The following is a 45891-nucleotide window of genomic DNA, read 5'->3' as shown; positions in this document are numbered from 1 at the left end:
CGTGACGAACAGTCAGCGCGCTTGACCAGATGCACCGCTCAAGTTCGAAGACCCGTCATCGTGGGCGCGGGGCCGGCCGGGCTCGCGGCGGGCGTGTACGCCGCGTCCGAGGGGCTGAGCACCCTGCTGGTGGACTCGCGGGCGCCCGGTGGGCAGGCCGGCACCTCCTCGCTGATCGAGAACTACCTCGGCTTCCCGTCCGGCCTGTCCGGCGGCGACCTCACCCGGCGGGCGACGGCCCAGGCGGCCCGGTTCGGCGCGGAGATCCTGCACCCCGTCGAAGTGGTCCGGCTGACCCGCGACGATCCGGCGAAGATCCTGACCCTGGCGGACGGCACGGAGATCAGCGCCGAGACGGTCCTGCTGTCCATGGGCGTCGCCTACAACCGGCTCCAGGCGCCGGGCGCGGAGAGGTTCGAGGGTGCGGGGCTGTACTACGGGGCCGCCACGACGGAGAGTTCCGCCTGTATCTCGCAGCACGTGTTCATCATCGGCGGCGCCAACTCGGCGGGCCAGGCGGCGGTGCACTTCGCCAAGTACGCGGCGCAGGTGACGGTCCTGGTCCGCGCGGACTCACTGTCCGCGAGCATGTCGCAGTACCTGATCGACGAGATCGAGCGCACCCCGAACATCGAGGTCCGGGTGCGGACCACGGTGAAGGAACTGACCGGCGGGGAACACCTGGAGCGGATCGTGCTGCACGACGCCGCAACCGGCGAGGACACCGAGGAGCCGTGCCGGTTCATGTTCACGTTCATCGGCGCCCGGCTGCACACCGACTGGCTGGAGGGTGTCGTGGAGCGCGACGACCACGGGTTCGTCCTCACCGGCTCCGACCTCGTCACCAACGGGGGAGAGCTGCCCGCGGAGTGGCCCCTGGAGCGTGCGCCGTATCCGCTGGAGACCAGCGTGCCCGGCGTCTTCGCGGCCGGTGACGTGCGTGCCCACTCGGTCAAGCGGGTCGCCTCCGGCGTCGGCGAGGGATCCATGGCGATCTCGCTGATCCACCGCTACAGGTCGATGGGCTGACCCGGTCCGTCCGACCCCCTTCCCGACCGGCTTCCGACCCCCTTCCCGACCCCCTTCCCGACCGGCTTCCCGACCGGCTTCCCGGCCGGTGTCCGCCGGGGCACCTCCCGGATTCCGCTTGCCGGGGCGACGCGTGCGAGTAACGTTGCTTACATGATTACACCGCAACAGCGCGAGAGGCTCCGCGGCTGGTTCGCGGGCCGGCTGCCGGACGACCTCTTCGAGAGCCTGGTGGAGGTGACGGTGGACCGCGAGGAGATCACCGTCGTCGGCCGCATCCCGGAACCACGGCTCGCCGACTCGACGTCGGACGCCGCGCGGGAGGCGGCCGTCCAGGGCCGCGTCCAGGAGTTCCGGGAACGCACCCGCGAGGAGCGCGTGGCCGTGGCCCGCGAGGCCGAGCAGCGGTTCCGCAGGAAGGTCTCGTGGGGCGTGGAGTGCGGCGGGCAGCGGGTCCTGTTCACCCATGTCGCGGCCCCCGTGATGACCCGGCTGCGCCAGCCGGAGCGCCAGGTCCTCGACACCCTCATCGCGGGCGGTGTGGCCCGCAGCCGCAGCGACGCGCTCGCCTGGTGCGTCCGGCTCGTCCGGCGCCACGCCGACGACTGGCTGAGTGACCTGCGGGACTCGCTGGAGCATGTGCAGCGGGTCCGCGCGCAGGGACCCGACACCGACACCGAGCCCGAGGAGGGCGAGGCACCCCCGCCGCCGACCGGTTGATCGTCCGGCCGCCTCTGCCGTCCGGCCGGGGCCGCCGTCCGGGCCCGCCGGAGAGGCGGTTCCGACGAGGCCACCGGCCTGATCCGGACACGGTCCGGGAGGATGCCCGGACCGCCTGACGGACGGCGACAAACCGGGCAAGCGAGCCCTTGCACACCCGACGATAGGAGAGTCACAGCATGGCCACGACCGTCGAGTACATCCGCTACCGGATCGCGTTAGACGACCAGCCGGCCTTCGAGGACGCGTACCGCAAGGCCGCCGAGTCGCTGGCCGCGGCGCCCGAGTGCATCGACTACGAACTGGCGCACTGCCAGGAGGAGCAGGACCGGTACATCCTGCGGATCCGCTGGACGTCGGTCGAGGACCACCTCCAGGGTTTCCGCAGGGGTGAGCACTTCCCCGCCTTCTTCGGCGCCATCCGGCCGTACGTGTCGTCGATCGAGGAGATGCAGCACTACCTCACCACCGATGTCGTCGGCACGGGAAAGGCCGCGGGACAGGAGCAGCTGTGACCGAGCAGTCCGTCGTGGACGGCAAGCACGCCCCCGACAAGCCCGGCACGCCCACCTTCTACGAGTGGGCGGGCGGCGACGAGGCCCTGGGCCGCCTCGCCGAGGTGTTCTACGGCCACGTCCTGAAGGACCCGCTTCTCGTGCCCCTGTTCGCCGACATGGACAAGGACCACCCCAAGCACGTCGCCAAGTGGCTCGCCGAGGTCTTCGGCGGCCCCACGGCCACACCGCCGAGCGCGGAGGCCACCCGCACATGGCGCGCATGCACCTCGGCCGAGGCATCACCGAGACGCAGCGCCGCCGCTGGGTGAGCCTGCTGCAGGACGCCGCCGACGAGGTCGGACTGCCCACCGACCCGGAGTTCCGCGCGGTGTTCCTCTACTACGTCGAGTGGGGCACGCGTATGGCGCTGATCTACTCGGGCGAGAACCCGCCGCCGGTGGACGCGGCCGAGGTGCCCCGCTGGAAGTGGGGCCAGACCCCGCCCTGGCAGCCGAACGGCTGAGCCGTCACAGGCGGCCCCCGGCGGGAGGCGGAAGGGGTGCCGGGGCCCGGCCCCGGCACCCCCTCCGTGTGCGTCGGGGGCCGACGGGCCGCGGGGAACGACGGCCGTGGCGGGACCCCGGCATCGTAGGATTGCCCTGAAAGTCCTGACATATCCGCTCTGGATTCATGGTCGGGCCGAGCTGTCGAGCCGCCTCAGGACGCCGTCCTGACCAAGCTCTGCCAGGAGTTCTTGTGCACAGGACGCGTGAGTGGACCCGCGAGGGCTCTCCTCAGGGCCCGCGCTCCACGGTGCGACCGCGCTCATCGAGGACCCCGCCGCCGCCCCGCCCCCACGGGAGCGGGCCGTGAGGTGGCCCGGCCGCTCCGTCGCCGGGCGCCGCCGTGCCGAGCGGGAGCGTGACAACGGCCTCCGGGCGCCGGCGCCACCTCTGTGGATGCGCTGGCTGCCGGCGATCTACGTCGCGGCGGTCCTGGTGCTCGAACCGATCACTCCCGTGGAGTGGCCGGTGAGCTTCCTGCTCATCGCGCTGCCCGTGGTCGCCGCCTACGCACACGGCCCCGTCGCCGTCGCCGCCATCACCGTCTTCGCCGTGGGGTTCGAGGCCGTCCTGGCCGGCACACCCTGCTGTGCCGGGCGCTCTGTGGGGTACTTGTGGGAGCGCCACTACGTCGGCGCCTACGTCTCCACGGCTCTGGTCGGCGTCCTCGGCACGATCCTCGCCGACCACCGCACACGCCGGGAACACACCCTCGCCACCGTCCGCTCCGTGGCCGAGACCGCGCAGCGGGTGCTGCTGCGCCCGGTGCCCCACCGACTGGGCCGGGTCTCCGTCGAGACGCTCTACCTCTCCGCCGCCGCCGAGGCACGCATCGGCGGCGACCTGTACGAGGCGGTGCCCACCGCGCACGGGGTCCGGCTGCTCATCGGCGACGTGCGCGGCAAGGGGCTGGTCGCGGTGGAGACGGCCGCGACGATGCTCGGCGCCTTCCGCGAGGCCGCACACGACGAGCCCGACCTCGCGGGAGTGGCCCGCCGGGTCGAACGCAGCATGAGCCGCAGGGCCGAGCAGCTTCCGGGCAGCGAAGTGGCGGAGCGCTTCGTCACCGCGGTGTTCGCCGAGATCCCCGAGCACGGATCCGTCGTCCGCATCGTCAACTGCGGCCACCCCCCGCCCCTGCTCATCGGCCGCGACGGGGTCACCGAGCTGCAGCCGACCGACACTTCGCCGCCCATCAACCTCGGCGTCCTGGTCGGCGACGACTACCACGTCGACGTGTACCCCTTCCGGCCCGGCGACCAGCTGCTGCTGTACACCGACGGCGTGACCGAGACCCGCGACCGCACGGGGGCGTTCTACCCCCTCACCGAGCGCATCCGCCCCTGGGCCGCACTGCCGCCCCGCGAGCTCCTCGACCGCCTGCACGAGGACCTGCTCGAGTACGGGGACGCGAGGCTCGAGGACGACATCGCCGCCCTCGCCGCCTACCGCCTGCCCGCCGACACCCCCTAGGGCCGCCGCCGAGCGGGCGTGCAAGGGACCGATCGGCCCCTGAGGATGGGACCCGTGGCCCAGGCGCCCGGACGGCCCCGCGGAGTCACCATGGGACAGGACCTCGCCCGAGGCACGCACGCTGCGGAAGGAAGGCTGACGGTATGGGCTGGGCATCATGGACGACGACGGGGGTGTTCGCCGGACGCGGGGGCGTCCGGACCGAGGAAGCCGGGATCGTGACCGGAGACCTGACCGTGCACACCACCTGGGACGGCAATCACGCGGATGTGGCGGTCCAGTACAGCGGTACCTCCTACTGGTTCACCCTCACCGGGAGCCCGGTGACCTGCCTTTCCGAGCAGGACAGCCGGCACCTCCACCAGGCCGTGGTGGAAGCGGTGCGGGCCGGCGGCGGCGCCACCGTTCCGCAGTACCACCCCTAGGGAGCCCGCGAGGCCCGAAGCCCGACGGCCCGTCCGTCACGGGTGCGACCCGGTGCCGGCGCGGCGCAGCAGTACACCCACGCCCTCGCGCAGCCGCAGCCGCCGCTCCGGTACCACCACCAGTTCGGCCCGGGTGCCGACCAGGGCGCGCGCGAGGGCCGCGTCGGCGCGCTCCTCGCGGACCTCCCGGACGCCGTACGAGTGCAGTTCCTGCTCGCTGAGGGCGAGTTGGCCGGGTTCCGGGCCGACCCACAGCCGCAGCGGCGACTCGGGGTGGTTGTTGAGGAAGAGGGCCTTGACCTGGCTGGCCTGCAGCGCCGACACGGCGGCGGAAAGCCCCTCGGCCGACGCTCCGTCGTGGGCCCGCCGGGCGAGGAAGGAACCCAGCAGGGCCCGGTCGTGCGCGGCCATGCGCCCCCTGAAGAGGTCGTCGAGCCGGTGCTCCAGCAGCGCCCGTCGCGGCTCGGACTCGCCGGCGCCCTCGACGGTGACGACCCGCGCGCCGAGGAGGGAGGGAAGCCGGCGGACGAGGATGCCGCGGGCCCAGACGTCCCCCGCGACGACCACGGCTTCGGCCTCGATGCGCCGTGCGTGGCCCTCCAGCCTCCGGCCGAGCCGCTCCGCGGCGCGCAGCCAGTCGGCCGCGGGGTACTCCTCGTCGAGGCGCTCTCCCGGAGTGACCTTGGTCAGGGGCCACATGCCGGCCTCGGCCTCCACGCGCACCGAGCCGCCGGCGCTCGTGGAGTGCGGGCCGCCGTAGTGCACGTGCACCGCCAGGTACGGGATGCCCGGCGCGTGCTGCACGATCAGCGGCATGGTGTCCGGCAGCGCGCCGAAGTGCGCCGTGTCCTGTGCGGGCGGGGCGGGCAACTCGTCCAGCAGCACCAGCCGGCCCTGCGCGGTGAACACAGCCTGCCCGTGCGTGCCGGGGATGTCCGTGTCGCCGCCGACGATGTCCGCGACCGCGCCGGCGGAGTCCCGGTCCGCTCCTTCGGACAGCAGCGTGTCCTGCAGATGCCGTCGGCGCAGGTCGATGGCGGCGTCGGGATCTTCGACGGCGCTGTCGCGGGACGTGTCCAGATAGGCCGACGCGAAGGGACCGGGCTGCTTGTACAGGGGTTCGAGGAAGGAAAGCTTCATGGCGACTCCCGCGTACGGTGCCGGCGCCCCGGACGGGCGGCCGGCCGCCTGATGCACCCGCTCGGGCGGGCGGCCGCGCCGGGGCTCGTCCAGCTCCAGGATGCCCCTGCGGGCCGGGCCCCGCCCGGCCGTCACGCCGGCGGCGGCCGTATCGGGTCCCATGGGCCCGAAGAGTGCCCGATCGGCCCATCCGCGCCCCGCTTCGCGGAGCGACCCTGGACCAGAGGCGGGGGCACGGCAGTAGGGAGTGAGCGAGGATGCACGCGGATGTGGGTGACGTTCTGCGGTTCACCGGCAGGGCCGTGGGAACGCCGGAGCACCATGCGACCGTCCTGGAGGTCCTCGGAACGAACGGGGAACCGCCCTACCGGGTGCGGTACGAGGACGGCCACGAGACGGAGATCTTTCCCGGCCCCGGGTGCGTGATCGAGACCCGTCCCGCGCAGCGGGCCTGGTCCGGGCGTCCCGGGCGGGAGGCCCGGTGACCAAGCCCTCCGGCAACGGAAAGGGCGCTCGGCGGGCCGGGTGCGGTGCGAGGCTGCCGTCGCACCGGGGCGCGCGTGCCCGGGGCGGTACCCGGGCGCCGGAGACGGGCGGCGCACGGCAACGGGGCAAGGCGCCGGACGCCCCCGGGTGGGTGCTGCTGCCCGGCACCGGCTGGAGGCGTGTCGACACGATACGGGTGCGCCGTCTGTTCGGCTGAGGCGCGCGGCCGCCGTCGGCACGGCGCCGTCAGAGCGCCCGGTCAGAGCGCCCGCGCCACCACGGCCTCGACGAACCGTCCGACCTCCCTGTCGGGCAGGTTGCGCGCCAGATCGGCCTCGGTGATGATCCCGACGAGCTTCTTGTTCTCGTCGATGACCGGCACACGCCGGATCTGGTGTTCCTCCATCGTTTCCAGCACCTGCCTGACGTCCGTGTCCGCCGTCGCGGTGACGGGCTTGCCCCGGGCCAGCTCTCCCGCGGTGGTGGTCTTCGGGTCGCCGCCCTGGGCCAGGCACTTCACCACGATGTCGCGATCGGTGACGATGCCGTGCAGCTTGTCGTCGTCACCGCAGACCGGAAGGGCACCCACATCGAGGTCCCGCATCCGGCGTGCCGCGGCATCGAGCGTCTCGTGCTCGCCCACGCACTGGGCTCCGGTGTGCATGATGTCTCGGGCAGTGGTCATGGCGGCATCCTCCCTGCCGGACGGGATCGTGGTGATGTCACGAGCGGCGGGCGTTCCCTCCCGCCCCCGGTGCCCTGACCCGGCATCCATTCTTCCGTGATCCGACGGGCCCTGCACCCGGGCGGCGAGCGCCCGTCCGGCGCGCCACGGGCCGCCGTCGGGGTCACGATGGAACGACGGCCGGGAGTGAGGGCCGGAGTGAGGGCCAGGGGTGAGACGGGGCGGGCGGACACGGTGCGCCAGACGTGCGACGGGAGGCGTGCGATGCGGCGGGAAGGCGCCATGCGACGAGGCGGTCATCGCAGCGTGCCGCACACCGCGGACCTGCGGGTGGAGGCATGGGCGCCGACCCGGGAGGAGTGCCTGGCGCAGGCCGTGCGCGGGGTGTGCGCGTCGTTCCTGGACCTCACCGGAGCGGTCGGCGTCCGCAGGCGGGACGCGGTGGTGCGGGGCGACCGGGACGAGGACGTGCTCGTGGCCCTGCTGGAGGAGGTCGTGTACTGGCTCGACACCGAGGGAGAGGTCCCGGTCGACGTGGAACTGACCCCGGCCGCAGACGGCCTGCACATCGGGTTGCACATGGCGGACGCCGGCGCGCTGCCGGCGACGGGAGCCGTGCCCAAGGCGGTCACGCTGCACGACCTGGCCTTCGGCCGCGGCGCACAGGGGTGGAGCTGTTCGGTGACGCTCGACGTCTGAGGCCCGGGGCTGCACCGGGCGGTGGTGCGGCTGCCGACCGGTCCTCCGCGCAATACGATGGACGCCACGGGCAGGGACGAAGAAAAGCCACATCGTGCAACGTCTTCTGCGCATGGGGGCCACGCTCCCGACGGTGCCGCGCGCACTTCCGTCAACCTCTGAACAACATGATCGTTCGCGGTGTCGAGCACTGCCCGCGCCCTACGCGCCGCATCCCGTGAAGCGCATGGAGGGAAGGGGAAGATCCATGTCCGCCACACACCCGTCCGACTTCAACCACACCATCCACACGGCGAACATCTGGCTGAAATCGGTGTCCGAGAGCCTGGGGACCGAGGACCGCCACCTCGCCCACCGGGTCCTGCGCACCTGGCTGCACACGCTGCGGGACCGGCTCACCGTCGATGTGGCCGCCCACTTCGCCGCACAGCTCCCCGAGTTGTTGCGGGGCGCCTACTACGACGGCTGGGATCCCAGCATCGTGCCGATCAAATACGACCGTGAGGGCTATGTGAGCCGCTTCGCCCACGAGGCCAGGATCACCGTCGAGGAGGTGCCCAAGACGGCCGCCGCGGTCACCGTCGCCGTGCGCCAGCACGTCTCGCCCGGGCAGCTGGAGGCGGCGCTGGAGCAGATCCCGCACGACATCCGCTCACTGCTCCTGCAGCCGGCGTCCTGAGGGGCCGCCGTCCGCGCCGGGCGGTGACGCGTATGGACATCACGCTGGTGCAGGAGAGCCCGTTCCGGTTCCGCATGGAGCGGCAGGGCCCGATGCGGGTGCCCGGAGTGGTCTTCGCGACACAGGACCTGCTGCCGCAGGCGGCCGGGGACAAGGCACTGGAACAGGTGGCGAACGTGGCGACCCTGCCCGGGATCGTGCGCGCATCGTTCGCCATGCCCGACGTCCACTGGGGCTACGGCTTCCCGATCGGCGGCGTCGCCGCCACGGACATCGACGCCGGCGGGGTGGTCTCACCCGGCGGCGTCGGGTTCGACATCTCCTGCGGTGTGCGGCTGCTGGCCGCCGACGTCGATCGCGGACCCCTGGCTCCGAGGATGCGGCGGCTGATGGACATCCTCGGCGACACCGTTCCGCGCGGCATGGGGCGCGGCGGGCTGTGGAAGCTGTCCGGCCGGGCCCAGATGGAGAAGCTGCTGGTCGCCGGCGCCGGGTACGCGGTCGAGCAGGGGCACGGCGTACCGCGCGACCTGGAGCGCTGCGAGGACCGCGGGGCGCTGGCGGGGGCCGATCCCTCCCATGTGGGACAGCGGGCCGTGGAACGGGGGCTGAACCAGGTGGGCAGTCTGGGCTCCGGCAACCACTTCCTGGAGGTGCAGGCCGTGGACCGGGTGTACGACGACGCCGTCGCGGCCGCGTTCGGACTGCACGCCGGCCAGGTGTGCGTCATGATCCACTGCGGTTCGCGCGGGCTGGGGCACCAGGTGTGCACCGACCACGTCCGCGTCATGGACCAGTCGCTGCGCGGATTCGGCATCGACCTCCCGGACCGGCAGCTGGCCTGCGCGCCGGTCGTCTCCACACCGGGCCGCGCCTACCTCGGGGCCATGGCGGCCGCCGCCAACTACGGCCGCGCCAACCGGCAGCTGCTCACCGAGGCCGTGCGCCACGCCTTCACCACCGCCGCCGGGGCGGTGGTCGAGCTGGTCTACGACGTCTCCCACAACACCGCCAAGACCGAGACCCACGACGTGGACGGCGTGCCGCGCCGGCTGTGCGTCCACCGCAAGGGCGCCACCCTGGCGCTCCCGCCCGGCCACCCGGACCTGCCGGCGGACCTCGCGGGCACCGGGCACCCCGTGCTGGTTCCGGGCACCATGGGCACCGCCTCGTATGTGATGGTCGGCGCGGCCGGCAACGACGCGTTCGCGTCGGCAGCCCACGGCGCGGGACGCGTGTGGAGCCGCCACCAGGCGCTGCACCGGGTGCGCGGCGAGCAGCTGCGCGCCGAGCTGGAGTCCCAGGGCATCTCCGTCCGGCCGTCCTCGTGGCGTGGGCTGGCCGAGGAGGCCCCCGCCGCCTACAAGGACGTCGACGAGGTCGCCCGCGCCACCGAGGGCGCGGGGCTCGCCCGGCTGGTCGCCCGCCTGGTGCCGCTCGGTGTCGTCAAGGGGTGACGGCCGCCGGAGGACCACCCGGCCTCGGCGCGCGGACGCCTCAGATCCCGCACGCCTCAGATCCCGGACGCCTCAGATCCCGGACGCCTCAGATCCCGGACACCCGGGCACACCGTGAACGGCGTCCACGGTGTGCCCGGACCCATCGGTCCCCCTCGTCGAACTGGGAGCGGACGACGAGCAGACGCCCCTGATTGCGGACCAGGGTGGTCGGGATCTGCAGCTCCTCCGAGGTGACACGGCGCTCCAGCCGGGCCGTGGCCCCGTCCGCCGACAGCCGCCGGCGGCTGATCGTGTTCGCCCGGTTCTGCGCCGCCCACAGCGTGCCGGGCCCCAGCTCAAGGCCGTCGCCGTCGACCTGAGGAGGAGCGCGCCACGCTGGTCGCGCTCCTCGGCCGGTGCGTGGAGCTCCCGGAGAAGGCGCGGCCCCGAGCCGTCTCAGGCCAGTCCCGACTTCAGGCCGGCTCCGCACAGCGGCACCACGGCGGTCGGGGTTCCGCCACCGGAGCGGGTCCGGAAGTGGGGGAGCGCGCCCGGCGCCACCTCCCGCAGCGCCGCCCAGCACGTCACCCCGGTCGTCTCCACGAACAGGCCCCGCGAGGCCAGGTCCAGCTGCGCCTGCCGGATCTGATCCTCCGTCACCGTCAGGAACGTGCCGCCGGAGTCGCGCACCGCGCGCAGGATCTGCCGGGCCCGGGCCGGGCGCGGAACCGCGATGCCCTCGGCGGCGGTGGGGGCCGCGGGGGTGACGCCCACCAGGTCGTCCGCGCCCTCCTCCCACGCGTGCGCCAGCGGTGCGACCGCCGCCGTCTGGACCGCGTACAGGGCCGGCCGCCGGTCGATCAGACCCGCCGTGTACAGCTCGGCCACGGCGAGGGCGGCGCCCAGCAGCAGCGTGCCGTTGCCGACGGGCACCACGAGCACGTCGGGGAGCCGTCCGCCGAGGTCCTCCCACAGTTCGTGGACGTATGTCTTCGTGCCGTGCAGGAAGTACGGGTTGAAGACGTGCGAGGCGTAGAAGGCCCCCGGGTCACCGCTCGCCGCCTCGCACGCCGCCCGTGCAGCCGCCTCGCGGTCGCCCTCGACCGTGCGCACCCGGGCCCCGTGCGCCGTCATCTGCTCCAGCTTCTTCGGCGATGTGCGCTCGGGGACGTACACCGTGCACGGCAGGGAGGCGCGGGCGCAGTACGCGGCGATCGCCGTGCCCGCGTTGCCGCTGCTGTCGGCGAGCACCCGGCGCGCATCCAGCCGCCGTGCCAGTTCGGCCAGCACCACCGCACCCCGGTCCTTGAAGGACAGCGTCGGCATCAGGAAGTCGAGCTTGGCCAGGACGCCGTTCGTCAGCTCCACGAGCGGCGTACGGCCCTCGCCGAGGCTGACCGCGGGCGTGGCCAGCGGCAGCGTCTCCGCATACCGCCACAGTGAATTCACCCGTCCCGCAAGGGACTTGAGCGGAGCGGGGGTGGGGGCGAAGTCCAGGTCCAGCGGGCCGCGGCAGACGGGGCAGCACCAGGCGAGCGACCCGGAGGCCACACGCGTGCCGTCCGCCGGGCAGAAACAGTCCGGCAAAGGTGTCATGAGGTCAGGATATTTGTCCGAGTCATAACGCTATGTCATGATTGCCCGGCGTCAGGGGAGTTATGTCCATGCCCTTGCGTGTCCAGCGCCGCACTTCTCGCGCGTGTACCACTCGCACACCCACCCGCCGGAGCGGCGCCTGTACTCCAGCAATGAGGAGGAGACCCGCATGACAGTGATGCGTCTGGCCCGGCGAGGACTGGCCGGGATCGGCGCGGCGGCCCTGGTCGTCGGCCTCACCGGCGCCTTCTCCGCACACGCGGAGCCGGGCCCCGAGGGCTTGATCCAGTACGAGGGCGAGGCGAACTCCGTCCCCGACAGCTACATCGTCGTCCTCAAGACGGACGCCGCGAAGGCCGACTCCGCATCGGGCCAGGCCCTCGCGGCGAAGTACGGCGCCACCATCGGGCACACCTACGTCAAGGCGCTCAACGGCTACGAGATCCACGCCACCTCACAGGACGCGAAGCGGTTCGCCGCCGATCCGGCCGTCGCCTCGGTGGTCCAGAACCGCACCTACCGTGCCACCGGCACCCAGGTCAACCCACCCTCCTGGGGTCTGGACCGCATCGACCAGAAGACCCTGCCCCTGGACGCCGGGTACACCTACCCCGCCTCGGCCGGCCAGGGCGTGACCGCCTACGTCCTCGACACCGGCGTACGCATCACCCATCAGGACTTCGGCGGCCGTGCCTCGTACGGCTACGACTTCATCGACAACGACCCCGTCGCGCAGGACGGCAACGGACACGGCACGCACGTCGCGGGCACGGTAGCGGGTACCGCGTACGGTGTCGCGAAGAAGGCGCACGTCGTCGCCGTCCGCGTCCTCAACAACGCCGGCAGCGGAACCACCGCCCAGGTCATCGCCGGCGTCGACTGGGTGGCCGCGCACCACAGCGGCCCGTCCGTGGCCAACATGTCCCTGCGCGGTCCCGCCGACAGCGCGCTCGACACGGCCGTGCGCAACGCCATCGCCTCCGGTGTCACGTTCGCGGTCGCAGCGGGCAACGACAGCACCGACGCATCCAACTGGTCGCCCGCCCGCGTGACCGAGGCCATCACGGTCGGTGCCACCTCGACGAACGACGCCCGGGCCTTCTTCTCCAACTACGGTCCGGTGCTCGACCTCTTCGCTCCGGGCGTCTCGATCGCGTCCGACTGGAACTCCAGCAACACGGCCACGGCCGTCCTGTCCGGGACGTCGCAGGCGACGCCGCACGCGGCGGGCGCGGCGGCCCTGTACCTGGCGGACCATCTGACGGCCACGCCCTCGGAGGTCGCGGGCGCGCTGGTGGACGGCGCATCCGCCGGCGTCGTCATCACCCCGGGCCCCGGCTCCCCCAACCGGCTCCTCAACGTCATCAGCGCCGGCCCGACCCCGCCGCCCCCGTCCGGGCCGCGCTTCGTGAACAACCGGGACTATCCGATCGCCGACTTCTCCACCGTGGAGTCGCCGATCGAGGTCGGCAACGTTTCCGGCAACGCGCCCGCGAACCTCGGCGTCGAGGTGCACATCAAGCACACGTGGATCGGCGACCTCCGGGTCCGGCTGATCGCGCCCGACGGATCGGCCTACCTGCTCAAGGAGTACGGCACCGGCGGCAGCGCGGACAACATCGACACGACGTACGTCGTCGACGCCTCGTCGGAATCGGCGGTCGGCATCTGGAAGCTGAGGGTCAGCGACAACGCCGCGGCCGACACCGGGTACATCGACTCCTGGGCCCTGCAGTTCTGATCACACGTCACCCCCCACACCCACACGTCCATGCGTTCGAACGTTCTCGTCCTCGCGCCGGGCATCGGGTCGCCGACCCGGGCCGGCGCGAGGACGAGACGCGAGGCGGAGGCCGTCGCCCGTCGGCGACCTCCGCCGCCGCCCTCGTCACCCGCGTTCCGCCCCCGTCCGTTCCCCGCCTACCATGCGCCTCGTACATCAGTTCTGCACACTCCGGACGAGGAGCACGGTACCCGTGTCCATACCCCCGCCCCCCGGGCCCCAGCAGCCCGAGGGCATGTACCCGCAGGGTCCTCCCCAGCAGCCGTACGGCCCTCCGTACCAGCCGTGGGGGCAGGGCTACTCCCCGTACAACCGCCCGGCGCCGGTCAACGGGGTCGCCATCGCCGCGCTCGTCCTCGGGATCCTGTGCTTCCTGCCCGCCGTCGGGCTGATCCTCGGGCTGATCGCGATCGTGCAGATCAGACGGCGCGGCGAGCGTGGCCGGGGGCTCGCGATCGGCGGCATGGTGATGTCGTCCTTCGGGCTGGCCCTGCTCGTGACCGCCTTCGCGACGGGCGGCGCGCACGACGTCTGGCAGGGCATCAAGGACGGGGCGCGCGACAACGGCGTGACGTTCACCCTGAAGAAGGGGGAGTGCTTCAACGCGCTTGGCGGTTCCCTGTCGGGCGAGGCCTACGACGTCGACAAGGTCCCCTGCTCCGGCAGGCACCAGGCCGAGGTCTTCGCCGACTTCACGCTTCCCGGCGGCCGTTACCCCGGTGACGACGCGATCGCCAAGGCCGCCGAGGACAAGTGCTACGCCCTCCAGTACGCGTACGCCATGGACTCCTGGGCCGTCCCCGGCAACGTCGACATCTACTACTTCACGCCCACGCGCGACAGCTGGGGCTACGGCGACCGCGAGGTCGCCTGCGTGTTCGGCAACACCGACGAGAAGGCCGGCCTCACCGGCACCCTGCGCCGCGACGCCCGTACCCTCACCGAGGACCAACTCGCCTATCTGCGGGCGGACGCCGTGCTCTACCAGGCCCTGGACACCGCCCCCGACGCCGAGTACGTCGAGGACGACCTGCCGGGCCACCGTGCGTGGGCGGGCCGGGTCGCCACGGCCCTGGCCGACCAGACCCGGCAGTTGCGCGCCCACTCCTGGGGGGAGGGTGTGGGCCGGCCGGTCACGGGCCAGGCCGCGGCCCTGGACCGGGCCCGTGAGGAGTGGCGGAAGGCGGCCAAGGCCACCGACGCCGATTCCTTCTACGCCCACTACGACCGCGCCGGCGCTCTGATGGAGGGGGACGCGGCGATCACTGCCCGCAAGGCTCTGGGTCTGGCTGTCAGCCCGCCGTCGGACCTGCCGGACGGCAGCGGGGACGCGGGCGGGGATACGGGGACCGGCAAGCAGGTGTGACGGCCGCTATAACGGGGAGAAAGTGCCTGCGTAAAGCCCTTGGCGGTCCCTTGTCATCACATCGGGTGATTCTCTGGCCCGTGCTTGCACGGGACAACCCACGGTTGCCACTCTGTTGCTGTCTGTACAACCAGATGGGAGCGGCCAGTGACTTTCGGTGAGCAGCCGGCGTATCTGCGTGTCGCGGGTGATCTCCGCAAGAAGATCGTCGACGGTTCGCTGCCACCGCACACCCGCCTCCCGTCCCAGGCCCGTATCCGGGAGGAGTACGGCGTCTCGGACACGGTCGCCCTGGAGGCCCGCAAGGTGCTGATGGCCGAGGGGCTCGTGGAGGGGCGCTCCGGCTCCGGGACGTACGTCCGGGAGCGGCCGGTGCCGCGGAGGGTCGCCCGCTCCGGGTTCCGCCCGGACAGCGGTGCCACCCCCTTCCGCCAGGAGCAGGCGGACGCCTCCGTGTGCGGTACCTGGGAGTCGCGCAGCGAGCAGACCGCGGCGAGCGGCGCCGTCGCCGAGCGGCTCGCCATCCAGCCGGGCGACCGCGTGATGTGCACCAGGTACGTGTTCCGGGACGTGGGCGAGGCGATGATGCTCTCCACGTCCTGGGAGCCCCTCGCCCTGACCGGTCGCACCCCCGTGATGCTGCCCGAGGAGGGCCCGCTCGGCGGCATGGGCGTCGTCGAACGCATGGCGGCCATCGATGTGGTGGTGGACAACGTCACGGAAGAGGTCGGCGCCCGCCCCGGCCTCGCGGAGGAACTGCTGGCGCTGGGCGGCGTTCCCGGCCATGTGGTGCTGGTCGTCCAGCGGACGTACTACGCCTCGGGCCGCCCGGTGGAGACGGCGGACGTGGTGGTGCCGGCGGACCGGTACCGGGTGGCCTACCACCTGCCGGTGAAGTAGCGCCCGCGCGCGGCGCTGCCCGGCGCTGCCCGCCCCTGTTCTGCGGCGTGGCAGCGCCTTTGGGCCGTCGACCCGCCAGATGACCCTGCGCCGCGGCATCTTGTGGCACACCTGTACTCGGGGCCGTCATCCCCCGCGGTGCGATCCGGTCGTTCTCGTGCCGTCGTCCGCGGGCGCTTCGTGCCGCTCTGCGTGCGCTGAGGGCGTTCCACGCGGCGCGTTCGACGGCGTGCGCCCCCTCGGTCATGGCCGGTTGCGTACCTCTTTGTGAAAATCTGTATTCGCTGAGTAAAGGTAAGGCGTAGGCTCAGGCATATGCGCATAGCGGTTTCCTTGGTGGGTGGGGCACGGCGGGAGCCGGGGGCGGGAAGTGGAGGGGCGCGATGAACGACAGCACGGTCACTCTTCCCTGGCTCGTCATACGACAGGACGACAACGGCAACCGCTACCGCGTGGGCAGGTACGCGACCCGAGCCGAGGCCCAGAAGGTCGTGGACAGCCTCGGCGCGCGCGGTCACAAGCAGCTCTACTGGGTGGAGCGCATCGGGTCGAACGCGACCGGGTGAGCCGGTTTGCCGCCCCCGGCGCTCCGTCGTGCGCTCCCGTAGGCTCCGGCGCATGACGCAACCGATCGTGGTGGTCGGAGCCGCCCTCCTCGGCGGCGGCCGCCTCCTGGCCGCCCGCCGCAGCGCGCCCCCCGAACTGGCCGGACGCTGGGAACTGCCCGGCGGAAAGGTCGAACCCGGCGAGAGCCCCGAGCGTGCCCTCGTACGCGAGTTGCACGAGGAGCTGGGCGTGACGGCGGAGCCGGTCGCGCGGGTGCCGGGGGAGTGGCCCCTGAAGCCGGGGTACGTCCTGCGCGTCTGGACCGCGCGCCTCCTCGCCGGCACGCCTGAACCCCTGGAGGACCACGACGAACTGCGCTGGCTGACCCCCGGTGAACTCTGGGACGTGGACTGGCTGGACCAGGACGTGGCGGCGGTCGAGGCCGTCCTCGCCCTGGGGGCGTGGTGATGCCACTGCGCGCGGCCGGCCGGTGGACGCGGCCCGGCCGCCTTCAAACCGGCCGAGTGTATTGAATCGGTAAAATCTGTGGGCCTGTTGTGAGGGGCGTCGGCGCCGCGCGGTCCACGATGCCCCCCGGTCCGACGTGCGGGAAGGTGGCGGCAGGGGCGTCCCGGGTGCGCCCTGCCGGATGCGCGGGGCTGTGATGGCCGGGGGCTTGAGGCTGGAGGGGCTGGCGCCCCCTGCGCCGTTCGTGCCACAGTGCGCCCCTGTGCGCGGTAAGGCACCGCGAATATCGGGTATGTGCCCATTAACCCCGTGAAATCGGACATGGGTGGGCTTGTGGCCTGGGAAGTGATCGGCGTGCTCGACACCCAAGGCGATAGCGCCGAGTGGACGTTCCCCGCCGACCCGGGCGCGGTTCGGACCGCTCGCGCCGTTGTCCGGGGCCAGCTGCGTACCTGGGGGCTCGACGAACTCGGCGATGTGGCCGCGCTGCTGGTGAGCGAGCTGGTCACCAACTCACTGCGCTACGCCACGGGTCCCATCGGCGTCCGTCTCCTCCGCACCGGCGGTCTCCCTCCCACCCTGCTCGTCGAGGTCTCCGACCCGCTCCCCGACCCTCCCCACGAGCGCAGCGCCCGCTTTGACGACGAGAGCGGCCGCGGGCTCCAACTCGTCGCCCATGCCTCACGCCGGTGGGGCACCCGGCCCGGACGCGCAGGCAAGACGGTCTGGTTCGAACTGGCCGTTCCCGGCTGAGCGGGCCGTCCCGGGCCCGGCCGGCCACGCGTCACCGTCGGGGCGGGGCCCCGCAGGCGCGGGCCGCGCCCTTCCGGCAGGGGCGGTCCCGAACGGATCAGGCCAGGGCGCGGCGGCGCACTCTTTGATTCGATGGGCCACCACCTGGTTAGAAGACTGGGAGTATGGCGCAGCGGGTCCAAAAACCATCGGGACCGAGCTGTGATCGTGAACACCGTACTGCGGGGCACCGTAGTGCTGGATACTGCGGGCAGCCGCCCCCGGTGACGGGTGCCGGACGCGGTGAGCTGGAGGGGACGGTTCGCGTGAGCGAGATACCAGCGAAGGCCACGGAGTCCGAGGATCACTCGGGTGGTGCGAGGGGCGCGGCCGCGGTCGGCTCCGCCGCGGCCGCGGAACCCGCTGCCATGACGGGCGGCCCGATGTGGCAGGTCAGCCCGCCCGGCTCCATGTACGACTACATCAAGGTCGCCTCGTTCTCCATCGGCCCAGACGGGCACGTCGACCAGTGGAGCCTGCGCGCCGAACAGCTCTTCGGCATCTCCTCCGAGCGGGCCGTCGGCATGGATCCCATCGACGCGTTCGTCGCCCCCGATCTGCGTGAGCGCGGCCAGCGCAAGATGGCCGAGATCCTCGACGGCCGGGAGTGGACCGGCGTCATCCCCTTCCGGACACCCGGTCCGGAAGGGACCGAAGGGCTCGCCGAGGTCTATGTGATGCCCACCACGACCGAGGACGGCGAGAAGGGCGCCGTGTGCATCGTCGTGGACGTCCGCACCCTGCGCCGCATCGAAACCGACCTCGCCGCCTCGCAGGCGATATTCGGTCAATCTCCCTTCGGTTTCCTGCTGATCGACGCCGAGCTGCGGGTGCGGCGCGCCAACGAGCGGTTCGCCTCCACCTTCGGCGGCAGGCCCGCCGACCACCGCGGCCGTTCCGTCCACGACTACCTTCAGTCCCCGGAGGCCGAGCGCGTCGCCGCGGCGCTGCGACGCGTCCTGGAAACCGGTGAGTCCATCACGGACATGCACGTCACGGGCTTCGTCCCCGGCTCCGACGAGCGCAAGCACTGGTCCGTCAACCTCTACCGCGTGCACAGCGGCACCGGCCGTCCCATCGGCATCGCCTGGCTCGGCATCGACATCACCTCCCGCCGCGCCGCCGCGCGCGAGGCCGCCGCGGCCCGCCGCAACCTGGCCCTCCTGAACGACGCGGGCGCCCGCATCGGCAACTCCCTCGACCTGGAGACCACCGCGCGCGAACTCCTCGACGTGGTGGTCCCCGGCTTCTGCGACCTCGCCGCCGTCGATCTCTACCAGGGACTGATGGCCGGCGACGAGACCCCGCCGGGCCTGGCCGACGGCAGCGCCGAGGTGCGCCGCGTCGCGTTCGCCAGCGCGGTCTCGGACGCGCCCTTCGCCGGCGGGCCCGGACCCGTCGCCGTCGGCGCCGTCCACCACTTCTCCTTCAACTCCCCCTGCGCGGACGCCCTGCGCACCGCCCGCCCCCGGCACATCCCCGCCACGGACGGCGGGCTGATCCAGTCCACGCTCGCGGTCCCGATGGTCGCGCACGACACCGTGGTGGGCCTCGCCCAGTTCTCCCGGACCAAGGGAAGCGAGCTGTTCGGGGAACGCGACCGGGCGCTGGCCGTGGAGCTGGCCGCGCGCGCCGCCGTCTGCATCGACAACGCGCGCCTGTACCGCCGCGAGCACCAACGGGCGCTGATACTGCAGCGTTCCCTGCTGCCGCCCGGCGACCCGGAAGCCTCCGGCCTGGACATCGCCTGCCGCTACCTGCCGGGCAACGTGGCCACCGGGCGGCCGAGCGAGGTGGGCGGCGACTGGTTCGACGTCATCGAACTCCCCGGCCACCGCACCGCGCTGGTCGTCGGCGACGTCATGGGCCGGGGGCTGCGCGCCGCCGTGGCCATGGGCGAACTCCGCACGGCCGTCAGGACGCTGGCGCAACTCGACCTGGAACCGGCGGAGGTCCTCGCGCAGTTGGACGAGATCGCGCGCGGCCTCGGCGCTCCCGCGGGCACCTCGCAGGCATTCGGCTTCGGGGGAGGCGTCCAGCAGGCCACCCGCGCCGCCCGCCGGCCCCGCGAGGCCGACCTGTCCGAGGTGTACCTCGCGACCTGCGTCTACGCCGTCTACGACTCGGTGACGCGCCGCTGCACCTTCGCCAACGCGGGCCATCTGCCGCCGGTGCTCGTCGAACCCGGCGAGCCCGCGCTGATGCTGGACGTGCCGCCCGGGATGCCGCTCGGCGTCGGCGGCGAACCGTTCGAGGAGGTGGAGGTCGAGCTGCCCGAGGGCGCACTCCTGGCGCTCTACACGGACGGCCTCGTCGAGTCCCGCGACCATCCGCTGGACGAGGGCCTGCAAGCCTTCGTGGGCGCGCTCACCGACCCCTCCCAGCCGCTTGAGGACGTCTGCGACCACGTGCTCAACACCCTCGACACGCACCACGGCGAGGACGACATCGCGCTGCTGATGGCCCGTGTGCAGGGGCTGCCGGCCGACTCCGTCGGCGACTGGACGCTGCCGCGCGAGCCGCGCAGCGTCGGCCGGGCCCGCGAGTACGCGCGCGGCCGGCTGCTCACCTGGGAGCTGGAACCGCTGGTGGACACGGCGGAACTGCTGGTCAGCGAGCTCGTCACCAATGCCCTGCGGTACGGCGAGGGGGAGATCAGACTGCGGCTGCTGCTCGACCGTACGCTGGTGTGCGAGGTGTGGGACGCCGGCCTGGTCCAGCCGCGCCGGCGGCGCGCCCGGGACACCGACGAGGGGGGCCGCGGCCTGCAACTGGTCGGGCTGCTCTCCGCCGCCTGGGGATCGCGCCGTACGCCGCGCGGCAAGACGGTGTGGTTCGAACTGCCGCTGCCCGGCGCCGAGATGAGCGTCACGGATCCGGCGGAGGCGTTGCTGAGCCTGTTCTAGGCGGCGAGGGTCCCGCGCTCCCCTCCCGCGACGGCCGGAACAGCTCACCGCCGTCCCTGCGCCCCCGCGTGCCCGGTCCGCCGTAGCACGCGGGGCCGCCGTCGCCCGGGTGCCCCGCCCGTTCGCCCGGCCGGCGGGGGGCGTCCAGCAGGATGCCGCCGAGTACGGCGCCGCCCGTGCCGATGCCCACGCCGTACGGCGTCCCGTACGCCCGTACGTCCCGCTCCGCGAGCTGCCGGGCCTGCCGGGCGAGCGCGTCGGCCTCGCGGGCGTCGGTGAGGGCGACGGGCGGGGCCGGGACGGGCGGCACCTCCGTGTTCCCCGCCCGGCGCAGCCGCCACTCCGCCTCCGCGAGCCGCGTCCTCGCCTCGCAGCCGACGGCTCCCCGGTGGGTCGTCACATAGTCGGACGCGGCACCGACGCTGCTGCGGGCCGCGAGCAGCGCCCGTTCGAGCCGGCCCAGGACGTGCGGCCCGTCCGGCTCCCGCCACAGCGCCCGGTCGAGCCCCGCCGACACCTGCTCGATCCCGCGGAGCGCGTCCACCGGGTCGTCCCGCCCGCAAGCCGCGGCCGCGCCGGGCGCGGCCGCCTCCCCGGCCCCGGTCCCGTCCTCCCCGGCCGCCTCACCCCGCACCTGCGCCAGCACCGTCTCGCCGTAGGCGATCCGGCCCCGCAGATCCCCTCGGGCGGCCTCCGTACCCAGCTGTCCGCGCGCCTCCTCCAGCGCGGCCTGCGTGTCCAACAGGGCGGCGGGCAGCGCCTCCGTCGCTGCGGTGAGGTCCGACGCGAGCCGCGCGATGCCGTCCACGATGACCGCCGCCTGGTGGACCGCGGCCTCGGCCGCCCGCAGCTGGACCACCGCGGCCTCCGTCTCGCCCCGGTCCAGTGCCTGACGGGCCCGGTTGAGGCCTGACGTGGCGAACAGCAGCCGGTCCTTGGCCCGTTCGTCCTGGCCCACCACCGGCATGTACGCGGACAGGACGTACCGCTCGCGCAGCCCGGCGAGTGTGCCGTCCGCGTCCGCGACCCGCGCCGCCAGCTTCCGGAAGCGTCCTTCGGCGCGCTCCACCGCGTCCCGGGCCGTGCGCTCCAGCGCCCGTGTCCGGTCGAACCCGGCGGCCTCCGCGTCCAGCCGCCGCCCGGCCGCCGCACAGTGCGCCAGGGTTTCCTCCAGCAGCTCCCGCGTTTTGCCCTCGCCCTCGTCGAGCCGCCGGCGCACCCGGAACGCGGCGGCCAGTTCCGCGGCGGCGAAGTCCACCGCGTCCGCGTACAGCCGTACCGCGTCGTCCCCCAACTGCGTTGCGGCGGAGCTCAGTTCCTCCCGGCTCGTGCGCACGCAGTCGTCGATCCCGACCAGCGACCGCTGGGCCCGCCGGTCGAGTTCGTCCAGCGGCACGACCGTCGGCGCGGTGCCCCCGCCGGGCGTGGTGCGCATCGTCATGCGCCTCCTGCGGCGCACTCCCGCGTACGCCGCCAGGGCCACGGCCGCGACCACGACGACCAGCGGCAGCATCAGGTCGTCGGCGGACGTCCGGTTGCGTCCCACCGCGACCACCAGCGCCGTCCCGAAGACGGCGGGCACCCACCGCACTGCTGCGTACGCGGCGGCCCGGCACGGCCGGCGTCGACGGTGGGGCGGCGTCACATTTCGGAGCGTAGGGCCGATGACGCGGCTCCGCGACCGGGGTGCGCCCGATACGGCATGTCCGCGGGGTCAGCGGGGGGCGGGCCTGGCCGCGCGCGGACCGCGGTGCCATGATCGGGGTGAGGATCCAAGGGGGGTCGGTGTTTCACGTCGTCTCACTGATCGCCGTGGGGGTCGCCCTGGTGCTCTACGCCGGTGCGGGGGTGCTGGCCATCACGGCCGGCAGGGCCCTGCCGTGGCTGGAGGGGCAGATCGTGCGGCCGCGTCTGTGGGGCTCGGGAGCCCTGCTGAGCTGTGCGGGAGTGGCGCTGTTCCGGTACGGCGACACGGTCCGCGACCTCACGCTCCTCGACGTCGTCTTCGGCGCCGGCATGGTCCTCTTCCTCACCGGCGCGGTGATGCAGTTTTGCGGCCGGCGCCCCGGCCGCACCCCCGTATGACGGCCGCGCGCAGGCCCCTCACCCGAGACGGGCTGGCGCCCTTGGCGCGCGCGGCGCTGGGGGCCGGACGCCGCCTGGAGACGGTCCGGCGGCTGCGCGGCGGCAGCAGGAAGGGCGTCTGCCGCCGTGGCCTGGACGACGGCTGACGGCTCCACCGCCGCCGTCTGCTCTGCGCACGTCTCCTCGGTAGCGGGATTCTTCCGGCTCCTGGAGGGTGACTTCCCGGAGCCGGGGACGATGCGGGCGATCGCCGAGTACAACGTCGGCCGCACGCTCACCCTTCTGCGGAACGCCGCCTGATCTTCGACCCCAGCCACACCAGGGGGTCGTACTTGCGGTCGATCGCCCGTTCCTTCATCGGGATCAGGGCGTTGTCCGTGATCCTGATGCCCTCGGGGCACACGTCGGTGCAGCACTTGGTGATGTTGCAGTAGCCGAGGCCGTGCTCGTCCTGGGCGGTGCGCTTGCGGTCCACGCCCGTCCGGGCCGCCGCGTCCAGGGGGTGCATGTCGAGTTCCGCCACCCGCATCAGGAAGCGCGGGCCCGCGAACACCTTCTTGTTCTCCTCGTGGTCGCGCACGACATGGCAGACGTCCTGGCACAGGAAGCACTCGATGCACTTGCGGAACTCCTGCGAGCGGTCCACGTCCTCCTGCTGCATGCGGTACTCGCCGGGGCCCAGGTCGGCGGGCGGCACGAAGGCCGGGACCGCCCGCGCCTTCTGGTAATTGAAGCCCACGTCCGTCACCAGGTCGCGGATCACCGGGAAGGTGCGCAGCGGCGTCACCGTGACCGTCTCGTCCCGGCCGAACACCGACATCCGCGTCATGCACATCAGCCGCGGCCGCCCGTTGATCTCCGCCGAGCACGAACCGCACTTGCCGGCCTTGCAGTTCCAGCGCACGGCGAGGTCGGGCGCCTGGGTGGCCTGCAGACGGTGGATGATGTCCAGCACCACCTCGCCGTCGTTGACCTCGACCGCGAAGTCCTCCAGGCCGCCGCCGCCCACATCGCCCCGCCACACCTTGAAGCGGGCCTCGTAGCTGCTCACTCGTACAGCTCCTCTTCGGTGAGGTACTTGACCAGCTCCTCCTTCTCGAAGAGGGCGAGCAGGTCGGGGCGGACGGGCGGGGTGGTCTCGCGGGTGAGGCTGATCTGGCCGCGGACCGGGTCGGTCGCCGCCAGGCCGCCCGTGGGGTCGGCGAGCCGGCACAGCAGATTGACGCGTCGCCAGGCGCGGTCCATCGTCGGGTGGTCCTCGCGGGTATGGCCCCCGCGCGACTCCGTGCGCTCCAGCGCGGCCCGTGCCACGCACTCGCTGACCAGCAGCATGTTGCGCAGATCGAGGGCGAGGTGCCAGCCCGGGTTGAACTGCCGGTGCCCCTCGACGCCCGCCTTGCGGGCCCGTACCCGCAGCTGCGCCAGCTTCCTGAGCGCCTGCTCCATCTCCCCCTCGCGGCGGATGATGCCGACCAGGTCGTTCATGGTCTGCTGGAGTTCCTGGTGGAGGGCGTACGGGTTCTCCGGCGGACCCGCGTCCTGCTCGCCGGGCCGCGGCCCCTCCGCCGAGAAGGGGCGCAGGGCCTCCGCCGCCGCCGAGTCGATCTGGCCGTCGTCCACGTGGGGGCGCTCGGCCAGTCCGGTCGCGTACCGGGCGGCGTGCAGTCCCGCGCGCCGCCCGAACACCAGCAGGTCGGACAGTGAGTTGCCGCCGAGCCGGTTGGAGCCGTGCATACCGCCGGCCACCTCTCCGGCCGCGTACAGGCCCTCGACCCCGCGGGCCGCCGCGGTGTCGGAGTCGACCGCGATGCCGCCCATCACGTAGTGGCAGGTGGGTCCGACCTCCATGGCCTCGGCGGTGATGTCGACGTCCGCCAGCTCCTTGAACTGGTGGTACATGGACGGCAGCCGGCGCCGGATGACCTCGGCCGGCATACGCGTCGAGACGTCGAGGAAGACTCCGCCGTGCGGGGAGCCGCGGCCCGCCTTCACCTCGGAGTTGATGGCGCGCGCGACCTCGTCACGGGGGAGCAGCTCGGGCGGGCGCCGGTTGTGGTCCGGGTCGTCGTACCAGCGGTCGCCCTCCTCCTCCGACTCCGCGTACTTCTCCTTGAAGACGTCGGGGACGTAGTCGAACATGAACCGCTTGCCCTCGGAGTTCCTCAGCACCCCGCCGTCGCCGCGCACCGACTCGGTGACGAGGATGCCCTTCACCGACGGCGGCCAGACCATGCCCGTGGGATGGAACTGCACGAACTCCATGTTCAGCAGCGGCGCCCCGGCGAGCAGGGCCAGCGCGTGGCCGTCGCCCGTGTACTCCCATGAGTTCGACGTCACCTTGAAGGACTTGCCGATGCCGCCGGTCGCGATCACCACGGCGGGCGCCTGAAGGACGAAGAAGCGCCCGGACTCGCGTTCGTAGGCGAAGACCCCGCAGACCCGGTCGCCCTGCTTCAGGACCCGGGTTACGGTGCACTCCTGGAAGACCTTCAGCCGTGACTCGTAGTCCCCGGTCTCCTTCTCGTCCTCCTGCTGGAGCGAGACCACCTTCTGCTGGAGCGTGCGGATCAGCTCCAGGCCGGTGCGGTCGCCGACGTGCGCGAGGCGCGGATACTCGTGACCGCCGAAGTTGCGCTGCGAGATGCGCCCGTCCTTCGTACGGTCGAAGAGGGCGCCCCAGGTCTCCAGCTCCCAGACCCGGTCCGGGGCCTCCCGCGCGTGCAGTTCGGCCATCCGCCACTGGTTGAGGAACTTGCCGCCCCGCATGGTGTCGCGGAAGTGCACCTGCCAGGAGTCGTGCGGGTTGACGTTGCCCATCGCCGCCGCGATGCCGCCCTCGGCCATCACCGTGTGCGCCTTGCCGAACAGCGACTTGCAGATCACGGCGGTGCGGGCGCCGCGCTCGCGCGCCTCGACGGCGGCCCGCAGACCGGCACCGCCGGCCCCGACCACGACCACGTCCCACTCCTGCCGGTCGATCACGGACATCAGAAGAACCTCGGATCGTCGAAGGCGCCGGACGCCACCAGGTACACGTAGAGGTCGACCAGGGCCACGCTGAACAGGGAGGCCCAGGCCAGCTGCATGTGGCGGGCGTTCATCCTGCTGATGAGCTGCCACGCCCGGTAGCGCACGGGATGCTTGGAGAAGTGCTTGAGCCTGCCCGCGACGATGTGCCGGCAGGAGTGGCAGGAGAGGGTGTACGCCCAGATCAGCACGATGTTCACCAGGAAGACCACGGTGCCCAGACCCATGTGGCCCCAGCGGTGGTGCTCGTCGCGGAAGGTGAGCACCGTGTCGTAGGTGAGGACGCCCGCCACGAGCAGCGCCGCGTAGAAGAAGTACCGGTGGATGTTCTGCAGGATCAGCGGGAAGCGGGTCTCGCCGGTGTACTTCCCGTGCGGTTCGGCCACCGCGCAGGCCGGCGGCGCCATCCAGAAGCCGCGGTAGTAGGCCTTGCGGTAGTAGTAGCAGGTCAGGCGGAAGCCCAGCGGGAAGATCAGGATGATGATCGCCGGGGAGATCGCCCACCAGCTGCCGAAGAGATCGGCGTTGGGTCCCGCCTGCATGGTCTGGCACCGTGTCGCCAGACAGGGCGAGTAGAACGGTGAGACGTAGGGCGTCGCGTAGTAGTCCGCGTCGGCGAAGGCCCGCCAGGTCGAGTACACGACGAAGGCCAGCAGCCCTGCGACGGTGCCGGCCGGGGCCAGCCACCATCGGTCGGAGCGCAGATGCCGGGCGCCGATCGCGGCGCGCGTACCCGTTCGTACGCCGCCGCGGACGGTATGGGATTCCGTGTCGGGGGGTTCCGTTCCAGTGGCCAACTTGGGACGCACTTTCTTCAGGGGCCCGGTTCGCCTCCGGGGCGCCGGAGTCACCGGCGCGCGCCGTCGGCGCCCGTGCCGGCGGGTTCAGGGGGCGTGGCGGCCCCGGGCGCCGAGACCCTCGTCGTCCGAGTCCGTCCACAGGGTGGTGTCGTACGGGGTGTCGGGGATCGTCACCAGATCGGGCCGCCGGGCCGCGGCGGGCGCGGCCGCGGCTTCGCGCAGCAGCGCCACGCTCTCGCGCAGGTGGTCGGCGTCGGCGCGGACGCGGCGTATGTCGAGCCCGCCGCTTCCCATCTGCTGCTCCAGGCGCCCCACCGACCGGCACAGGTCGTCGAGGCATCGCTGAATTGACGTCAGTTCATCTGACACTGACATGACGTGACCTCACTTCCACGGGTCCCTGGACCCAAGGCGGCGACGTTCATGCGCCTGCGAGTGTTGCGCGTCACACCAGCCTGGGTGAAGGGACGTGCAGGGATTGGCCGATGCGCGCCGGTGCGTGCGGCGTGCGTTTCGGCTTATGCCCCTGGGGACCGCGCCCCCGGCCCGCTCCCAGCCCGCCCCCCCGGCCCGCTCGGGCATTGCTCCGGACGGGTGGGGTTCCCGGGGTCCGCCGCCGTGTCGCTGCATGCTGCCGAAGCCTTTCCTCTTCAGTGGGCCCATACATCTGATCAGCTCCAAATACCCCCAAACCGGATCATAACCCCCGCCCATGCGATGAGCGGCTCCCCGGAGGTAGAGGTAGACGTGATGGCCCACGACGGCGTCGGACCGCGCGCGGCGATGCGCTCGGGCGCGTTCCTCACCGCGGGGATCCTCGCGGTGTCCGCGCTCGCCGCCTGCAGCGCCGACAAGGAGAAGACGAGCAAGCCGCTCGCCGCGCAGGACATCGCCGCGGCCCCCCGCAACCTCGTCGCCGATGGCGGCACCCTGCGCTGGGCCATCGACGCCGTGCCGCAGACCCTGAACACCTTCCAGTCCGACGCGGACGCGGCCACCACCCGCATCGCCGGCGCGGTCCTGCCCTCGATGTTCCGCCTCGACGCGAACGGCCGGCCGCAGCGCGACCCCGACTTCCTCCAGTCCGCGAAGGTCGTCTCGACCGAGCCGAAGCAGGTCGTCGTCTACCGGCTCAACCAGCAGGCCGTCTGGAGCGACGGCCGGGAGGTCGGCGCCGACGACTTCGCCGCCCAGTGGCGCGCCCTGTCGGGCAAGGACAGCGCGTACTGGACCGCCCGCAACGCCGGCTACGACCGCATCGAGAAGATCGAGCGCGGCAGGAACAACCTTGAGGTCAAGGTCACCTTCGGCAAGCCGTACGCCGACTGGAGGTCGCTGTTCTCGCCGCTGTACCCGAAGGACGTCACCGGCACCCCGGACTCCTTCAACGACGGGGCGCGCAGAAACCTCAAGGTCACCGCCGGGCCGTTCGCCCTCAAGGGGGTCGACCACAAGAAGGGCGACGTCACCCTCACCCGCAGTCCGCGCTGGTGGGGCCGGCCCGCCAAGCTCTCCGAGATCGTGCTCGTGGCCGTGCCCCGCGACGAGCGGGCCACGGCCCTCGGGGAGGGCAGGATCGATCTGGCGGACGTCGACCCGGAGGAGGCCGGACGGATCACGCTCGCCGCCCGCGACAAGGGCGCCACCCCTCTGCAGGGCCCCTCCGCCGCCACCGGGGAGGACGGGGAGGGGGGCGCACCGGAGTCCGGGCAGCGGTCCCCCCTGAGCGGCATCGAGATCCGCAAGTCCCTGGAACCCGCCTACACGCAACTCGCTCTGAACGGCTCCCACGGCCCGCTCGCCGACGAGCGGGTGCGCCGGGCCGTGGCCCGCGCCCTGGACCGCACCGAGCTGGCCGGGCTGGTCCTCAAGCCGCTCGGACTGCCCGTGGTGCCGGTCGGCAGCCACCTGGCGCTCTCGGGACAGGACGCGTACCGCGACGGCAGCGGCTCCCTCGGCCGCCAGGACACCGAGCAGGCGCAGGCCCTGCTGGCCGACGCCGGCTGGGAGCGCGGCCGGGCGGTCCAGGAGCAGAAGAAGGCCGCCGGGCCCGAAGGCGGGAAGGCGTCCGGCTCCGAGGCCGGGGACGGCAAGGCGCCCGGGCGCGACGACCCCCAGGGCCACTCGGACAAGCACGGCGGGCAGCACGCCGACGACCGGGTCGGCAAGCACATCGACGGTGAGCTCCCGCGGGAGCACGGCCGGGAGGGAGGGATGCCGGGGGCCTACGCCCCGAAGGGCACCGCCGCTGCGGGCACCCCCGCTGCGGGCGCCGCCGCGGCCGCGACGCTCGTCAAGGACGGCAAGCCGCTGCAGCTGCGGTTCGTGCTGCCGTACGGGCCGGGCTCGGGGCCCTTGCACACCGTCGGCGACCGCATCGCCCGCATGCTGGACAAGGTCGGGATCCGCACGGAGATCACCAAGGTCCCCGACAACGGCTACTTCAAGGACCACATCGCGGCCGGCGACTACGACCTGGCCCTGTACTCGTGGCCCGTGACCCCCTACCCCGCCACGGACGCCCGGCCGATCTACGCCAAGCCGGTCCCCGGTGCGGACGGCTCGCTGAACATCGAGCAGAACTACACCCGGGTCGGCACCGACCAGGTGGACCAGCTCTTCGACCAGGCGATCACCACGCTGGACGACGGCGAGGAGCGGAACCTGCTGCGCAAGGCCGACGCCCGCATCTGGGCCGGCGCGGCCTCGATCCCCCTCTACCAGCGCCCCCAGCTCACGGCCGCCCGCACCACCCTGGCCAACGTCGGCGCGTTCGGCTTCCAGACCCCCGTCTACGAGGACATGGGCTTCCTGAAGAAGGGGGCGCGGCCCGGGCCCGCGGCCAGTCCCACGGCGTCCTAGCCGCTGGGTCCCGGACCAGGGCTGAGCTGCGCCGCGGCGAACCCCGGCGGCGCATTCCGCGTCGTGACCGCGTGACCGCAGGGACGGGGGCGCCGGGCCGGGCTCACGGCCGCAGCTGAGCTGCACCGGGGCGCCCTGGAGGACGCGAGCGGCGGCGTATTCCGCGGCGAGTCCCACGGCGTCGCAGCCGCCCCGCCGTCGGCACCCGGGCCCGGACCGGCACCCGGGCCCCCACCGGGACTGAGCTGCGCCGCAGCGCCCCGGGGAACCCGAACGGCGGCGCACCCGTACCATGGGGTGAGGCCGTGGCATGTTCAGCCCGGCATGGCCCGCGTAACACAGACGTACGCGCAGGCCGTCCTCACCACTCCGGGAGTACGCCACACCATGGCCACGCGCCACGACATCCGCAACGTCGCCATCGTCGCCCACGTCGACCACGGCAAGACGACCATCGTCGACGCCATGCTGAAGCAGGCCGGCGCCTTCGCCGCCCACCAGCTCGACCAGGTCGACGACCGCGTCATGGACTCGAACGACCTGGAGCGTGAGAAGGGCATCACGATCCTCGCCAAGAACACCGCGGTGAAGTACCACCCGAAGGACGGCGGGGAACCGATCACCATCAACATCATCGACACGCCCGGCCACGCCGACTTCGGCGGCGAGGTCGAGCGGGGCCTGTCGATGGTCGACGGCGTCGTCCTGCTCGTCGACGCGTCCGAGGGCCCGCTGCCGCAGACCCGCTTCGTGCTGCGCAAGGCGCTGCAGGCCCGGCTGCCCGTCATCCTGTGCATCAACAAGACGGACCGGCCCGACGCCCGTATCGACGAGGTCGTCAACGAGGCGTACGACCTGTTCCTGGACCTCGACGCCGACGAGGACCAGATCGAGTTCCCGATCGTCTACGCCTGCGGCCGCGACGGCATCGCCTCCCTCACCAAGCCGCAGGACGGCACGGTGCCGGCCGACTCCACCAGCCTGGAGCCGTTCTTCTCCACGATCCTGGAGCACATCCCGGCCCCGGTCTACGACGAGGAGGCCCCGCTCCAGGCACACGTCACCAACCTGGACGCCGACAACTTCCTCGGCCGCATCGCGCTGCTGCGCGTCGAGCAGGGCGAGCTGCGCAAGGGACAGACCGTCGCCTGGATCAAGCGCGACGGGACGACCAGCAACGTTCGCATCAGCGAGCTGATGATGACCGAGGCCCTCACCCGCAAGCCCGCCGAGAAGGCGGGGCCAGGTGACATCTGCGCCGTCGCCGGCATCCCCGAGATCATGATCGGCGAGACCCTGGCCGACCCGGAGAACCCGGTCGCGCTGCCGCTGATCACGGTGGACGAGCCCGCGATCTCCATGGTCATCGGCACCAACACCTCCCCGCTGGTCGGCAAGGGCGGCACCGGCAAGGGCGCCAACGCGAAGGCGACCGTCAAGGACCGCAAGGTCACCGCCCGCCAGGTCAAGGACCGCCTCGACCGCGAGATGATCGGCAATGTCTCCCTGCGGGTCCTGGACAGCGAGCGGCCGGATGCCTGGGAGGTCCAGGGCCGCGGTGAACTGGCCCTGGCCATCCTGGTGGAGACGATGCGCCGCGAGGGGTACGAGCTGACGGTCGGCAAGCCGCAGGTCGTCACCAAGGAGGTCGACGGCAAGGTCCACGAGCCGGTCGAGCGCATGACGATCGACGTGCCCGAGGAACACATGGGCGCGGTCACCCAGCTGATGGGCGTCCGCAAGGGCCGTATGGACAACATGTCCAACCATGGCTCCGGCTGGGTCCGCATGGAGTTCGTGGTGCCCTCGCGCGGTCTCATCGGCTTCCGCACCGAGTTCCTGACCGGCACCCGGGGCACGGGTATCGCCCACTCCATCCACGAGGGCCACGAGCCCTGGTTCGGCCCCCTGCAGACCCGTAGCAACGGCTCGCTGGTGGCCGACCGCTCCGGCACCGTCACGGCGTTTGCGATGACGAATCTCCAGGAGCGCGGCACGCTGTTCGTGGAGCCGGGCACCGAGGTGTACGAGGGCATGATCGTCGGCGAGAACTCCCGCTCCGACGACATGGACGTCAACATCACCAAGGAGAAGAAGCTCACCAACATCCGGTCGGCCACGGCGGACATCGCCGAGTCGATCGTGCCGCCGCGCAAGCTGTCGCTGGAGCAGTCCCTGGAGTTCTGCCGTGACGACGAGTGCGTCGAGGTGACGCCGGAGGCCGTCCGCATCCGCAAGGTCGTCCTCGACCAGCGCGAGCGCGCCCGCGCCGCCAGCCGAGCCAAGCACGCCTGACGCCGAGGCCCAGAACGGTGCCGGGCACTCCGCGTCGCGGAGTGCCCGGTTTTTTTCTGAGCGGCAGACACAGGGAAAACCCTGCATCTCGGCTCAGGAACCGCACAGGATGGCTGACACCCACTACCCTGCTCCCGGCGCGCGTTCCCGTGGTGCCGATGATTCTTGGGACCAACGACCCTGGAACCTGCGGCAGTTGGCCGAAACGGAACGATGCATGCCCGCACGACCCGTGTCGGTGCGGAGGCGCGACGGCACCGCCATGCACGGCGGTTGCCGTTACTGCAACTGATTTTTCATGGCCAGGTGTCCGCAATCCGGAGACCCGAGACCGATACATGTGTAACAAGTCCGTTTCGTAGGGGTCTTTCAGCAAACCCTTTGTCCGGATTTTGGAAGATGTACGTGCGAGGTGTGATCGAACCGAGACCTTATGGGTGTGGTTCGACCTCCGCCGAGTGGCAGATAGTTAGGCGCGTAGAGCTCGGAACAACGGGTCACGCGCTACAGACGGCGCCGACTCACGAGCGTGGGGGCACACGACTCTCTCCGGCGCCGGTGGCGATGGAGTGTCATGTGCGCCCCCTTGCGGTGAACCTTTGGACTCATGAGGAGGAGCCCCATGCGTGGTGCCAAGAGCGCCAAGTGGGTTGCGGTGGCTGCGATTGTGGCGCTGGGCGCGACGGCTTGTGGCGGTGGCGGCAGCGACAGCAGTTCAGGCAAGGGCAACGGCAACGGCATTGTGGCTGTCGAGATCGGCGAGCCGCAGAACAGCCTGGTTCCCACCAACACGTACGAGACCGAGGGCGGTCAGGTCATCAACGCCCTCTTCACGGGGCTGACCAGGCTTGACGCCGACAACAAGGTCGTCGACGCCATGGCCCAGTCGATCGAGACCAAGGACAGCAAGGTCTGGACGATCAAGCTGAAGCCCGGCTACACCTTCCACAACGGCGAGAAGGTCACCGCCCAGTCGTTCATCGACGCCTGGAACTACGGCGCCAACCAGACCAACGCTCAGGAGACCAACCCGCTGTTCAGCCACATCCAGGGCTACAGCGATCTGAACCCGGGTGAGGGCAAGAAGCCGACGACCGACAAGATGTCGGGCCTCAAGGCCATCGACGACAACACCCTCCAGGTGACCCTGAACGCCCCGTTCGCGGCGTTCCAGTCGCAGCTGTCCTTCACGGCTTTCGTGCCGCTGCCCAAGGCCTTCTTCAAGGACCCGAAGGGCTTCGGCGAGGCCCCGATCGGCAACGGTCCCTTCATGATGAAGGGCAAGTTCAAGCACAACGAGGAAATCAGCACCACGAAGTACGACAAGTACCCGGATGCCTCGAAGATCGAGGTCAAGGGAGTCGACTTCAAGATCTACTCCAACGTGGACACGGCCTACAAGGACCTCGTCGCCGGCAACCTCGACAGCCTGCTGACCATCCCGAACTCGGGTCTGCCGACCTACAAGAAGGACCTGGCGGGCCGCACGATCGACGAGGCCGACTCCGGTGTCGGCTACATCGGCTTCCCGATCAAGTACAACAAGGCCTTCCAGAGCGCGGACCTGCGCAAGGCCATCTCCATGTCGATCGACCGCAAGGCGATCGCGGACAAGATCTTCCTCGGGGCCCGTACGCCCGCGGACGACTTCATCAGCCCGATCATCGACGGCTACCGCAAGGGCGCGTGCGGTGACGGCTGCACCCTGAACCCGGCCAAGGCCAAGGAGCTCTACAAGCAGAGCGGCGGCCTGCCCGGCAACCAGCTGGAGATCGGCTACAACGCCGACGGTGGTCACAAGGAGTGGGTCACCGCGGTGGCCAACCAGATCCAGCAGAACCTGGGTATCAAGGTGACGGCCAAGCCGTTCGAGCAGTTCCAGACCATCCTGAACGACCTGGACGCGAAGAAGTACAAGGGCGCGTTCCGTATGGGTTGGCAGATGGACTACCCGGACATGGAGAACTACCTCCGTCCGATCTTCTCGAAGGACGCCATCACCAACGGCTCCAACTACGCCGGTTACGTCAACGAAAACTTCGACAAGCTCCTCGACGAGGCCGACAAGGCCCCGTCGCACGAGCAGGCCGTGCAGACGTACCAGAAGGCCGACGACATCCTCCTCAACGAGATGCCGTACATCCCGGTGTACTTCTACACGCTGAACGCCGGCTACAGCGACAAGATCAAGTCCATGAAGATCGCCGGCCACCAGATCCTGTGGGACACGGTCAAGCTCAGCTGATCCGGATCTGAGACAGTCCCGACACAGCGGACGAGGGTGAGCAGGGGGCAGACGGAAGCCTTCCCCCGCTCACCCCTTCTGCCGTCTCCCGTCCGATCGTGCCACCGTCCCGGCCGCGGGCGGGTCGAGCACCCCCCTCTGGAGTACCCATGGGCCGATACGTCGTGCGCCGCCTCCTGCAGGTGATCCCTGTGGTGATAGGCGTCACGTTCATCATCTTCTGCCTGGTCTTCGCGCTGCCTGGCGACCCGATCCAGGCATTGGCCGGCGAGAAGCGCGCCGATCCCAACATCGCGGCGATCCTCCGCGCGCACTACCACCTCAACGAGCCGCTGTACCAGCAGTACTGGCACTACATCAGTGGCGTCTTCACCGGCGACCTCGGTGAGACGTACACCGGCCGTCCCATCTCCGAAATCGTCTCCGAACGGTTCCCGGTCACCCTCAAGCTGGGTCTGACCGCCTTCGCGATCGAGGCGGTCATCGGCATCCTGGCGGGCATTCTCTCCGCGCTGAAGAAGGGCAAGTTCCTCGACAACGTGGTGCTGGTCGCCACCCTCGTGCTGATCTCCGTCCCGGTGTTCGTGCTCGGCAGCGTGCTCCAGCTCGAGTTCGGAGTGAACCTCAAGATCACGCCGGTCGCCGGTATCGGACACGGCTGGCCGCAGAGCTACATCCTCCCGGCCGTCGTGCTCGCCTCGGTCTCGATGGCCTACATCGCGCGCCTGGTCCGCACCAGCATGGTGGAGTCCATGCGCGCCGACTACGTCCGTACCGCAGTGGCCAAGGGCCTGCCCACGCGGCGCGTCATCGGCCTGCACGCGATGCGCAACTCCCTGATCCCGGTCGTCACCTTCCTGGGCTTCGACCTCGGCGCCCTCATGGGCGGCGCGATCATCACCGAGCGAGTGTTCAACATGCCCGGCCTCGGCGGTCAGCTGGCGCAGTCGGTCTATCTGCGCGAGCGGCCCGTCGTGGTCGGTCTGGTGACCCTGCTGGTACTGATCTACCTGGCCGCCAATCTCCTCGTAGACCTGCTGTACGCCGTGCTCGACCCGAGGATCCGGTATGAGTGAGAAGACGATAGAGAAGCCGACGCCCAACGACGCCATGACGATGGAGCGTGAGGCCGAGGCCGAGGAGCGGGCCGCCGCACGTCAGGCGAGCCTGCTCAAGGACGGCTGGGCGGAATTGCGCAAGAGGCCGATGTTCATCACGTCGGCCGCCGTCATCGTGCTTCTGCTCCTCCTGGCGATCGCGCCCAGTCTGTTCACGGCGCGCTCGCCGTTCACGGACGGCTTCTGCCAACTGACCAACTCCATGGACCCGCCGTCGTCCGGCCACCTGTTCGGCTACGACGTCCAGGGCTGCGACATCTACACGCGGACCGTGTGGGGCGCCCGCAACTCGATCGTCGTCGGCGTGGTGACCACCATCGGCACCACTCTGCTCGGCGGACTGCTGGGCATGCTGGCCGGTCTGGTCGGCGGCTGGATCGACGCGGTGCTTTCCCGGATCACCGAGGTGTTCTCCGCGCTGCCGATCATCATCGGCGGCCTGCTGATCATGTCGATCTTCCGTACGGGCGACGTATGGACGGTGTCGTTCGTGATGACGACCCTCGGCTGGCCGCAGGTCTTCCGGATCATGCGCGGCGAGGTCATCTCGAACAAGTACCACGACTACGTGCTGGCCGCCCGCGCGCTCGGCGCGGACTCGTGGCGGATTGCGTTCCGGCACATCCTGCCGAACACGCTGGCCCCCGTCATCGTCATCACCACGATGAACCTCGGCGTCTACATCGCCGCCGAGGCCGCCCTGTCCTACCTGGGCATCGGCATCCAGCCCCCGAACATCTCCTGGGGCCTGATGATCAGTGACGCCCAGGACCGGTTCCTGACCTCGCCGCACGCGCTGCTCTTCCCGGCCGGTGCCCTGAGTATCACGGTGCTGGCGTTCATCATGCTCGGCGACGTGGTCCGCGACGCCTTCGACCCCAAGATGCGCTGAGGGAGGCGTACGTGACCATCATCGACCCGACAGACGCCGTCCCGGCTCCGCGATCCGGCGACGGCGAGAAGAACAGCCCGCTGCTCGAAGTGCGCGACCTGCACGTGGAGTTCCAGACCCGCGAGGGCCTGGTGAAGGCCGTCAACGGCGTCAACTACTCGGTGGACTCCGGGGAGACGCTCGCCGTGCTGGGCGAATCCGGTTCTGGCAAGTCCGTGACGGCACAGGCGATCATGGGCATTCTCGACATGCCCCCGGCCCGCATCCCCAAGGGAGAGATCCGCTTCTACGGCCAGGACATGCTCACGATGTCCGCTGATGAGCGGCGCAAGCTCCGCGGTGCCCGCGTCGCGATGATCTTCCAGGATGCGCTGTCCGCGCTCAATCCCGTGCTCAGCGTGGGCTTCCAGCTCGGTGAGATGTTCCGCGTCCACCAGGGGCTGTCCCGCAAGGAGGCCAAGGCCAAGTCCATCGAGCTCATGGACCGGGTGAAGATCCCGGCCGCGGCGGCCCGCGTGAACGACTACCCGCACCAGTTCTCGGGCGGTATGCGGCAGCGGATCATGATCGCCATGGCGCTCGCCCTGGAGCCGGACCTCATCATCGCGGACGAGCCGACCACGGCCCTCGACGTGACCGTCCAGGCGCAGGTCATGGATCTGCTCGCGGAACTCCAGCGCGAGTACCGGATGGGTCTGATCCTCATCACCCACGACCTCGGTGTGGTGGCGGACGTCGCCGACAAGATCGCGGTGATGTACGCGGGCCGCATCGTGGAGACGGCCCCCGTACACGAGCTGTACAAGCGCCCGGCCCACCCCTACACCCGCGGCCTTCTCGACTCGATCCCGCGCCTGGACCAGAAGGGCCAGGACCTCTACGCGATCAAGGGCCTGCCGCCCAACCTGCTGAAGGTGCCCGCCGGCTGCGCCTTCAACCCGCGGTGCGAGAAGGCGCAGGATGTCTGCCGTACCGAGCTTCCGCCGCTGGTCCCCGTGACCGAGCAGGACGGAACGGAACTGCCGGGCCGCGCCAGCGCGTGCCACTTCTGGAAGGAGACGATCCATGGCTGATCCGACCAAGGCCGCCGAGCCCACGGACGCGATGCCGAACGTCTCCGAGGCGGAGGCCGCCGACGTGCACTCCGAGGAGGAGGCCGTCACCGCGCTGGAGGCGCACGTCGACCGGGGCGAGCCGATCCTGCAGGTGCGCGACCTGGTCAAGCACTTCCCGCTCACCCGGGGAATCGTCGTCAAACGCCAGATCGGCGCGGTGAAGGCCGTCGACGGAATCTCGTTCGACCTCTACCAGGGCGAGACCCTGGGCATCGTGGGCGAGTCCGGCTGCGGCAAGTCCACGGTCGCCAAGCTGCTGATGAACCTGGAGCGGGCGACGGCCGGAGAGATCTTCTACAAGGGCCAGGACATAACCAAGCTGTCCGGCAGGGCCCTCAAGGCGGTCCGGCGCAACATCCAGATGATCTTCCAGGACCCGTACACATCGCTCAACCCCCGCATGACGGTGGGCGACATCATCGGGGAGCCGTTCGAGATCCACCCGGAGGTGGCGCCGAAAGGCGACCGGCGCAAGCGGGTCCAGGAACTGCTGGACGTCGTCGGCCTCAACCCCGAGTACATCAACCGCTATCCGCACCAGTTCTCGGGTGGTCAGCGCCAGCGCATCGGCATCGCCCGCGGTCTGGCGCTCAACCCCGAGGTCATCATCTGCGACGAGCCGGTCTCCGCTCTGGACGTGTCGGTCCAGGCGCAGGTCATCAACCTGATGGAGCGCCTGCAGGACGAGTTCACCCTCTCCTACATCTTCATCGCGCACGACCTGTCGATCGTCCGGCACATCTCGGACCGCGTCGGCGTGATGTACCTCGGCAGGATGGCCGAGATCGGTACCGGCGAGCAGATCTACGACCACCCGACGCACCCCTACACCCAGGCGCTGCTGTCGGCGGTCCCCGTGCCGGACCCGGAGGCCCGTGAGCACCGCGAGCGGATCATCCTCACCGGCGACGTGCCGTCCCCGGCCAACCCGCCGTCCGGCTGCCGCTTCCGCACCCGCTGCTGGAAGGCGCAGGACAAGTGCGCCGCAGAGGTTCCGCTCCTGGCGATCCCCGAGCGGTTCAGGGACACGGACTCCCCGGCGGCACATGAGTCGGCGTGCCACTTCGCCGAGGAGAAGGACGTCGTGCACGCGGTGTGACGGTCCCCCGCCCTGCCCGGTTCCCGGCCCCTCGTGGAGGCGCCGGGAACAGGCTTTTCCCCACCCCGGCTCCAAGACTTTCCGGCGCCGCAGGACATCACACAGTGACCCGTGCCCAATGGCAGGCCACCTGCGCCCCGCCGCTGTCGCTCAGGACCTCCGGGTCCTGCGTCCGGCACGCCTCCGCCACGCCCGCCCGTTCCGCCTCGCCCTGCACCAGGAGCCGGCAGCGGGGGTGGAAGCGGCAGCCGGAGGGGATGCGGGAGGGGTCCGGGGGCTCGCCGGCCAGGACCACCGGATCGTCCCGCGACTCAGGGAGGACCGACAGCAGGGCCCGGGTGTACGGGTGCCGGGGGGCCGTCAGGACCTGTTCGACGTCTCCCGTCTCCACGATCCGGCCCAGGTACATCACCGCGACCCGGTCGGCGATGTTCCACGCCAGGCCCAGATCGTGCGTCACCACCAGGGCGGACAGCTCCAGTTCGTCGCGCAGGCGAAGCAGCAGGGCCAGGATCTCGCCGCGCACGGAGGCGTCGAGCGAGGCCACCGGTTCGTCGGCGACGATCAGCTCCGGTTCCAGGACCAGCGCCCCCGCGATGACCACGCGCTGGCGCTGGCCTCCGGACAGCTCGTGCGGGAAGCGCGGGAAGAAGCGTTCCACAGGCCGCAGCCCCGCCCTGGAGAGGGCCTGGGACACCGCCGCCCGTTCGTCTCCGCCGTACCGGTGGATCCGCAGCCCCTCCGCCACCGCGTCGTACACCGTGTGCCGGGGGTTCAGCGATCCGCTCGGATCCTGGAGCACCAGCTGGACCCGTCGGCGATACGCCTTCAGGGCCCGGGAGGAGTAGTCCAGCGGCCGGCCCGCGAAGCCGACGCTCCCGGAAGTCGGCGGCACCAGGCCGAGCAGAGCGCGCGCCAGTGTCGTCTTGCCGCAGCCCGACTCGCCGACCAGTGCCACGATCTCCCCGGGGCGGATGCCCAGTTCGACGCCGTCCACGGCCCGGGTCGGCGCGGCGCCGTGCCTCCCGGGGAAGACCACCTCGAGTCCCGTCGCGCTCAGCAGAGGAGAGGTCGTCATGGCGTGGTCCTCACCTCCTCCGCCGCTACGGCGGCATCGGTGGCGGCCGGCGGCGACACATGCACGCAGGCCGCCCGGCGCCCCGGGCCGACGTCCCGCAGCGGCTGGTCGTGGGTGGCGCATCCGTCCAGGGCCGCCGGGCAGCGCGGGTGGAAGGCGCAGCCGGACGGCAGGGCGGACGGGTCGGGCGGGTCGCCCGCCAGGCCACGCGGGGCGTACCGGGAGGCCGGGTCGCCGATCCGGGGAAACGCGGCGGACAGGGCCGCGGCGTACGGGTGCCGGGCGTCCTCGTGGACCTGCCGGGCGGGGCCCTCCTCGACCACCCGGCCCGCGTACATCACCGCGAGCCGGTCGCAGGTCTGGGCGAGGACCGCCAGATCGTGGCTGATCAGGATCAGGCCCACGTCCTCGTCTGCGACGAGCTGCCCGATCAGCCGCAGAATCTGCGCCTGGATCATCACGTCGAGGGCCGTCGTCGGCTCGTCGGCGATGATCAGCCGCGGATCGCAGGCCAGCGCCATGGCGATCATGACGCGCTGACGCTGCCCGCCGGAGAGCTCGTGCGGATATGCGCCGGCCCGCGCGGCCGGCAGGCCCACCCGCTCCAGCAGCTCACCGGCCCTCCTCTTCGCCTCGGCCGCCGTTGCCCCGCGGTGCAGCAGGATCGGCTCGGCGATCTGGTCGCCGACGCGGTGCACGGGGTTGAGGGAGTGCATCGCCCCCTGGAAGACCACGGAGGCTTGCGCCCAGCGGACCGCCCGTATCCGCCCCCACCGCATCGTCAGCACGTCCTCGCCGTTCAGCAGGACCTGTCCGCCGACCCGGGTACCCGCCGGCAGCAGCCTGAGCAGCGCGAGCGCCAGCGAGGACTTCCCACAGCCGGACTCGCCGGCGAGACCGAGCTTTTCTCCCGCCTCCAGGACGAGGTCCACGCCCCGCACGGCGGCCGCCCCGTCCGTGTAGGTCACCTCGAGGTCCCGGACCTCCAGCAGTGTCAACGAGCCACCCCCAGCCTGGGGTTGAGGACGGATTCCACCGCGCGCCCGCACAGCGTGAAGGCGAGGGCGACGGCGGCGATCGCGATGCCCGGCGGGACCAGGTACCACCAGTCGCCGGAGCTGATCGCTCCCGCCTCGCGCGCGTCCTGGAGCAGGCCACCCCAGGACACGACCGTCGGATCGCCCATGCCGAGGAAGGCCAGCGTCGCCTCGGCGAGGATGGAGGAGGAGATCATCAGGGTCGTCTGCGCCAGCACCAGGGGCATCACATTGGGCAGCACGTGCCGCAGCATGATGTGCCCGTGGCCGCCGCCGAGCGCCCGCGCGCGCTCGATGTAGGGCCGTGACTCCACCGCCAGGGTCTGCGCCCGCACCAGCCGGGCCGTGGTCGGCCAGGACGTCACGCCGATCGCCACGACGACCGTGCCGAGGGAGCGGGACATGACGGTGGCGAGCGCGATGGCGAGCACCAGCGTCGGCATCACCAGGAACCAGTCCGTGATCCGCATCATCACGGTGCCGTACGGGCCCCGGAAGTGCCCGGTGGTGATCCCGACCAGCGCGCCGATCGCCACGGACAGCACCGCCGCGAGCAGCCCGACCAGCAGCGAGACCCGCGAGCCCCAGACCACCAGGCCCAGCAGATCGCGCCCGAACCGGTCGGTGCCCAGCGGGAACGCAGCGCTCGGATGCTCCAGCGGCCGTCCCGGCGCGCCGGTCACGCCGGCGACACCGGAGCCCACGGTCAGCGGCGCGGTGAGCGCCACGAGGATGAACAGGACGAGGACGGCCAGGCCCACGAGTCCGGCACGGTGCGTGCGGTACCGCGCCCAGAACCGGGCGGCGGAGAGGCGGCGCTGCCGGGCGAGCACCCGCGAGCCCGCCTCTGCGGCCGGGGGGACGGCTTCGCCCGTCATCGGGCCACCCGGGGGTCGAGCAGCGGATACACCAGGTCGGCCAGCGTGTTCATCAGGATCACCGCCGCGGCGAAGACGAAGAACAGCCCTTGCACCAGGGGAAGGTCGGGCACGCTCAGCGCCTGGTAGAAGAGCCCGCCGAGGCCCGGCCAGGAGAACACGGTCTCGACGAGGATGACCCCCGCCACCGTCCGGCCGAGGTTGACGAAGACCAGCGTCACGGTCGGCAGCAGCGCGTTCGGCACGGCGTGTCTGCGCCGGACCAGATCGTCCCTGAGGCCCTTGGCTCGTGCGGTGGTCAGATAGTCGCTGCCCATCTCGTCGAGCAGCGCCGAACGGGTCACCAGCAGCGTCTGCCCGTACTCGACCGCGACCAGCGTGGCCACCGGCAGGACCAGGTGGTGGGCGACGTCCACGACGTACGCGAAGCCCTCCTTGCCGCCCGACTCCATGCCGCCTGTCGGGAACAGGCCCGGGACCGGGCCCGCGCCCACCGAGAACACGATGATGAGCAGCAGGCCCAGCCAGAACGACGGGATCGAGTACAGGGTCAGCGCCAGGCCGGTGTTCAGCCGGTCGCCGAGCCGCCCGTGGCGCCAGGCCGCGCGGGTGCCGAGGACCATGCCGAGAGCCGTGTAGAGGACGAACGCGGTGACGGTCAGCAGCAGAGTGTTCGGCAGCGCCTCGGTGATCTTGTCGATGACCGGCTCCCGGAACTGGTACGACGTGCCGAGGTCTCCCGTGAGCGACTTGCGGCAGTAGTCCGTGAACTGCTCCCACACCGGCAGATTCAGGCCGAACTCCCTGCGGTACGCGGTCAGTTGCTCCGCCGACACCGGACGGCCGCCCGTCATGAACTTCACCGGGTCGCCGGGGATCAGCCGGAACAGGAAGAAACTGGTCACGAGCACGGCGAGCAGCGAGAAGACCGCGCCTGCGGCCTTGCCCGCCGCGTACCGCAGGTAGGCGGTCCCGGTCCGGGCCCGCGGGGCCCCGGCCGCCGCGAAGCTACTCACGGTCCTCGGCGGTCGCCCGGCGCCGCAGGGCGGCGAACAGCCCAGCGCCCGCGAGGATCACGGCGCCCGCGACGATGCCGGCGACGACCCCGGCGGACGAGGAACCGCCCGAGGAGCCACCTGAGTCCGCCGGAACGGCGGACCACCAGCTCCAGTATCCGTCCTGGCCGTAGATGTTGCCCGCCTTCTCCGGCATGATGGTGATCGACCTGATCTGGTCCGTGCGGTACGTCTCGACCGCGTTCGGGTACGCCATGACGTTCATGTACCCGAGGTCGTACAGCCGCGATTCCATCTGCTTGACGATGTCCGCCCGTTTGGCGGGGTCGTACTCCGCGAGCTGCCGCGCGTAGAGCGCGTCGTACTGCTTGTCGCAGATGAAGTCGTCGGTCGCGCCCGTGGCCTTCGGGGTCGCCGGGAGCGCCGCGCAGGTGTGGATGGAGAGGACGAAGTCCGGGTCGGGGTTGACGGACCAGCCGTCGAATGCGAGGTCGTACTTTCCGGCGAGCCAGGGGTCGGTCACGTTGTCCCGGCAGTCGAGCGTTATCCCGATCCCGAGCTTGCCCCACCACTCCCTGAGGTACTGGCCGATCGCCTTGTCGTTCGGGTCGGTGGCGTGGCAGAGGATGCGGTAGGTGATCGGCTTGCCGTCCTTGCCGATCCGTTTGCCGTCGCCGTTCTTCCTGTAGCCCGCCTCGTCGAGGAGCCGGGCGGCCTTGGCGGGGTCATAGGCGAGTTCCTGGCCCGCCGACGGTTTCCAGAAGTAGGTCGAGAAGCGCGGCGGGATGTACCCCGCGCCCTGGACGGCGTGGCCTTGGAAGACCTTGTCGAGGAGGGCCGTGCGGTCGACCGCCATGAACAGCGCGTGCCGCACCCGCACGTCCAGGAGGGAGGGGTGTCCGTCGCCGAACTTCTCGTTGTTCCTGGCCCGCGCGCCGGGGTTGGTGGCCAGCGCGTAGAAGCGCCGGCCCGGCGCGTCGTTCACCTTGATGTTCTGCTGGTTCTTGAGCGCGTTCGCCTGGGCGGGCGTCAGGCCGCTGACGAAGGAGACCTCGCCCTTCTGCAGGGCCGCGACCGCCGCGTCACCGTCCTTGTAGTACTTGAAGACCAGCTCGTCGAACCGGGGAGCCCCGCGCCAGAAGCTCTTGTTCGGCTTGAGGCGCACATAGCTGTCGGGCTTGTAGTCGGTGAGGACGAACGGTCCGTTGCCGACGACGGGGAAGTCCCTGTCGTTGGTGAACTTCGAGATGTCCTTGACCTTCTCCCAGATGTGCTCGGGCACGATGGGCACGTCGAGCGCGGTCATCGTGGCCTGCGGCCTCTTCAGTTCGATGACCAGCTCGGTGGGGCTTGGAGCGGTGACTTTCCTGAAGTTGCTGACGAAGCTGCCGTTGGCGGTGGCGGCGCCCTCGTCGGTCATCATCTTGTTGAACGTCCAGGCCGCGTCCTCCGCGGTGGCCTGCCGGCCGTCCGACCACCTGGAATCGGAACGTATGGTGTACGTCCAGGTCAGTTTGTCCGGTGAGGACTTCCACGTGGTGGCCAGACCGGGGACGACGTGGGCGTCCTTGGGGTCGTAGTTGGTCAGGTACTCGTACATCAGCCGGTGGATGCTCGTACTGACCAGGCGGGTGGCGAGGAACGGGTTCAGCGAGTCGACGCTCTGGGCGACGGCGACGGTGAGGACCGTCTTCTCCTTCGCCGCGGCCTGCTGGGGCGTGGGATTGAGCGGCGATGCGAGAGCAGCCACGAGCGTCAGGGAGGCGGCACTCGCGGCGGCCAGTAACCGGACTGTACTGAAGCGCGGGCTGTCCGGGCAGGAGCGCCCTCTGACATGCTGCTCTGGCGTGCTCATCGATCGTGACCTCGCGTCATCACTCGCACCATGGATGGCTTGTCGCACTGCCTGACCGGCTCGGGCCGGGTGTCGTCAGCGGGGGTTGATGGGTGTGTCTATCAGCGCCGATCTGCGCGCGTCAACCATGTGTGTACCCCATGTGGCCTGCGAAAATGCCGAGTTGACGCCAGGTGGGGCAGTCATTGGTCCACGCCTGTGAAGCCAGCCTGGTGGAGGCCTGACGGCGATCGTCCGGATGCATCGGCCGGGGCGGAAAACCACGGCGCCCCGCCGGACCGAGTCCAGCGGGGCCGAGGAGAGAACCGATACCCTCCCGTGTGTACCGGTCCCCTCGCGGGTCAGGGCGATGTCACATCCCGTGATGCGGCGTCACCCGTACTGGATTTTCCACAGGTTGTTGTTGCGCTTGACCGGCGCCACGACGCCGCTCGCCCGCGGTCCTCGCCTTGTGCAACGCGGAGATCTCCCGCTCGTCATGTGCCGTGCGCGGTCGGTCGCCGTGACCAGGCGCACCCATGACGGCGGCGTGGAAACCGCAGCCGGCTACGAGGGATTGTGCGCGGCCCGCCATCGCCGGCGCGTCCTTGTGCGTACCACCACCGTGCCCCATCAGCACCAGCGGGGCACGGTCGGAGCCGGAAGCCGGCGACCAGAGCGTCCCGGGGATCTCACCTACGGTGAAGTCGCGTTCGGCCATGCCGTCCGATGACGACTCGGCATCCGGATGGTCTTCAGGCTCTACGGGCCGGGCCGGCCACGGTGATGATCTCGGGGCTCGTGGGGGTGAGCGGCCCTCGCCCCCAGTCCCCGTACTGCTCGACGACCGCGAGCCCGGCCCCGGCCAGGACCCGGGACAGACCCTCGGGCCCGAGGAACCGCAGAGTGCTGCGGCTGACCCGGGGGCGCTCCCAGCCGGTGCCGTCGAAGGTCTCGGTGAACGTCACCCGGTCCCCGCGCACCGGCGTCTCGACCTCGTGCCGGACCCGTACGACGCCGCCGTCGCCGCACGGCACCTCGCGCACCCGGTCCGGGGTCCACGCCTCCCAGGCGCGGGCGGCCGGGTTCCGGGTCTCGAAGACGAACCGCCCGCCGTCGGCGAGGGCCTCGTGCACGGCCCCCAGGCACACCCGTAACTCCTCGTCGCCGACGAGCGCCTGAAAGGCGTGCCCGGTCATCACGACCAGATCGAAGGCGTCCTGCCAGCGCCGGGAGCGCAGATCGCCGAGCACCCACTCGACCTCGGGGGCGCGGCGCCGTGCCTGCACGAGCATCGCGGCGGCGGGATCGAGCCCGCACAGCCGCCCGTCGTGCCCCTTCTCCCGGGCCCGTGCCAGCAGCGCGCCGGTACCGCACCCGATGTCCAGCACGCTCCGCGCGGACATCACGAGCGCCAGGTAGAAGTCGTCGCCCGGACCCCATGGATTGAGGCTGTCGTACAGCCCGGCGAGGGCGGCATCGGTGAACGCGCGGTCGGCCATCGAGGCAGTGTTTCACGTCCGTCCCGCGCCCGACCCGGGATGGGGCGGACTGTACCGGGACTTTGTCGAAGGCGGTGACTCGGCGGCGTCGCGGGCCGGTCGGGTCCGCGGCCGGTGTCCCCGGTGGCGTACCCGACGGCGTCTGCTCGGCGGGCGGGCGGGCGAGCGGTCCGGGACGGGCTCCGCACCGGGCGGGGACGCCGCGTACGCGCGGCGCCTCGCGCGCACCCTGAACGCGCCCGTGGACCACTTCGAGCTCCTCGGCTCGGCGGCGTCGTGACGGCGGCCGGGCGCGTCTGCCGGGCCTGCGACGAGCCGATCACCGATCCGGCGGATGCGGTGCTGTCGGGCATCGGGCCGGCCACGGCGGCCCGGGCCGGGACGTATGGGCCCACCGCGCGCACGTCCGCCGAGCCGCCGGGCCGGACCCGGCGTACGTCCGCGTCACGGCCCGCGTCCTGATCGCGCGGGCCCTCCGGCCGGAGAGCTGACCGGCCGCCCGCCCCGGCGTGCAGGGGCCCCGGGGCGACCACCGGGTCAGGGCCGCAAGCAGGACCCGCGTCCTGCGGTCTCCGTAAGAGCCGGTGAAGCGGCCGTGCCCCTCCCGTCCGCTCCGCCGTGGGAGACGAGAGGGGCTTCCTCGCGCTCTGGGCATCGGCATGCCTGCCATCCGAATGACACGCCCCTCTGACGGTGAGTATGAATGCGCGTTATGTCTGTAATGCGCCGATATTGGCCGGTAGTGGACAGCGACAGCGCCCGGCGCCGGAGGCCGGCGCACCCGGAGGAGGCACCGCATGCGTGGAGCCAGGCACG

At 71.3% G+C, this 45891-nt stretch carries 42 protein-coding genes and 1 pseudogene; 28 read left to right on the top strand and 15 right to left on the bottom strand.

Going from position 1 to position 45891, the window contains the following annotated elements; all coding sequences use genetic code 11:
* Positions 1 to 21 precede the first annotated feature (21 nt).
* From ACFSL4_RS14535 to ACFSL4_RS14505, 7 genes are all read left to right on the top strand, one after another.
* Entirely contained in the window at positions 22 to 1029 is a 1008-nt protein-coding gene (locus tag ACFSL4_RS14535; protein ID WP_381082490.1) for an NAD(P)/FAD-dependent oxidoreductase, read from the top strand.
* 153 nt (positions 1030 to 1182) lie between these two features.
* Positions 1183 to 1749, top strand: coding sequence for a hypothetical protein (locus ACFSL4_RS14530; protein WP_381082488.1), 567 nt, complete (start codon positions 1183 to 1185; stop codon positions 1747 to 1749).
* Positions 1750 to 1928: 179 nt separating this feature from the next.
* Positions 1929 to 2264 carry a putative quinol monooxygenase gene (locus ACFSL4_RS14525; RefSeq protein ID WP_381082486.1) on the top strand — a complete coding sequence of 112 codons (336 nt, stop codon included), beginning with the start codon at positions 1929 to 1931 and terminating at the stop codon, positions 2262 to 2264.
* A complete protein-coding gene (locus ACFSL4_RS14520) occupies positions 2261 to 2575 on the top strand; it encodes a globin domain-containing protein (RefSeq protein ID WP_381082484.1) in 315 nt (104 codons plus the stop codon). Before ACFSL4_RS14525 ends, ACFSL4_RS14520 begins: the two co-directional genes overlap by 4 nt.
* Positions 2518 to 2769 carry a globin family protein gene (locus ACFSL4_RS14515; protein ID WP_381082482.1) on the top strand — a complete coding sequence of 84 codons (252 nt, stop codon included), beginning with the start codon at positions 2518 to 2520 and terminating at the stop codon, positions 2767 to 2769. Before ACFSL4_RS14520 ends, ACFSL4_RS14515 begins: the two co-directional genes overlap by 58 nt.
* Before the next feature lie 346 nt (positions 2770 to 3115).
* Entirely contained in the window at positions 3116 to 4282 is a 1167-nt protein-coding gene (locus ACFSL4_RS14510; RefSeq protein WP_381082480.1) for a PP2C family protein-serine/threonine phosphatase, read from the top strand.
* 143 nt (positions 4283 to 4425) lie between these two features.
* Positions 4426 to 4707, top strand: coding sequence for a hypothetical protein (locus ACFSL4_RS14505; protein WP_381082478.1), 282 nt, complete (start codon positions 4426 to 4428; stop codon positions 4705 to 4707).
* A gap of 36 nt (positions 4708 to 4743) precedes the next feature.
* On the opposite strand, the gene ACFSL4_RS14500 is transcribed toward ACFSL4_RS14505, so the two are convergent.
* On the bottom strand, positions 4744 to 6009 hold the full coding sequence (locus ACFSL4_RS14500; RefSeq protein WP_381082476.1) for a baeRF2 domain-containing protein: 1266 nt from the start codon (positions 6007 to 6009) through the stop codon (positions 4744 to 4746).
* A gap of 95 nt (positions 6010 to 6104) precedes the next feature.
* Here ACFSL4_RS14500 and ACFSL4_RS14495 point away from each other — a divergent pair, with 95 nt between their 5' ends.
* A complete protein-coding gene (locus ACFSL4_RS14495) occupies positions 6105 to 6332 on the top strand; it encodes a DUF1918 domain-containing protein (protein WP_381082474.1) in 228 nt (75 codons plus the stop codon).
* Positions 6329 to 6550, top strand: coding sequence for a hypothetical protein (locus ACFSL4_RS14490; protein WP_381082472.1), 222 nt, complete (start codon positions 6329 to 6331; stop codon positions 6548 to 6550). Before ACFSL4_RS14495 ends, ACFSL4_RS14490 begins: the two co-directional genes overlap by 4 nt.
* A 42-nt stretch (positions 6551 to 6592) precedes the next feature.
* Here ACFSL4_RS14490 and ACFSL4_RS14485 read toward each other — a convergent pair whose 3' ends face one another.
* The gene (locus ACFSL4_RS14485; protein ID WP_381082470.1) at positions 6593 to 7018 is read right to left on the bottom strand and encodes a CBS domain-containing protein; all 426 of its coding nucleotides are present in this window, start codon (positions 7016 to 7018) and stop codon (positions 6593 to 6595) included.
* Positions 7019 to 7324: 306 nt separating this feature from the next.
* Here ACFSL4_RS14485 and ACFSL4_RS14480 point away from each other — a divergent pair, with 306 nt between their 5' ends.
* The 3 genes from ACFSL4_RS14480 to ACFSL4_RS14470 all read left to right on the top strand — a co-directional run bounded on the left by ACFSL4_RS14480 (position 7325) and on the right by ACFSL4_RS14470 (position 9853).
* Positions 7325 to 7717 carry an archease gene (locus tag ACFSL4_RS14480; RefSeq protein ID WP_381082468.1) on the top strand — a complete coding sequence of 131 codons (393 nt, stop codon included), beginning with the start codon at positions 7325 to 7327 and terminating at the stop codon, positions 7715 to 7717.
* 247 nt (positions 7718 to 7964) lie between these two features.
* A complete protein-coding gene (locus ACFSL4_RS14475) occupies positions 7965 to 8396 on the top strand; it encodes a DUF2267 domain-containing protein (RefSeq protein WP_381082466.1) in 432 nt (143 codons plus the stop codon).
* Positions 8397 to 8428: 32 nt separating this feature from the next.
* Positions 8429 to 9853, top strand: coding sequence for an RtcB family protein (locus tag ACFSL4_RS14470; protein ID WP_381082464.1), 1425 nt, complete (start codon positions 8429 to 8431; stop codon positions 9851 to 9853).
* Between the two features lie 438 nt (positions 9854 to 10291).
* Here the strand turns inward: ACFSL4_RS14470 and ACFSL4_RS14465 are convergent, their stop codons facing one another.
* Positions 10292 to 11431 carry a threonine synthase gene (locus tag ACFSL4_RS14465; protein ID WP_381082462.1) on the bottom strand — a complete coding sequence of 380 codons (1140 nt, stop codon included), beginning with the start codon at positions 11429 to 11431 and terminating at the stop codon, positions 10292 to 10294.
* 169 nt (positions 11432 to 11600) lie between these two features.
* On the opposite strand from ACFSL4_RS14465, the gene ACFSL4_RS14460 reads away from it, so the two are divergent.
* From ACFSL4_RS14460 to ACFSL4_RS14430, 7 genes are all read left to right on the top strand, one after another.
* Positions 11601 to 13172 carry a S8 family peptidase gene (locus ACFSL4_RS14460; protein ID WP_381082460.1) on the top strand — a complete coding sequence of 524 codons (1572 nt, stop codon included), beginning with the start codon at positions 11601 to 11603 and terminating at the stop codon, positions 13170 to 13172.
* Positions 13173 to 13407: 235 nt separating this feature from the next.
* Entirely contained in the window at positions 13408 to 14580 is a 1173-nt protein-coding gene (locus ACFSL4_RS14455; protein WP_381082458.1) for a DUF4190 domain-containing protein, read from the top strand.
* Positions 14581 to 14727: 147 nt separating this feature from the next.
* The gene (locus ACFSL4_RS14450; RefSeq protein WP_381082456.1) at positions 14728 to 15480 is read left to right on the top strand and encodes a GntR family transcriptional regulator; all 753 of its coding nucleotides are present in this window, start codon (positions 14728 to 14730) and stop codon (positions 15478 to 15480) included.
* Between the two features lie 383 nt (positions 15481 to 15863).
* Complete coding sequence (locus tag ACFSL4_RS14445; protein ID WP_381082454.1) at positions 15864 to 16046, top strand: SPOR domain-containing protein; 183 nt, start codon at positions 15864 to 15866, stop codon at positions 16044 to 16046.
* 52 nt (positions 16047 to 16098) lie between these two features.
* Positions 16099 to 16494 carry a (deoxy)nucleoside triphosphate pyrophosphohydrolase gene (locus ACFSL4_RS14440; RefSeq protein ID WP_381082452.1) on the top strand — a complete coding sequence of 132 codons (396 nt, stop codon included), beginning with the start codon at positions 16099 to 16101 and terminating at the stop codon, positions 16492 to 16494.
* A gap of 321 nt (positions 16495 to 16815) precedes the next feature.
* Complete coding sequence (locus tag ACFSL4_RS14435) at positions 16816 to 17247, top strand: ATP-binding protein (RefSeq protein ID WP_381082450.1); 432 nt, start codon at positions 16816 to 16818, stop codon at positions 17245 to 17247.
* A 305-nt stretch (positions 17248 to 17552) separates the two neighbouring features.
* Positions 17553 to 20192, top strand: a complete 2640-nt coding sequence (locus tag ACFSL4_RS14430) for a SpoIIE family protein phosphatase (RefSeq protein WP_381082448.1) — start codon at positions 17553 to 17555, stop codon at positions 20190 to 20192.
* Here ACFSL4_RS14430 and ACFSL4_RS14425 read toward each other — a convergent pair.
* Positions 20155 to 21837: a TPM domain-containing protein gene (locus tag ACFSL4_RS14425; protein ID WP_381082446.1), complete on the bottom strand. Its 1683-nt coding sequence runs from the start codon at positions 21835 to 21837 to the stop codon at positions 20155 to 20157. The two genes, ACFSL4_RS14430 and ACFSL4_RS14425, sit on opposite strands and share 38 nt — an antisense overlap.
* Before the next feature lie 140 nt (positions 21838 to 21977).
* Here ACFSL4_RS14425 and ACFSL4_RS14420 point away from each other — a divergent pair, with 140 nt between their 5' ends.
* Positions 21978 to 22277 (top strand): hypothetical protein, encoded by a 300-nt coding sequence (locus ACFSL4_RS14420; RefSeq protein WP_381082444.1) that lies wholly within the window; start codon positions 21978 to 21980, stop codon positions 22275 to 22277.
* A gap of 126 nt (positions 22278 to 22403) precedes the next feature.
* Positions 22404 to 22577, top strand: a complete 174-nt coding sequence (locus ACFSL4_RS14415; protein ID WP_381082442.1) for a hypothetical protein — start codon at positions 22404 to 22406, stop codon at positions 22575 to 22577.
* On the opposite strand, the gene ACFSL4_RS14410 is transcribed toward ACFSL4_RS14415, so the two are convergent.
* The 4 genes from ACFSL4_RS14410 to ACFSL4_RS14395 form a co-directional block, all read right to left on the bottom strand.
* Positions 22552 to 23328, bottom strand: a complete 777-nt coding sequence (locus ACFSL4_RS14410; RefSeq protein ID WP_381082440.1) for a succinate dehydrogenase/fumarate reductase iron-sulfur subunit — start codon at positions 23326 to 23328, stop codon at positions 22552 to 22554. The two genes, ACFSL4_RS14415 and ACFSL4_RS14410, sit on opposite strands and share 26 nt — an antisense overlap.
* On the bottom strand, positions 23325 to 25265 hold the full coding sequence (locus ACFSL4_RS14405) for a fumarate reductase/succinate dehydrogenase flavoprotein subunit (RefSeq protein WP_381082438.1): 1941 nt from the start codon (positions 25263 to 25265) through the stop codon (positions 23325 to 23327). The genes ACFSL4_RS14410 and ACFSL4_RS14405 overlap by 4 nt, the downstream gene beginning before the upstream one ends.
* Positions 25265 to 26101 carry a hypothetical protein gene (locus tag ACFSL4_RS14400; protein WP_381082436.1) on the bottom strand — a complete coding sequence of 279 codons (837 nt, stop codon included), beginning with the start codon at positions 26099 to 26101 and terminating at the stop codon, positions 25265 to 25267. Before ACFSL4_RS14400 ends, ACFSL4_RS14405 begins: the two co-directional genes overlap by 1 nt.
* Before the next feature lie 87 nt (positions 26102 to 26188).
* On the bottom strand, positions 26189 to 26479 hold the full coding sequence (locus tag ACFSL4_RS14395; RefSeq protein WP_381082434.1) for a hypothetical protein: 291 nt from the start codon (positions 26477 to 26479) through the stop codon (positions 26189 to 26191).
* A gap of 375 nt (positions 26480 to 26854) precedes the next feature.
* Between ACFSL4_RS14395 and ACFSL4_RS14390 the strand changes: the two genes are divergently transcribed.
* The 7 genes from ACFSL4_RS14390 (at position 26855) to ACFSL4_RS14360 (ending at position 37730) form a co-directional block, all read left to right on the top strand.
* Positions 26855 to 28966, top strand: coding sequence for an ABC transporter family substrate-binding protein (locus ACFSL4_RS14390; protein WP_381082432.1), 2112 nt, complete (start codon positions 26855 to 26857; stop codon positions 28964 to 28966).
* Positions 28967 to 29353: 387 nt separating this feature from the next.
* Positions 29354 to 31261 carry a translational GTPase TypA gene (gene typA, locus ACFSL4_RS14385; protein WP_381082494.1) on the top strand — a complete coding sequence of 636 codons (1908 nt, stop codon included), beginning with the start codon at positions 29354 to 29356 and terminating at the stop codon, positions 31259 to 31261.
* Between the two features lie 622 nt (positions 31262 to 31883).
* Complete coding sequence (locus ACFSL4_RS14380; protein ID WP_381082430.1) at positions 31884 to 33506, top strand: peptide ABC transporter substrate-binding protein; 1623 nt, start codon at positions 31884 to 31886, stop codon at positions 33504 to 33506.
* Between the two features lie 149 nt (positions 33507 to 33655).
* Positions 33656 to 34582 (top strand): ABC transporter permease, encoded by a 927-nt coding sequence (locus tag ACFSL4_RS14375; protein WP_381082428.1) that lies wholly within the window; start codon positions 33656 to 33658, stop codon positions 34580 to 34582.
* Positions 34575 to 35516: an ABC transporter permease gene (locus tag ACFSL4_RS14370; RefSeq protein ID WP_381082426.1), complete on the top strand. Its 942-nt coding sequence runs from the start codon at positions 34575 to 34577 to the stop codon at positions 35514 to 35516. The genes ACFSL4_RS14375 and ACFSL4_RS14370 overlap by 8 nt, the downstream gene beginning before the upstream one ends.
* Before the next feature lie 11 nt (positions 35517 to 35527).
* Positions 35528 to 36589, top strand: coding sequence for an ABC transporter ATP-binding protein (locus ACFSL4_RS14365; protein WP_381082424.1), 1062 nt, complete (start codon positions 35528 to 35530; stop codon positions 36587 to 36589).
* On the top strand, positions 36582 to 37730 hold the full coding sequence (locus ACFSL4_RS14360; RefSeq protein ID WP_381082422.1) for an ABC transporter ATP-binding protein: 1149 nt from the start codon (positions 36582 to 36584) through the stop codon (positions 37728 to 37730). Before ACFSL4_RS14365 ends, ACFSL4_RS14360 begins: the two co-directional genes overlap by 8 nt.
* A gap of 97 nt (positions 37731 to 37827) precedes the next feature.
* Here the strand turns inward: ACFSL4_RS14360 and ACFSL4_RS14355 are convergent, their stop codons facing one another.
* From ACFSL4_RS14355 to ACFSL4_RS14325, 7 genes and pseudogenes are all read right to left on the bottom strand, one after another.
* Positions 37828 to 38808: an oligopeptide/dipeptide ABC transporter ATP-binding protein gene (locus ACFSL4_RS14355; protein ID WP_381082420.1), complete on the bottom strand. Its 981-nt coding sequence runs from the start codon at positions 38806 to 38808 to the stop codon at positions 37828 to 37830.
* On the bottom strand, positions 38805 to 39806 hold the full coding sequence (locus ACFSL4_RS14350; protein ID WP_381082418.1) for an ABC transporter ATP-binding protein: 1002 nt from the start codon (positions 39804 to 39806) through the stop codon (positions 38805 to 38807). The genes ACFSL4_RS14355 and ACFSL4_RS14350 overlap by 4 nt, the downstream gene beginning before the upstream one ends.
* Positions 39803 to 40723, bottom strand: a complete 921-nt coding sequence (locus tag ACFSL4_RS14345; protein WP_381082416.1) for an ABC transporter permease — start codon at positions 40721 to 40723, stop codon at positions 39803 to 39805. Before ACFSL4_RS14345 ends, ACFSL4_RS14350 begins: the two co-directional genes overlap by 4 nt.
* Positions 40720 to 41739 carry an ABC transporter permease gene (locus ACFSL4_RS14340; RefSeq protein WP_381082414.1) on the bottom strand — a complete coding sequence of 340 codons (1020 nt, stop codon included), beginning with the start codon at positions 41737 to 41739 and terminating at the stop codon, positions 40720 to 40722. Before ACFSL4_RS14340 ends, ACFSL4_RS14345 begins: the two co-directional genes overlap by 4 nt.
* Positions 41732 to 43594 carry an ABC transporter substrate-binding protein gene (locus ACFSL4_RS14335; protein ID WP_381082412.1) on the bottom strand — a complete coding sequence of 621 codons (1863 nt, stop codon included), beginning with the start codon at positions 43592 to 43594 and terminating at the stop codon, positions 41732 to 41734. Before ACFSL4_RS14335 ends, ACFSL4_RS14340 begins: the two co-directional genes overlap by 8 nt.
* Before the next feature lie 430 nt (positions 43595 to 44024).
* Positions 44025 to 44294: pseudogene (locus ACFSL4_RS14330) on the bottom strand (alpha/beta hydrolase); the annotation flags it as partial.
* Positions 44295 to 44328: 34 nt separating this feature from the next.
* On the bottom strand, positions 44329 to 45075 hold the full coding sequence (locus ACFSL4_RS14325; protein WP_381082410.1) for a class I SAM-dependent methyltransferase: 747 nt from the start codon (positions 45073 to 45075) through the stop codon (positions 44329 to 44331).
* Positions 45076 to 45891: the final 816 nt, after the last annotated feature.

This window comes from Streptomyces caeni, assembly GCF_042678285.1.
Lineage (GTDB): Bacteria > Actinomycetota > Actinomycetes > Streptomycetales > Streptomycetaceae > Streptomyces > Streptomyces caeni.
Note: the sequence above shows the minus strand (reverse complement) of the source record. Positions and strands in the feature narration are given on the sequence as shown.

What these genes read in the sequence shown, in the direction of transcription:
- ACFSL4_RS14530 (WP_381082488.1), top strand. Translation starts at nt 1,183, where the DNA reads ATGATTACACCGCAACAGCGCGAGAGGCTCCGCGGCTGGTTCGCGGGC.
- ACFSL4_RS14525 (WP_381082486.1), top strand. Translation starts at nt 1,929, where the DNA reads ATGGCCACGACCGTCGAGTACATCCGCTACCGGATCGCGTTAGACGAC.
- ACFSL4_RS14515 (WP_381082482.1), top strand. Translation starts at nt 2,518, where the DNA reads ATGGCGCGCATGCACCTCGGCCGAGGCATCACCGAGACGCAGCGCCGC.
- ACFSL4_RS14505 (WP_381082478.1), top strand. Translation starts at nt 4,426, where the DNA reads ATGGGCTGGGCATCATGGACGACGACGGGGGTGTTCGCCGGACGCGGG.
- ACFSL4_RS14500 (WP_381082476.1), bottom strand. Translation starts at nt 6,009, where the DNA reads ATGGGACCCGATACGGCCGCCGCCGGCGTGACGGCCGGGCGGGGCCCG.
- ACFSL4_RS14495 (WP_381082474.1), top strand. Translation starts at nt 6,105, where the DNA reads ATGCACGCGGATGTGGGTGACGTTCTGCGGTTCACCGGCAGGGCCGTG.
- ACFSL4_RS14485 (WP_381082470.1), bottom strand. Translation starts at nt 7,018, where the DNA reads ATGACCACTGCCCGAGACATCATGCACACCGGAGCCCAGTGCGTGGGC.
- ACFSL4_RS14475 (WP_381082466.1), top strand. Translation starts at nt 7,965, where the DNA reads ATGTCCGCCACACACCCGTCCGACTTCAACCACACCATCCACACGGCG.
- ACFSL4_RS14470 (WP_381082464.1), top strand. Translation starts at nt 8,429, where the DNA reads ATGGACATCACGCTGGTGCAGGAGAGCCCGTTCCGGTTCCGCATGGAG.
- ACFSL4_RS14465 (WP_381082462.1), bottom strand. Translation starts at nt 11,431, where the DNA reads ATGACACCTTTGCCGGACTGTTTCTGCCCGGCGGACGGCACGCGTGTG.
- ACFSL4_RS14460 (WP_381082460.1), top strand. Translation starts at nt 11,601, where the DNA reads ATGACAGTGATGCGTCTGGCCCGGCGAGGACTGGCCGGGATCGGCGCG.
- ACFSL4_RS14445 (WP_381082454.1), top strand. Translation starts at nt 15,864, where the DNA reads ATGAACGACAGCACGGTCACTCTTCCCTGGCTCGTCATACGACAGGAC.
- ACFSL4_RS14440 (WP_381082452.1), top strand. Translation starts at nt 16,099, where the DNA reads ATGACGCAACCGATCGTGGTGGTCGGAGCCGCCCTCCTCGGCGGCGGC.
- ACFSL4_RS14435 (WP_381082450.1), top strand. Translation starts at nt 16,816, where the DNA reads ATGGGTGGGCTTGTGGCCTGGGAAGTGATCGGCGTGCTCGACACCCAA.
- ACFSL4_RS14405 (WP_381082438.1), bottom strand. Translation starts at nt 25,265, where the DNA reads ATGTCCGTGATCGACCGGCAGGAGTGGGACGTGGTCGTGGTCGGGGCC.
- ACFSL4_RS14395 (WP_381082434.1), bottom strand. Translation starts at nt 26,479, where the DNA reads ATGTCAGTGTCAGATGAACTGACGTCAATTCAGCGATGCCTCGACGAC.
- ACFSL4_RS14390 (WP_381082432.1), top strand. Translation starts at nt 26,855, where the DNA reads ATGGCCCACGACGGCGTCGGACCGCGCGCGGCGATGCGCTCGGGCGCG.
- typA (WP_381082494.1), top strand. Translation starts at nt 29,354, where the DNA reads ATGGCCACGCGCCACGACATCCGCAACGTCGCCATCGTCGCCCACGTC.
- ACFSL4_RS14380 (WP_381082430.1), top strand. Translation starts at nt 31,884, where the DNA reads ATGCGTGGTGCCAAGAGCGCCAAGTGGGTTGCGGTGGCTGCGATTGTG.
- ACFSL4_RS14375 (WP_381082428.1), top strand. Translation starts at nt 33,656, where the DNA reads ATGGGCCGATACGTCGTGCGCCGCCTCCTGCAGGTGATCCCTGTGGTG.
- ACFSL4_RS14370 (WP_381082426.1), top strand. Translation starts at nt 34,575, where the DNA reads ATGAGTGAGAAGACGATAGAGAAGCCGACGCCCAACGACGCCATGACG.
- ACFSL4_RS14360 (WP_381082422.1), top strand. Translation starts at nt 36,582, where the DNA reads ATGGCTGATCCGACCAAGGCCGCCGAGCCCACGGACGCGATGCCGAAC.
- ACFSL4_RS14355 (WP_381082420.1), bottom strand. Translation starts at nt 38,808, where the DNA reads ATGACGACCTCTCCTCTGCTGAGCGCGACGGGACTCGAGGTGGTCTTC.
- ACFSL4_RS14345 (WP_381082416.1), bottom strand. Translation starts at nt 40,723, where the DNA reads ATGACGGGCGAAGCCGTCCCCCCGGCCGCAGAGGCGGGCTCGCGGGTG.
- ACFSL4_RS14335 (WP_381082412.1), bottom strand. Translation starts at nt 43,594, where the DNA reads ATGAGCACGCCAGAGCAGCATGTCAGAGGGCGCTCCTGCCCGGACAGC.
- ACFSL4_RS14325 (WP_381082410.1), bottom strand. Translation starts at nt 45,075, where the DNA reads ATGGCCGACCGCGCGTTCACCGATGCCGCCCTCGCCGGGCTGTACGAC.